This window comes from Labrenzia sp. CP4 (genome assembly GCF_001579905.1).
Lineage (GTDB): Bacteria > Pseudomonadota > Alphaproteobacteria > Rhizobiales > Stappiaceae > Roseibium > Roseibium algicola.
The window spans coordinates 5,068,033-5,123,661 of sequence record NZ_CP011927.1 but is presented as its reverse complement, the minus strand read 5'-3'; the positions used below and the strand labels follow the sequence as shown (position 1 = coordinate 5,123,661).

The following is a 55,629-nucleotide window of genomic DNA, read 5'->3' as shown; positions in this document are numbered from 1 at the left end:
AGCCGCGAATGCGGGAACGACCGGCTCGAACGACACCGCCAGTCCGGTGACATGGGCATCGTAGTTTCGGCCGAATTCCAGGGCGTATTTGGCGGCCGGCTGGTCACCTGCGAGATCCAGAACGGTCAAAATATCTTTGATAGGCATATATCCCTCCTGCGGCCGGTATCATGTCATCGAACCAGCCTCGTTAAGAATCTATAGGTCTGAATGTGGTGAGTCCTTGACGCGCATCAATGTCACCAACTTGTTCTGATAGCCGGCCGGGTGGCGGGAATGAAAAAAATGCGCAATATGGAGCCATGTCAAACCGCTGGCTCTATCTGGCCCTGCCACCGTTCCTGCTCGTGGCTGTCGCCTTCATGCTGGTTCAGCTCTTCATGGAGCTGGATGAGGACAGCGTTGACAGGAAGGCCGCCGAGCGGCTGACGCTTTATCGCCAGACGATTTTGGGCGAATACCAGAAGTACCGCTATCTGCCTTACATGATTGCGCGGGATCCCCGCGCAACGTCAGCGCTTGGCCTTGGCCAGCCATCGGAAAGCGCCAATCGGTTCCTGCAGGAAATGGCCGAAAATTCAGGCGTGGATCTGCTCTATGTCATGAATGCCGAAGGCACGACCCTGGCGTCCAGCAACTGGCAGGAAGACTTGTCGCTGGTCGGCCGAAACTACGGTTTCCGGCCTTATTTTTCAGCCGCCATTGAAGGCGAGGAAGGTCGCTTCTTTGCAATCGGCGCGACCTCGGACGAGCCGGGCCTGTTCCTGGCACGGCCGACGCCGGTCAGCGGCAAGCCGGTTGGTGTGGCTGTGGTCAAGGTGGACATGGGCCCCCTGGAAGAAGCCTGGGCCGAAGGTGGTGAGACCGTCTTTGCCTCTGACGACAATGGCGTGATTTTTCTGTCGAGCCAGCCCGATTGGCGCTACCGGACGTTGACGACGCTGCCGCAGGAGGTGCGCCAGATGATCGAGGCAACGCGCCAGTATGCCGGGCGGGAATTGTCCCCGGTCAGCGATAGTCTGGACCAGGAAAGACAGCAGCTCGTCATCGACGGCAAGAACTACCGGCACAATTCGGCGGATGTCGGCCTGCTTGGCTGGACCTTGCATTTCCTGGTCCCGGTGGAAGAGACCCGCAAGAGCGTGCTGCCGATCTGGGCGGCAACCATTTCGCTCTGCCTTGTATATGCGGTCATTGTCCTTGTACTGCGCGGTCGGCGTCTGCGCCAGGCCTCCGCGTTGCTGCGTCAGGAATCGGCCGGACTGAAAGAGCTGAACACCCGTCTGGTGGAGGAGATTCAGGAACGGCGGCGCGTTGAAAAAGAGCTTCTGGAAGCACAGCGCGGCCTTGCCCGTTCGAGCCGTCTGGCGGCTGTGGGCGAGATGTCCGCGGCAGTCGTGCACGAACTCAGCCAGCCGCTTGCGGCCTTGCGCATGTTCGTTGCCGGAACACGCAAGTTTCTGGAAAAGGGCGACACGGAAACCGCCTCGGAAAACCTTGACGAAATCGATTCCCTGCAGATGCGCATGGCCAGCCTCACGCAGGAACTGAAGCGCTTTGCGCGGCCCGGTGAAAGCCGTATCGAGAAGATTGACCTGACAGAAAGTGTCCGGACCGCTGAAAAGATCGTACGGCCCCGGTTTGAAGAGACCGGCTGCCTTTTGAAACTAGACCTTCCATCCGATCCGCTGGAGGCGGAAACCGCTCCGCTCAGGATAGAGCAGATCCTGGTCAATCTCTTGCGCAACGGTGCCGATGCAACGGCGGGCGAAGAAGCCGGTGAAGTCAAACTGCACGCGGATCGACAAGGGACAGAGCTGGTGCTGGCAATTTCCGATAACGGCCCCGGCATCCCGGAGGACCTGAAGGAACGGATCTTCGACCCGTTCTTTTCCACCAAGACCAGCAGCGGGGGTATGGGGCTCGGCCTTGCCATATCGATGCGGCTCGCGGAGGACCTGGGCGGCAGCTTGTCGGTGCGCGCAAATACCCCCAAGGGTGCTGTGTTTGAATTGCGTCTGCCTGCCTTGTCCGGCGAGAAAGCCAGTGAAAGAGCCAGTAACAGCGCCTCCGGCACCAGGACCGAACGGGAACCAGAAGCCGCAGAATGACCGACCTTTCCCAGAAGATTCCAGTTCTCATCGTCGACGACGATCCGTCCATGCGTGCGGCTCTGCGGCAATGGATAAGACTTGCAGGTTTTGAAACCCATGAAGTTGCAACGGCAGGTCAGGCGCTTGCCAGATTGTCCGCCGAATTCCGGGGTTGCGTCGTTTCGGATGTGATGCTGGACGGGGAAGACGGCGTCTCGCTTCTGCGCAAGATCGGGGCGCTCGACGCGGATCTTCCAGTGGTGCTGATTACCGGTCACGGCGATGTGCCGATGGCGGTCGAGGCGATGCGGGCCGGGGCCTATGACTTTGTCGAAAAGCCGTTCGATCCAGATCTGATTGCCGACGTGGTTCGCCGGGCGTGTGACAGGCGTGCACTTGTTCTGGAGAACCGTTCGCTGCGCACGCAATTGCTCGATAGCGCGGGTCTGGAAAGCCGCCTGATCGGCAATAGCCCCGCCATGCAGGCCCTGCGCCAGCAGATCCTGCATTTTGCTGCAACGGATGCTGCGGTTCTCATTACCGGTGAAACCGGCACAGGCAAGGAAGTGATTGCCCAGGCTCTGCATGATTTCAGCCCGCGCAAGGACGGGCCGTTCATGGCGATCAACGCGGCAGCCCTGCCGGAGGCCATGGTGGAAGCGGAGCTGTTCGGCCATGAGGCCGGCGCTTTCACCGGTGCAGACAAGCAAAGGACAGGAAGGATCGAGGCGGCAAGTGGCGGCGTCCTGTTTCTGGACGAGATCGTCTCCATGCCGCTGGCGTTGCAGCCGAAGCTGTTGCGCGTGCTGCAGGAGAAAAAGGTAGACCGTATCGGCGGCACAAGACCCGTCGATGTCGATATCCGTCTGGTCAGCGCCGCCAATGTCGACCCCAGGGAAGCAGTGCGCAGCGGACGGCTGCGCGAGGACCTGCTCTTCCGGCTGAATACGATTGAACTGCGGGTGCCGCCACTGCGCGAGCGAGGCCGTGATGCGCTCCTGTTGTTCGACACGTTCCTGAACCGCTTCGCCGCCCAGTATGGTCTGGATGCCCCGGCCACAAGCGCCCGCGACGAGGCTTTCCTGCAGACCTATGGCTGGCCGGGAAACGTCCGGGAGCTGCGCAATGCCGCCGAGCGCTTCGTGCTCAACGCACCGGTCACGCCGCAGCCGCTGGAAGAACTGGTGACCGGCCAGCGGGAAACGGGACCGGTTCCCGTTGGAGGTGGCCTGAAGGAACTGATGGACGCCTATGAGCGCAACCTGATCGAAGGTGCCTTGCGTCGTCACGGTGGGCGGATGGCCGACGTGATGCAGGAACTCAACCTGCCGCGGCGAACGCTCAACGAAAAAATGACCCGCCTCGGCCTCAGCCGCGATCAGGCGAATGCCGAGACTGTTGAGGGATAGGCATTCTTGAGAGCATTCACCCGAGCGATGCCCCAACATCCGGCGTCATCCTGGGGAAGCGCGTGAGCGTTGTCTCGAAGGACGGGCCGTTTGCTCCCGAGTGCGTTGCGCATCCTTCGATACGGACCTGATGGTCCTCCTCAAGATGGAGGTAATCGGGAAATGAGACGGCAGTTCGAAGCAGGTAGACAAGCTCCCCAGATCACCCCGAACCGGCGGAAATCCGCCGAGGGTATCGGGCTATCGGCAAGATCTTGCCGAGCTGCACTGCAGCAAATGGAGGGTAGGGCGGAAAGAAGCATCGATTTCCTGCCGGAAAGTGTTGCCAGCAAGAACTGGCACGGGTCATGCTACAGGCTCATCGACTTGGCACGGGTTTGTGCGCGGAGGTGTTCAGGCCGAGCTGTCAAGGAAATGAGCAAACGTCTTGGGAGGATTGCATGCTCTTTTCACTGAAATCCGCAACCGCTGTATCCGCGGCTGCGCTGTCTCTGGTATTCGCCACCGAAACCTTCGCCGCCGACGTAACCTGGAACGTGTCGCTCTGGGGCAAGCGCCGCGCGTTTACCGAGCATGTCGAAAAGCTGGCCGAAGAAGTGGCCGCAAAGACCGACGGCAAGTTCGAAATCAAACTGCAGTACGGTGAAGCCCTGTCGAAGTCTCGCGAGAATCTCGACGGCATTTCCTTCGGTGCGTTCGAAATGGCGCAGATCTGCGCCTCCTATCACCCGGACAAGAACCCGAGCTTGACGGTTCTGGAACTGCCGTTCCTGGGCGTGAAGGACCTTGACCAGGAAATCAAGGTATCGATGAAGCTCTATGAGCATCCCGCCGTGAAGGAAGACCTTGGCCGCTGGAACGCTCAGGCTCTGATGCCTTCGCCGATGCCGCAGTACAACTTTGCTGGCAAGGGCGATGTGCCGAGCTCGATTTCCGACTTTGACGGCATGCGCGTGCGTGCCCTTGGCGGCATCGGCCAGTTGATGGAATCTGTCGGCGCGGTGCCGACCTCCGTGACCGCTTCGGAAACCTATCAGGCGATTGATTCCGGCACGGTGGCGGCTGCCAGCTTCGCACCGCATGCGCATCTGTCGTTCAAGGTGGTTGAAGTCGCCAACTGGTGGACCAAGAACCTGAACCCGGGAACCGTGCAGTGCCCGGTGATCGTGAACATCGACGCCTATAACGCACTTCCGGACGACTTCAAGGCAGCTCTCGACAGCTCGGTTGAGCCAGCCCTGGCGCATTACCTGGAGACCTATGACAAGGTCTACGAAAAGTGGTGGCCGGAACTGGAAAGCCGTGGTGTGACGCAAGTCGAGTTCTCCGATGCCGAACTGGCTGCATTTGCCGAAAAGGCCGGTCCGATCCAGGCCGCCTGGGTGGAAGAGCAGTCCGCCAACGGTCTGCCGGCGCAGGACATCCTGGACATGGTCAAGTCGACCCTCGCGGAATAAGCCCGGCAAGCCTGGACTGTTTCACACTCTTCCCGGTGCGACCTGCGCCGGGAAGCCAATGCTCGGGGCTTAACTCATGAACACAATCGATCCCGGAGGACGTTCCGTTTCGGAGCGCCCGGTCACCTATATCCGCTTTGACGGCTGGCTAGCTCACGTCGAGAATGCCTTCAACCTGTTTGCCGCAGGAGCCATCCTGGCCTTGATGCTGCTGGCTGTCCTTCAGGTTGTCGGCCGCCTGGGCTTCAACACCCCGGTACCCGGCTTCATCGACATCACCGAACAGGCAATGGCCATCTTCGCCTTCGCCGGTATTGCCTATTGCCAACGCGTCGGGGGCCATATCCGGATGGAGATCGTGCTCGGCCGGCTCAGCGGCCGGACGCTTTACATCTGCGAAATGCTGGGTGTCATCCTGATCGCCTTCACGGTCGCGCTCCTGATCTGGGGCTCCTGGTACCATTTCGACCGGTCCTGGACGATCGGCGACAGCACCATGGATATCCGCCTGCCGACCTGGCCGTCCAAGCTGATGGTTCCGGTCGCGCTCAGTCTCCTGTTCCTGCGCCTGTGCATGCAGATCTACGGGTACGCTCGTCTGGTCGTGAACCCGTCTCGTGAAGCCTATTGCGTGCCGATGATCGAGGGTGTCGAGGAACACGCCAAACACGAGATCGAAGAAGCCTTTGGCGATGACGTGGAAGAAGGAGGCGCGCGATGACGCCGTTTGAAGTTGGCCTCCTGATGACCGGCGTCCTGCTGGTCCTCGTCGTCCTGGGTGTGCGTGTGGCTTTTGCCGCGGCCTTTACGGGACTGGTCGGCCTTATCGTGCTGTTCTCCCTGAAAATGGGATTCTCGAAAGGCTTCTTCGTGGCCTTGCAGATGGCCGGCACGATCCCGCATTCCAAGTCGGTCACCTATGCCCTGTCGGTGCTGCCGACATTCATTCTGATCGGCTTCCTGGCTTTCTACGCCGGGTTTACCAAGCAGCTTTTCGAAGCGGCAAAGCGCTGGCTGGGCTGGCTGCCGGGCGGCATGGCCGTGGGCACGGTGTTCTCCACTGCCGGTTTCGCAGCCGTATCAGGTGCATCGGTGGCAACAGCCGCGGTCTTTGCGCGTGTCGCCATTCCCGAAATGCTGGCCGCCGGATATTCCAAACGACTGTCGGCTGCCGTCGTTGCTGCCGGTGGCACGCTGGCCTCGCTCATCCCGCCGTCCGCAATTCTGGTGATCTACGCCATTCTGGTGGAACAGTCGGTCGGCAAGCTCTTGATCGCCGGTTTCCTGCCGGGCGTGTTCTCGGCATTGATCTACGTCGGCATCATCGTGGCCGTTGCCGCCTGGCGCGGCGATGCACCACCGGTAGGCGGCTTTACCTGGAAAGAGCGCTTTGAAAGCGTGCCCGGAACCCTGCCGATCATCGCCGTCGTCGCGATCATCTTCTGTTCGTTCTTCTTCGGTCTGGCCACCCCGACCGAAGCCGGTTCGCTCGGAGCCTTCGTGGTGCTGGTCGTTGCGTTCATGAAAGGCATGCGGACCAAGCAGCTCGGCCAGGCCTTGCACGAGACCGCGAAACTGACGGTGATGATCTTCACCCTGATCTGGGGCGTGCTTGTCTACGTGCGGTTCCTGGGTTTTGCCGGCCTGCCGGACGCCTTCAAGGACTTCATCGTCGCCCTGGATTATTCGCCCTGGGTGGTGATGGTCTGCATCCTCTTGGCTTACGCCGTTCTCGGCATGTTCATGGATGCGATCGGGATGCTCATCCTCACGCTGCCGGTGGTCTATCCTGCGGTGATGGCGCTGAACGGCGGTGAAGGCGTGTCGGCTGCCGACAGTGCGTTCGGAATGTCGGGTGAGGCCTGCTCGATCTGGTTCGGCATTCTGGTGGTGAAGATGGCGGAACTCTGTCTGATCACCCCACCGATCGGGTTGAACTGTTTCGTTGTCTCGGGAGTTCGGCCGGATATTCCGGTGCAGGAAGTCTTCCGCGGCTGCGTACCGTTCTTCGTCGCGGACGTCCTGACCATCGCAGGCCTCTTGGCATTCCCCTCGATCATCACCATCCTGCCCGAGCTGATGGCCTGACGGGAAAGCCGAATTCAAGAAAACAAAACGCCGCCGGAAGGTCTTTCCGGCGGCGTTTTTTGTTGCTGGCCGGGGAATTGCCCCGGGTTCGGGTTAATCGAAGATGTGAGCCTGGCTCTGCGGCGTATCGAACCGGTTGGGTCCCTGTGTGCCGGAGAAGAACATGTTGGCGAAGCCCTGACAGAGGGCGAAGAGACTGCCGACAATCGGGATGAACCAGACGAGCAGCCAATAGCCGGACACATCCCTGTCGTGAAACCGGCGAACCTGAACGGAGAGGTTCGAAATGGAGAACGGCAGGATCAGCAACCACATGGTCAGTCCACTTCCGCTTGCCAGCAGTTCGTCCGCGTTTGCGTAGTATTGAATCTCGTTCTCGATCGCTGTGAAATAGGCAAAGATGACCGCGACCATCATGATCAGGTTGAAAGTGCCGATACCCCAGTAACCGAGCCTGCCGATGCGGCCGTTGAAGCTGAAAAAGAAACCGAGGAACTGCATCACCGCATCGATGATGGAAAGACTGCTGTCGCCGGCAACCTGAACGGCGGCGCCCCCGGCGCGCGCATACCCGCCAGCGCTCGAAGCATAGGCATTGTTGCCCGAATAGCCGTTCTGGCTCGGGCCCCACTGGCCCTGACCTTGCGGGTCCAGTCCACGTTTTCCAAATTGCTTGCGCTGCACAGGCATGAGTATCCCCCGTCCGAAAATTACTTGTCAGAACGAAGGTAACCTTACGCGAGCCGGCTTAAGATTGACGTAAGGGACGTGGTTAAATCTTGGTGAAATTGCGGAGGGTTTTCTACCCGTTCAGAACAGGCTGCCCTGGCTGGTTGCCGGTCCCTTGCCGGTCGCCGGTTTTTTCACTTTTGCAGGCTTCGGGCCGGCACTGTCGCTGAGCGCGACGGCGTCAACCGTACCGTCCGCCAGTTCGATGGCAAGGGCTGCACCAGACGCGATCGCTGCTGCTGAGCGCACCGGCTGGCCGCTGTCGTCGCGCACCACGGCATACCCGCGTGCAAGCACATCCTTGTAGGAAAGCGACTTCAGCAGTTTCTGCAAACCGTCAAGGCGCGCCTTTTCCTGCGAAAGACGGGCAAGATAGGCCCGGTCAAGCCGGTCCCCCAGACCGGACAGGCGCTCGGTGCCGAGCGTCGTCTGCTGGGCGAGCCGGGCCGGTGTCAGCCGCACGGCCAGGGCCTCGAAGGCATGCCGCTTTTGCGAGACCGCGACCTGCAGCGCGCGTTGCTTCCGCTCGCTCGCCTGGACAAGGTCCTGACGGGCTTTCGTGCTCAGGCGGGACAGGAGCAGCGGAGTCAGGCGTCCGGCAAAATTCTGGTAATGGGTCCGGTGCGTTCTGGTGCTCACGATCAGTGCGCGTTCCAGGCTGCTGGCCAGTGTGTCGAATTTCTGGCGAGGCAGGGCGAGAAGGTCTTGCGGTGCGGGCAGGGCGGCGCTGGCGGCACGCAGTTCTGTTCGCCGAGTGGTCACGAACCGCACCAGGCCCGAATTGAGCCTGCGGGAACGGTCGTCGACCATGGCCATAAGCTCGGCCTTCACTGGCACGGCAAATTCGGCTGCGCCTGTCGGCGTCGGGGCACGCAGGTCGGCGGCAAGGTCGATCAGCGTCCAGTCCGTTTCATGGCCGACGGCCGAGATCAGCGGGATCTGGCTGTCTGCGGCTGCACGGACGACCGCTTCCTCGTTGAAGCCCCACAGGTCCTCGATGCTGCCGCCTCCGCGGGCTACGATCAGGACGTCCGGCCGCGGGATCGGTCCGCCGGGTTGCAGGGCGTTGAAGCCGCGAATGCCGTTGGCGACTTCCGCACCTGAGGTCTCGCCCTGGACGCGGACCGGCCAGACCAGCACATGCAGCGGAAAGCGGTCGGCGATCCGGTGCAGGATATCGCGGATGACGGCACCGGTCGGCGAAGTGACCACGCCGATGACACTCGGCAAGGGCGGCAGCGGACGCTTGCGCTCCTCGGCGAAGAGGCCTTCCGCGGCAAGTTTCTTCTTGCGCTCTTCCAGCAGCGCCATCAGGGCGCCAGCTCCTGCCGGTTCCAGGGAGTCGATCACCATCTGGTATTTCGACTGGCCCGGGAACGTGGTGATCTTGCCGGTGGCGATCACCTCCAACCCCTGTTCAGGCTGGATCTTCAGCTTGGAGGCTGCCCCGCGCCAGATAACGCCTGACAGGACCGAACGGTCGTCTTTCAGGTCCAGATAAATGTGACCGGACCCCGGCCGGGAGATCCGGCCCAACTCACCGCGCACGCGCACGTAACCGAAAGCCTCCTCCATCGTACGTTTGATGGAGAAGGAAATTTCGGAGACGGAGAATTCGGCGACGTTGGACTGGGTTTCGCTCACGCAGGTGATTCCTCTTCTGCCCCGAAAGTGGCCGTTCGGGGAGGCAGGGTCAAGGACCGTGCGGACCGCCTTTGCCCAAGGCTTGGGAAAAGAAGATACGGCTTAAGCAGGCGCGTAAGAATCGAATAGGCTGTGGAAGCTTCCACAGCCATCCGAACCGCCTTGAAACCCTCACAATCGAGCGCATACCTAAGCACCATGGCCAAATACGAGTTCAATATGCAACGACTGTTCCTGCGACATATCCTTGCCGATGGCGCGCGCATAGATGCGGACCGCAGCCAGGCGAACTATCTGCTGAACGTTCTGCGCCTCAAGGATGGCGACTACGTGCTTGTCTTCAACGGCAATGATGGTGAATGGCTGGCCAAGATCGTCAGCAATGGCCGGCGCGACTGCACTTTGCAGCTGATGGAACGCACTCGCGAGCAAACCGCGGCAAATGACCTGATGTACATGTTCGCGCCGCTCAAGCACGCCCGGCTGGACTATATGGTGCAAAAGGCCGTGGAGATGGGAGCTGGCAGCCTGAAGCCGGTGCTGACCCAGCATACCCAGGCCAGCCGAATCAATCTTGAGCGGATGGAAGCAAATGTGATCGAAGCGGCCGAGCAATGCGGTGTGCTGGCCGTGCCGGAAGTTCTTGCGCCCCAGCCGCTGGCGGATGTGCTTGCGGTCTGGAACGAAGCACAGCCCGGCCGCAGGTTGCTGTTCTGCGATGAAGCGGAAGGGACAAACAATCCGCTTTTGACCCTGGCCCAGATGAAGGAAAGCGGTCCGAAGCCGCTCGCCATACTGATCGGGCCGGAAGGCGGTTTTTCCGAGGAGGAGCGGTCTCTTCTGCGCAGTCTCGACTTTGTCACGCCAATTCCCCTGGGCCCACGTATCCTGCGCGCCGATACGGCCGCTGTCGCGGCCCTGGCGGTTCTGCAGGCAACGGTGGGCGACTGGAGGTAGGCGGCTGTCCGGCTGTCCGGCTGCACGGAACCGTTATTCATGTTCAGGATCACGTGAAAGCGTTGGGGGAAGGGACCTTGCTTGATCTGGTATCGCTCCTCTGCGAGGTCAGGGCAAAGCTGGGATCGGCACCGTTGCAGAAGCCGGTTGCACATTCCCCGACGAACGGCTTGCGTTCCTGAAACGGACCGGCATGATCACCACGCACACTTCGGTGTCGTTTCCTTGCTTGCATTCTTGTTTCAAGAAACCTAAATCACCGAGGCTCAAAAGCGTTCCTCCCGGAACGCGCCGGATCACTGCGGTTTGTAGGGGGCAGCCTGACGGGCCGCGCAGTTTTTAGGACGCTTTCATGGCCCGCGATACGGTCGACTCCACCCCGATTGAAACGGTTGCGGATCTTGCCGCGACGCTCGAGGAGGGCTGTAAGCCGGAAGAGAAGTTTCTCATCGGCACCGAGCACGAAAAATTCGGCTTCTGCCTGAACGAACTGACGCCAATTCCCTATGGCGGTGAAAAGGGCGTCGAGGCCATCCTGACCGGCATGGAAAAGCTGATCAACTGGGAGCGGATCGAGGACGCAGGCAAGATCATCGGTCTGGCCGACGACCGCGGCGGCGGCGCGATTTCCATCGAGCCGGGCGGTCAGTTCGAACTTTCTGGCGCGCCGCTCGACAACCTGCATCTGACCTGCCGCGAAGCCAACCAGCACCTTGCCGATGTGCGCCGCGTGGCCGAACCGCTCGGCATCGGCTTCCTTGGCATCGGCATGACCCCGACATGGTCGCGTGCCGACATGCCACGTATGCCCAAATCCCGCTATGACATCATGACCAACTACATGCCGAAGGTCGGCTCGCTTGGTCTCGACATGATGTACCGGACCTCCACCATTCAGGTGAACCTCGATTTCTCGTCCGAAGCGGATATGGCCCTCAAGATGCGCGTCGGCCTGGCTCTGCAGCCGATCGCGACCGCCATTTTCGCCAATTCACCCTTCACGGAAGGCAAGCCGAACGGCTTCAAATCCTTCCGCGCCCAGATCTGGACCGACACCGACCACGACCGCACCGGCGACATGCCCTTCGCTTTCGAGGAAGGCTTCGGCTTCGAGCGTTATGTGGAATGGGCAATTGATGTGCCGATGTATTTCGTCAAGCGCGGCTCGACCTACTACGACGTTACGGGCACCACTTTCCGCCAGTTCATGAACGGCGCGCTGGAAGGCAAGGTTCCGGACGCAACGCCAAATATCGGTGACTGGAACAACCACCTGTCCACGCTTTTCCCGGATGTCCGGCTGAAGAAATACATCGAGATGCGCGGCGCCGACGGTGGCCCGTGGCGCCGCATCTGCGCTCTGCCGGCACTCTGGGTCGGCCTGCTTTACGACAAGGGCGTGCTCGATCAGGCCTGGGAACTGGTCAAGGACTGGACCCAGGAAGAACGCGCGGCTCTTCGTGCAGGCGTTCCCAAAACCGCCCTGCAGACATCTTTCCGCTCAGGCACCGTTCTGGATGTCGCCAAACAGGTGCTTGCCCTGTCCCAGGAAGGTCTCAAGCGTCGCAATCGCCTGAGCGATGGCGATCTGGACGAGCGCGTGCATCTGGCTCCGATCGAGGAAGGCCTCGCCTCCGGCATGTGCCCGGCAGACGTTCTGCTGCAGCGCTATAACGGTTCCTGGAAGGGCGATATCAGCCAGGTCTTCCGCGACTACGCCTACTGAATAAACTTCGCCCGCAGCATCAAGTTGTGGGCGACCGGCGCTGTCCGCAAAAGGCCTGAATTGACCTGAGGCCCGCGAAGCGTCACTCTGTCTGTGATCGGTCTTTTTTCTCAAGGCCTTGCAACAGCGTGAGCGGAGCGACGCAAATGACTGGCAGCGAGACGGGAGCTCCTACCTTCGACATCTTTTCCTTGTCGGAAGATGTGCGCAACCGCTTCGGCTGGTCGAATGAAGACCTTAGCCGGGTGATGGAGCAGCTCCTGCCTGCCGCGCTCAACGGTTTCCGCTACTTCGGCAGCACGGTACCGGGCTTTTCGGAGTTCCTCGGGCAGACGTCGCCGCTTGGCACAGTCGCGCAAAACCCCTTTGCCGGCTACGCAGGTCTGTTCCAGAGTCCGTCCGATGCGGCCCTGACACCCTTTTTCGGGCCTGAAGCTGTTCAAAAGGCGCTTGCCAGCCAGATTTCCGGCCTCACAGGCCTTCAGCGCGATGCCATCCAGGAAATGATGCCCGTGGCGGCGACGCTTGCCATGGGGCAGATTGCCAGGCCCTTTGTCCACGGTGAAGCTCGTAACCTGCTTGACGCCTATCTGCGCGGCTTTGCCAGAGGCCGGCCGAAACCGCAGCCGACCCCAGTCGACTACCTGCAAGGCTATGCCGAGGCGATGCAATCCTTCTGGGGCGCGTTCCTGCAACCGGCCAGCATCGTTACGAAATCCGCCTCGCCAGAGCCTGAGCCCGAGCCGCAGGAAGAAGAATTGCCCCCGGACGACGAGCCGGAAGGCCCTGAGGGCAATGCGTCCGAGTTTGAGGAAATGGTGTCGAGCTGGATGTCCGCCGGCCGTGATTTCCAGTCCAACCAGTTCAAGGCTTTCGACAGTTTCTTCGAAAAGGCCGCCAAGGATTTCCGCGACGTTTGAGCCGTCTTCAGGCTTGGGCCGCCCTTAACGCTTTTTGCAAAAAAAAGACCCGCCGGGGAGGCGGGTCAGGTTCGTCAGCAAGGCTTGCCGACAGGGGCTGCAAATGAGGGGAGGTCAGCCGAAAGGTCAGGCCGCCAGCTGGCGGGTCTTGCTTTCGGTCACGAGTGTCATCATCGGCTTGTCCTGCGCCGAATTGGCGGCGCTATAGCCGATGGTCTCGCGGAGCGCTGAAGATCCGTTCACCAGGGATGTCGGATCGGTATAGAACGGTTGGGCCAATGCGCGTCGAACGTCGCTCCGCGTCAGGCCGATGTCCTTCAACTGCTCGTCGGACCAGTCATTCAGTTCCGCGAACTGACGACGGTTTTTGGACACACGCCATACACGGGCAACCATCTGCCCGAAGAGAGCGAAGAACGGGGTGCTTGCTGTATGTGTCATGGCAAAATTCTCCTGTTGGCGGACGGAGGGATTCCGACTGCCTGTTCCGAGCCTGATTTGGCGTCGCTTGTTGTGGAACATCCCCTATGTGGACTGTTTGCTGCTATTAATCCAACGAATGTTTGTGATTGAAATTATCACTTTCTGTGAAGTCAAAATCCCCAAAGCGCTTCGATTCAAGCAAGGCGGCCGCTTCGCGAAATCATTTCCCCTTTAAATGGATGCCATGTTAAATATGAGCATCCTTTATCAGTGAGGCGCTCATGCTCGACCTGGATCAGCTCCGGACCTTTGTGGCCATTGCCGAAAGCGGCAGCTTCACCAAGGCGGCGGACAATGTGCACAAGACACAGTCGGCGGTGTCGATGCAGATGCGCCGTCTGGAGGAGCGGATCGGCAAACCGCTCTTTGTCCGGGTTGGCCGGCAGTCCCGCCTGACCGAACATGGCGAGCGTCTGCTTCACTACGCGCGCCGGCTCGTGCAATTGAACGACGAGACGCTTGCCGCTTTCGATGACACGGAACTTGCCGGGCTCGTGCGTCTGGGCACACCGGACGACTACGCAGATCGGTTCCTGCCGGAAATTCTGGCGCGCTTTTCCAGGTCCAACCCCAAGGCGGAGGTCAGCGTCGTCTGCGCGCCGACACCCAATTTGGCCGACATGATCGCCGAGGGTGAGCTGGATGTCGCGATCATCACCCACGTACAGAAGCGTGGTCGCAAGAACGTTGATCTGGTACGGCGCGAACCTTTGCTCTGGGTTGTCTCGGCTCGCCACGCGGTGGAAAACGAGTCGCCTTTGCCTCTGGCGCTGGGGCGCGCTACCTGCGACTGGCGCCGGGCTGCGATCAATGCGCTCAGCGATCAGATGCGCGAACATCGCCTGCTTTATTCAAGCTGGAACTCTACGGCAGTCGGCGCCGCCGTCCTGGCCGGGCTTGCCATTTCCGTTCTGCCGGAATCTGCGCTTCGGTCCGGCATGCGGGTCCTGACGGAAGCCGAGGGTTTCCCGAAATTGCCCGATTGCGAAATAGGTATCATGCGGTCCTGGCATAACAATTCCCGGGTCACGGATGCCCTGGTCGAGCACATTGTTTCATCGCTCGACAACCTTTCGGTTCCGCTCGCGGCCGAATAGTTGCAGGCGAACGGAATTCCCGGAACGATTTCAAAATCTTACCTAGAGTATTGTTTTGTCCTGCTGGCCAAATACCGATTGAAGTGTAAGAAGTTGTGATGTATCTTTAGTAAATCAATTCGAATCTCAAATTTCACCACCGGTTTGTGGCTCATTTCATAGGGTCCTTGCATGCATCACGCACTGGACATCGACCAACTTCGAACGTTTTTGGCGATCGCGGAGTTGGGAAGCTTCACCAAGGCTGGTGAGGCTGTGCACAAGACGCAGTCGGCAGTCTCCATGCAGATGCGGCGGCTGGAAGAGCGTGTTGGTCAGCCGATCTTCATCAAGGACGGGCGCCAGTCCCGGCTGACGGAAAACGGCCTGCGGCTGGTCGAGTTCGCCCGCCGGATGATCATGTTGAACGACGAGACCCTGTCTGCCTTCAATGGCCAGAAGGAAGTCGGCCATGTGAAGCTTGGCGTGCCGGACGATTATGCCGACCGGCTGCTGCCTCAGGTGCTGGCAGCCTTCAACCGGCTCAATCCTTCCATTGAAGTGCAGGTGGAATGTCTGTCCAGTGCCCGGCTGACGGATGCGATCCGGGAAGGAACGCTCGACGTTGCCATCACGACCTCCCAGGATACGATGGACCTGCGCGGTGAAATCATTCGCCGAGAGCCGCTATACTGGGTTACGTCTAACCAACATTGCGCCCACACACAGGACGTTGTCCGGTTGGCACTCGGACCGGTGACCTGTGGTTGGCGCCGGATTTCGATGGATGCGCTCGACCGGGCGGGACGCCCCTACCGGGTCTCCTACACAAGCTCCAGCGCGGCAGCTCTCGTCGGTGCGGTTCAGGCCGGACTTGCCGTGACGGTGTTTCCTGAAAGCGCGATTCGCGACGGCATGCGTATTCTGGACGAGAAGGACGGCTTTCCGACGCTGCCTTATTGCGACATCGCCCTGCTGCGCTCGGATACGGCACGCGAAACCATGCACGATACGTTGTGCAACCACCTGGTGGCAGCCATCGGCAACGTTGGCAGCGGCACAACGCAACTGGCGGCGGAATAAACCTCCGCCGTCCGGTTTCTTCTCATGTCAGGGATAGACCTACCGGGCGCGCAGCATCATCAGGTTGCCACCGATGACACAGGCCAGACCGGCGGCGGCCACTGGCGTCCACTGATAGCCTTCGAAAATGGTCGACAGAGTGAGAGCGACCACCGGGAACATCACGGTGGCATAGCCTGCCCGCGCCGAGCCGATGCGGCCGAGCAGGGTCAGGTAGGAAGCAAAGGCGATGACCGAGGCGACAACAGCCAGATAGATCAGGCTTCCGAAATAGTTCACGGACCATTCGACGGAAAAACTCTGGCCGCGCAGGGCCGAGAAGACCCCCAGGAAAAGCATGCCGTAGACCATGCCCCAGGCAGTGGCCGGTGTAACGCCGATGCCGCGTCGCTGGGTGTCAGCCGACAGCATGTTGCCAAGGCAGAAGGACAACGTGCCGCCGACACACATGGCGAGGCCAATGGCAGCTTCGTCGTTGAACTCTGCCCCGGCCAGCTTCGGCCAGAACATCAGGCCGATACCCAGAAAGCCGAGTAGCCCGGCACCGAGAGCGATCGGGCTTGGTCGTTGGCCGAACAGGATCAGTCCCAGAAACAGGTTGAAGATCGAGGCGGTCGAGAAGATCACCGCCAGCAAACCGGACGGCAGAATGGCCGCGCCGTAGTAGAACAGCGTGAAGTTGGTGGAAAACAGAAACACGCCAAGTCCGGCAAACCGCAGGTGATCCTGAAGGCCGAAGGCAAGATGGTGTCCGCGAAAGCGTGCCCACGCCATCATGATCGACGCTGCCAGCACAAAGCGCCAGAACACAGACACTTCAGGCGCGACCGTTGCCACCTGGCCCTTCATCGCAATCCAGCTGAAGCCCCAGGCAAGAACCGTCGCCGCGTAAAGACCATAGTCGGTTGCACTGAAACCGGCAGAGCCGGGCCGGAGGCTGGGGGATGCAACGCTCATGAATGAACCGATCTTTATGGGGATGTTGTTCCTAAGATTGGCGGTCAGGACACTTCAATGCAAATGATTGTTTTTGATGTTTTCATCAAGGTTGCGCATGGATAAAGTCCTGCCGGAATTGAAGCGGTAAGGTTCGTGAGCAGGTTAGAGGACAACATGCATTTTCTCGTCGTTGAGAACTATCAGCATACGGAACTTGGCGTTCTCGGCCGTGTCGCTACGCAGGAAGGTCATAGCTGGCACACCGTCAAGGCATTTGAAGGCGAGCCGCTACCCCAAGGCACCGATGCTTTTGCCGGCTTGGTCGTGCTGGGCGGAGCCCAGGATGCGCTGGCGGACGAAGCCTATCCGCATCTGCCGAAGGTCTGCGACCTGATCCGTGCCTTTGACGATGCCGGCAAGCCCGTCCTCGGCATTTGTCTGGGCTCGCAGCTGATCGCCCGCGCCTTTGGTGGAGAGAACCTTCTGGGCTTGCCGGTTGAATTCGGCTGGCGCGACGTGACACCGACCGACGCAGGGCTGGAAGATCCCGTAGTTGGCAAGCTCGGGGCCGGTGCTCCTCAGTTCCACTGGCATTCCGACACCGTAACGCTGCCGGACGGGGCGGTGCTTCTGGCGAGTAGCACCATGACACCGGTCCAGGCCTTCCGCATGGGCGATTTGACCTACGCAATCCAGTTCCATTTCGAAACCGGCCTGCCGGAAGTGCGTAATTGGAGCGAAGCCTTCAGTGACGACATTCGCGCGCATACGCCGGACTGGCACAGCCGTTTCGACACCGAAGCGTCCCGCCATGCAGCGAAGGCCGACGAGACCGGAGCCGCAATTGCAAAGGCCTGGCTGTCGTTGCTTTGAGACTTATCGCATTTCTGGTTCCGGGGTTTTATCATTCCAGTATTCAGACCACCGGTGTTCCACCGGTCAGAACTGTCTGCATAGCCGTTTCGTCCAGGTTGCCTCCTGACAGAATGATACCGGCCTTCCTGCCTTGAAGCTTTGGCGCATCCTGCATCAATGCGGCGAGGGCGGCAGCACCGGCACCTTCGGCGAGATTATGCGTATCTGCAAACAGGACGCGGATGGCGGCAGCGATTTCGTCATCCGTAACCGTTGCGATCCGGTTGGAACCGGTCTGCAGGATATCAAGCGCCGCCTGTACCGGCTCCCGGCAGGCCATGCCGTCGGCGAAAGTGGCTGCGGTTTCCGTGGTCACGATTTTTCCCGCTTCGACGGACAGCCGGTAGGCGGGGGCGTTTTCCGTAACGACAGGAACGATCTCGGTTTTCAGCCCCAGAAGGTCGCGCACCGTGATCAGTCCACAGGCGCCGGAACCCATGCCAACGGGGACATAAACCACGTCGAGATCGTCATGCGCCCTGAAAAATTCCAGCGCGTAGGTCGCAACGCCAAGGACGATGTTCCTGTGAAAGCTCGGCACCATCAGGAAACCGCTTTCATGGGCCAGTCGCTCGGCAGTGCGCCGGGAAATGTCGAAGTCGCGACCGTCGATCACGAGATCAGCACCAAAGGCCTTCATCGCCCGGTTCTTGCCCTCCGCATTTCCTTCCGGCACCACGATGGTGGCGGGCAGGCCAAGCGTTCGGGCAGCCAGCGCCATGGACTGGCCGTGGTTTCCGCGGGTGGCCGTTACGACGCCGCTGGGGCGGCCGTGTTCTTCGATATGTTTCTGGATGTAGACGATGGAGCTGCGCGCCTTAAAGGCGCCGATCGGGGTGTGGTTCTCGTGTTTGACCGCGATTTCCAGGCCGAACCGCTCCTTCAGGAGTGGCCAGGCATAACTTGGCGTTTCCGGCACAAGCTGGCGCACGATCGGAAAAGCGGCTTCAAGGTCGTCCAGGGTGAAGAGAGCGGTCATGGGCGTGGTCAGGTCCGGTTTCTGGTGTTGGTCGGCCGCGAGTATATCCGCGTGGTCCGCACTGTCTTTCAGGATCCTGAACCTATTCGGACTTGCGCGGCCCCTGTTCCTGCGTCAGGTTTGCGCGCCATGCAAACGGACACTGTTCATACCCAGCCTGGATCTGTGCCCATCCACCGGGAGATGGCCGGATATGGGCTCCGCCTTTTGCCTGCCGCCGGTTACGATGTCGGTTTCGTGGCAGATACGGGCTCCATCGGCTTTGCGTTTGACTGTCAATCGGGCAGCCATGCCATCGCTTCGGACAGGCGAGAAGATTTCGTTCGCTTGCCCAACACGCTGGCTTTGACACCCAGCGGCTGCGACATCCGCTCCCGGTCAGAAATGGGCGGTGAATATCTTCTGGTCAGCGGTCGCGAAATCCGTCTGACGGAAGGGGGTTACCGCACCAACATCCTGTCGAAATCTGCTTCCATGGCCGCAGGCAGACTGCGCAAGTGGCTGTTGTCGGATACGCCTCCGGATCATCTGGAAACCGAAGCATGCATCAACGCACTTGCAGAGGCGGGGCTGAAGCCGCAGCGCCCTGGCAAGGCTGCCAGATGGATGACAGGCAATCGGTTTCGGAAAGTGGCGGACAGGATCGAAGCCGATCTCGGGTCAAATCTGTCCGTTGCCGTTCTGGCGCAGGAAATCGGCGTTTCGGCCAGTTTCCTGAGCCGTGCCTTCTCGGCTTACTGCGGACAGTCGCCCTACGACTATATCGTCAGCCGGCGGCTGCAGCGCGCCCGGGCGCTCATCGTTTCCACCGGCAAGCCGCTTGCGGAAATCGCCCTCAGGTCGGGCTTTTCCTCGCAAAGCCACATGACGGCGAGTTTCCGGACGCGCCTCGGGGTCAGTCCCTCCAAGTTCGCGCGCCCGGATCGCTGATCCGTCAGAGTACCAGGTTGTGGCGGCCGACCTTGTTGATGTCGGTTTCGCCGCAAAGGCCCATGGTGACGTCCAGTTCCTTGTGCATCATTTGCAGCACCTTCGAGACCCCTTGCTTGCCCATGGCGCCGAGACCATAGATGAAGGCGCGGCCGATGTAGGTGCTCTTGGCTCCCATCGCGACGGCCTTGAAGACATCCTGACCGGACCGGATGCCGCTGTCGAAATGCACTTCGATCTTGTCGCCGACCGCATCGACGATGTCCTGAAGCACTTCATAGGAGGCAAGAGCTCCGTCAAGCTGACGGCCACCATGGTTGGAGACGACGATCGCGTCGGCCCCGACGTCCGCCGCGATCTTCGCATCCTCCACATCGTTGATGCCCTTGAGAATGAGTTTGCGCTTCCAATGGGACTTCACCCATTCCACCGAGGACCAGTCGAGGGTCGGGTCGAACTGGCTGTTGGTCCATTCGGCAAGCGAGGTCATGTCGCCAACACCGGACACGTGGCCATGGATGTTGCCGAACTGGCGGCGCTTGGTCTGCAGCATGTGCCAGCACCAGCGCGGCTTGAAGGCAAGATCCAGCAGAACGTGCGGTTTGGGCTTCGGCGGCGTGGACAGGCCGTTTTTCAGATCCTTGTGCCGCTGGCCCAGAACCTGAAGATCAAGCGTCAGAACGAGTGCCGAACAGCCGGCAGCCGTTGCACGCTGCATCAGGTTTTCCGAAAAGCCCCTGTCGCGCATGACGTAGAGCTGGAACCAGAATGGGTTCTTGGTGTTCTCGGCGACATCCTCGATCGAGCAGACACTCATGGTGGACAGGGTGAAAGGGACACCGAATTCTTCTGCGGCCTGGGCCGCGAGAATTTCACCGTCGGCGCGCTGCATCCCGGTCAGGCCGACAGGGGCAAGGGCAACCGGCATCGTTACGTCCTGGCCGATCATGGTGGTCTTGACCGAGCGGTTGTCTATGTTGCAGGCCACGCGCTGGCGCAGCTTCTGGCGCTGCAGCGCCGCTTCGTTCTCGCGGTAGGTGCTCTGCGTCCAGGAACCGGTATCCGCATAGTCGTAAAACATCTTCGGTACCCGGCGCCGGGCAAGGGCCTGCATGTCGGCAACATCGGTCACAACAGTCATCGAATTCCTCCTGAGGCTCACGCGCGAGCCGGTTTTCGGGTCCGTCTCAGGCCGGCCAGCTGCTCGCGCCGGTCCAGATCCTTCGTTTCGGCAAGGGTGCCGCGCACATAGTCGATATGGTTTTCCGAGGCCTGCCTCGCGCGGTCGGCATCCCCGGTCTGAATGGCGTCGGCAATGGCCTTGTGCTGCTGCAGCAGCTCGATCCGTGCCGACGGGTGGTGGTAAAGGCGCCCGCGATTGTAGAAGACGCCGTTTTCCAGAAGCCGGTAACAGGACCTGAGAGTGTGCAGCATCACCACATTGTGGGCCGCTTCACCGACCGCGTGATGAAAGGCAACGTCCAGCCGGCTTTCTGCAGGCAGGTCCTCGCTGTCATGCGCTTCCTGCATCTGGCGGACTATGTCCTGCAGCCGGGCAAGGTCGGATGGGGCGGCCCGTGCGGCTGCAAGGGCTGCCGCCTGGCTCTCGATGCCCCGCCGGAATTCGAAATAGTCGTTTACCGCGCCCGGGTGCCGGGCAATCAGCTGGACCACTGCTTCGGAAAAGATAGGGCCGATCAGCTCGGCAACATAGGTGCCGCCACCCCGGCGCGACGAAATCAGCTCGCGGTCCTCAAGCGTCTTCAAGGCATCGCGAAGCACAGGACGGGAGACGTTCATCTGGTCGGCAAGGTCGCGCTCGGCTGGCAGCCTGTCGCCGGACTGCAGCACGCCCTTCAGGATCAGATCTTCGATCTGCTCCACCACGGCATTTGCCGTCTTCTGATGATCGACCGGCTGAAACATGCCGCTCCCGCTCCAATTGTTGGCGCGGAAAATAGCGCCGCTTTCAAAATTGGTCAATTTTTTTGTCCAATTATTTGTTGCTGAAATGTCTCTCCGGAAACCCAATTGTCTGCTGCGGCAAAAATGCGGATTGGTTTCGGCGGTGCCTTAGCGGAATGTAGAATTGACAGAACATTTCCAAAGTCGGGGTTGCTCCTTGGATCAGGGATCAGAAAACGGGTCCACCTTTCCTGCCTTTCGCACATCTCCCTTGCGGGAAAAGGTGTTGGGGGAGGTTCATGCGCGGCCGTTTCGTCCGCTGCCCTGTCCGCGGACGGTGCTCCACTACGCTTTCCTGACAGATGCTGAGGAAGCCGCCAGAGATCATGCCTGGCTGTCTGAGTTCTGCATTTCCCGCGGTGGCCACGGTCCTGCGCCCGGAGCCCGTCATCACACCGTCAATTTCGGCGGTGGCACCTTGAGCTGGGAACAGCACGCGGAATTCACCACCTACACCTGGGATGGTAGCGCCCACGAACAAACGATTTTCGGGCAGGTGCCGATCAAGCACCCCTTTGGCGCTGCGTTTCGGGCGCCCGGCGATCTGCTGGTAGCCGTCCGGCTGGAATTGCGCGGTGGTGATGAAGGCAAGGAATGGCGAAGCCAGTTCGATGAAGCCAGCCTGACGGTTTCCAACCTTGAAGACGGCGCTGCGATGGTGGCGACCGACTTCCGGCAGGATGGCGATGGGCTCACGCGGCTCCTGGTCTGCAACCGGACCTTGAGCGACGTTCAGTCCGGCGCCGTTGTCCAGCGGCTTCTCGAGGTCGAGACCTATCGAACGCTGGCCATGCTGGGCCTGTTCGAGGCAACCAGACTTCAGCCGGATATCAGGCGTTTCGAGATCGAGCTTGCGGAACTGACCGGCCAGATGCAGGAGACCTCCGCGCTCGGCGCCAACCAGGAGCTTCTGGACAAACTGAGCGGCCTTGCCGCCGCGCTGGAAGCGGGGGCAACCGCCAGCACGTTTCGGTTCGGCGCGAGCCGCGCATATGACCAGATCGTCCGGGCACGGCTGGAAACCTTGCGTGAAGAGGCTGCCCCCGGCGAACTTTCAATGGCGTCCTTCCTCGTCCGCCGGCTTGCCCCGGCCATGCGCACCTGCCAGGCGATCGAAGACCGTCAGGCGATGCTCTCGCGCAAACTGGCGCGGGCAACCACGCTCCTGCGCACGCGGGTCGACGTCGAACTGGAAGAGCAGAATCGTTCGCTGCTGGAATCCATGAACCGGCGTGCCCATCTGCAACTCCGCCTGCAGCAGACCGTCGAAGGCCTGTCCGTTGCCGCGGTGAGCTACTACGTCGTCGGCCTGATTTCCTATCTGGCGAAAGCCGCCAAGGAAACCGGCTTGCCTCTGCCTGACTCCAACCTGATGACCGGCATATCCGTGCCGCTGGTCGTGCTGGTGATCTGGTGGACCGTCAAGCGCATCCGTCAGCAACACGGTGAGCACTGAAACCGTAAATGGCAGCGCGCTTCGCTGCGTCCGGGATGACTGACGAGAGGCTTCACCAGAGAAAAAAAGGCCGGGTAAACCCGGCCTTTTGTCGTCAGTCGGCGAGCAGTGCTTACTTGCTCGAACCGTCTTCGTTGTACTGGTTCAAATAGGCGATCACGTTGGCGCGGTCGTCTTCCTTCTTGAGACCTGCAAAAGCCATCTTGCCTTTCGGAATCAGATCCTTCGGCTTGGTCAGGTAAACGTCAAGCGTCTCCTCGTCCCAAACTTTGCCATCGGCCAATTCGAGCAGGTTGGCGGAGTACTTGTAGCCGTCAACCGCGCCCCATGCCCGGCCGACAATGCCGTTCAGTTCCGGACCGACCTTGTTTTTGGCTTCGGGTCCAACCGCATGGCAAGCGGCGCATTTCTTGAATACTTTCTCACCCTTGGCAGGGTCGCCTTCGGCGCTTGCCTGAACGGTCAGGGCCAGAAGCGCGGTTCCGGCGATCATCAGCAGTCGCTGCATGTATATCTCCCTCGGTTTGGGTGTTTAAAACCCCCGTCAACAGAACAGGATGTCAGGCCTTGATGCAAGTGACGGACCGTCGCATCCCGCATGCCAACCCGCGATCACCGACTGGGATCGTTTGGCGTCCGGGTGAAAGGTCAGCCCGCGCGGGCGTTGCTCGGCAGGCGTAACCAGTCCTCAAGTCCATGGTCCCAATAGGGCGACGAGCCATAGAGCCCGGCGAGGAAGTCGATAAAGACACGCACCTTGGCCGGCAGAAACTGGCGGCTGGGGTAAACGGCATAAAGCCCGACATCCTTGGAGGCCCGGTACTCGGGCAAAAGAATTTGCAGTTTGCCTTCACGCAACTCAGGACCGACGTCCCAGGTCGATCGAAGCGCAACGCCGACGCCGGCCAACAGGCATTCGCGCACGACCTCGTTGGAGTTGGTCTTGACCGGCGCCTGCGTGCGAACGGTCTCGATCCCGTCCGGACCGGCGAGCCGCCAGGGGTCCTGGTTGGTTGCGGCAATGGTCACATGGTTTGCGACAAGATCCTCGATGCTTTCCGGAGTGCCGTACTTTTCGAGATAGACCGGGCTTGCACACAGGACGCGGTGGACCGGCGCCAGGCGCCGGGCGACAAGACTGGAATCGGAGAGCTCCGCAATGCGGATGGCAAGGTCATAGCCGTCACCGACGATGTCGACAAAATCGTCGGAAAGATCGAGATTGACCGAAAGGTCGGTGTTTTCAGCCAGGAACTTGCCAAGGTGCGGGGCAATATGAAGCCGACCGAAGGACGTCGGAACGGCCACCTTCAGGTTGCCGCGTGCCTTGGCCGAGCCGCGCGAGACAAATGATTCGGCTTCTTCCACGGAGGCAAGAATGGCCACAACGCGCTCGTAAAAGCCCTGTCCGGCCTCGGTCATGGCGATCTGGCGAGTGGTCCGTTGCAGCAGTCTGGTACCGAGTTTTTCTTCCAGACGCCGGATGCGTTTGGAGACGACTGCGGGCGACAGGCTCATTTCGCGGCCGGCTGCCGACATGCTGCCGGCGCTTACCACCCTTGCGAAAATCTCCATGTCGGTCAGATTGCTCATTTTCAATCTCTCAGAAAGACAATTAGTATTTGCCGGTCGTTTTCCTCGGGCGCGAACCTTGCCACACTTAAGCAAGGGTAATTCACTGCCATCTCATGTTACGTAGGACCAATTCAACTGGATCAACGTATTAAAAAGTAGAAGGAGTTCATTTCGTGACCGCCATTGCGATGCCCGCGCCAGATCAGGCCGTATTGGCCCGCCGCCAGGAAATCCTGAGCGCGCTTCAGGCGATTGTGCCCGGAGAAGGGGTGATCCATGACGAACGCGAGATGCGCGCCTATGAGACCGATGCGCTGACGGCTTATCGCCAGCTGCCACTGATCGTCGTCCTGCCGGAAACGGTCGAGCAGGTATCGAAGGTTCTGAAATACTGTCATGACAATGACGTGAAGGTCGTGCCACGCGGGGCGGGCACCTCGCTTTCCGGCGGCGCGCTGCCTCTGGAAGACGGCGTTCTACTGTCGATGATGAAGTTCAACCGCGTGCTCGATATCGACTATGACAACCGGGCCGTGGTCGTTCAGCCGGGTGTCACCAATCTGGGCATTACACGTGCGGTCGAGCACGAGGGCTTCTACTACGCGCCGGATCCCTCGTCGCAAATCGCCTGTTCCATCGGTGGCAACATCGCGGAGAACTCCGGTGGTGTGCACTGCCTGAAATACGGCCTGACCACCAACAACGTTCTCGGCCTTGAAATGGTGCTTGTCACCGGCGAGGTCATTCGCCTCGGCGGCAAGCATCTGGACAGCGAGGGATATGACCTGCTGGCGCTGATGACCGGTTCGGAAGGCCTGCTCGGCGTCGTCACCGAAGTCACCGTGCGGATCCTGCAAAAGCCTGAAACGGCGCGGGCGCTCCTGATCGGCTTTCCGACCAGCGAGGACGGCGGGCGCTGTGTGGCCGATATTATCGCCGCCGGCATCATTCCAGGCGGAATGGAGATGATGGACAAGCCCGCCATCCACGCGGCGGAGGATTTCGTCAACGCAGGTTATCCGCGTGATGTCGAGGCCTTGCTGATCGTGGAACTGGACGGGCCGGAGCGCGAGGTCGATTACCTGATCGGCCGTGTCGAGGAAATCGCCAGGGCCAACCAGGCCAGCCACGTGCGCATTTCCGAAAGCGAGGAAGAGCGCATGACCTTCTGGGCCGGCCGCAAGGCCGCGTTCCCGGCGGTCGGCCGCATTTCCCCGGACTACCTGTGCATGGACGGCACCATCCCGCGCCGCGAACTGCCGAAGGTGCTGGCCCGCATGCGGGAGCTGGCCGAAAAACACGGGTTGGGCGTTGCCAATGTCTTTCACGCCGGTGATGGCAACCTGCACCCGCTCATCCTTTACGACGCCAACAAACCGGGTGAACTCGATGCGGCGGAGGCCTTTGGAGCCGATATTCTTCGGCTTTGCGTTGAGGTTGGCGGCGTTCTGACCGGCGAACACGGTGTCGGCATCGAAAAACGCGATCTGATGACAGACATGTTCTCCGAAGCGGACCTGAAGCAGCAGCAACGGGTCAAATGCGCTTTCGACCAGAAGCATCTTCTCAATCCGGGCAAGGTTTTTCCGGTGCTGCACCGTTGCGCCGAGCTTGGCAAGATGCATGTACACAAGGGCCAGTTGCCCTTTCCAGATATTCCGCGGTTCTGAGGGTAGGGGCATGGACGCGACAATGAAACCGCGAAACACCGACGACGTGGAAAAGGTGGTGGCCTGGGCCGCTGCCGAAGACCAGCCGCTGGAGATCATCGGTCAAGGCTCGAAGCGGACGCTCGGACGCCCTGTGCAGGCCGCTCATGTGCTGGACCTGTCGGGTTTGACCGGGGTCGAGAGCTATGAACCTGCGGAACTGGTGCTGACGGTCAAGGCGGGTACGCCAATTGCCGAAGTGGAAAAGCTGGTCGACGACAACGGTCAGGAGCTTTCGTTCGAGCCGATGGACTTCGGCCCGCTCCTGGGCGTCACCCCGGCACAGGGGACAATCGGCGGCGTGCTTGCAGCCAATCTTTCCGGACCCCGCCGGATCAAGGCCGGGGCTGCTCGCGATCACGTGCTTGGCATGGAGGCGGTGTCCGGGCGCGGCGAGATCTTCAATTCCGGCGGCAAGGTGGTCAAGAACGTCACAGGTTATGACCTGCCGCGGGCTCTGTGTGGCGCATATGGCACGCTTGCCGTTGCAACGACCGTGACGCTGAAGGTCAATCCCAAGCCGGAGACCTCTGCAACATTCGTGCTTTCCGGGCTCGATGACGACGATGGCATCAAGGCATTGTGCCAGGCCATGGGATCGTCGGCGGAAGTGTCCGGCGCGGCCCATTTGCCTGCGGAGGTGAACGGCGGCAGTAGCTCAACCGTATTGCGCCTGGAAGGGTTCTCCACCTCGGTGGATTACCGCTTCAAGACCCTGCAGGCACTGCTTGGCACCTATGGCACGCCGTCGCGACTGGAGGCATCGGAAACAGGTGCTCTCTGGCAGACGATCCGGGATGTCAAACCCTACGCCGGTGGGGAAACCCCAGTCTGGCGGCTTTCCGTTGCCCCGACCGCAGGGCCGCAACTGGTTGCCAGCCTGAGGGAGACGTTCGAGCTTCAGGCCTATTACGACTGGAGCGGCGGCCTTGTCTGGCTGTCGTGTATGGATGGCAGCCTGCATGAGGCGGAAATCAGGGCTGCGGTCGATGCCGTCGGCGGCGGTCACGCAACACTTGTACGGGCCGATGCGTCCCAGCGGTCCAATGTGCCGGTGTTTCACCCGCAGCCTGCTCCGCTCGCGGCACTGTCTCGCCGCCTGAAGGAACAGTTCGACCCGAAAGGCATTCTAAATCCTGGAAAAATGGTCAGTGGTGTGTAGTGTGAGGCCATAATTGTCACACGCATTTCCAACGGAGTGCCTTCATGGATCAACAGTCCGACGTTTCAGGCTACATGGAGCCAGGCGGCAAGAACGCCACGCTCATCTATATTCTTTATCTGGCAAATATCATCGTGCCGTTCACCGCCATTGTCGGTGTCATCTTTGCCTATCTCAATCGGGGCAAGGGCTCGGCCTGGGTTGATAGTCACTACACCTATCAGATCCGCACTTTCTGGATCGGGCTGCTGTTCGGCATCGTCAGTGGTCTTTTGACCCTGATCCTGATCGGCTTCCTGATGCTGATTGCCGTGCTGATCTGGATGATCGTCCGCTGCATCAAGGGGCTTCAGCTTGCAGGCCGCAACGAGCCTGTGCCCAACCCGGAAACCTGGATGTTCTGACAAGAAGGCAAGGCCCGTCCGCAAGGCGCGGCACGGGCCATGAACCTTTACCAGGCTGCCGGTGCGGCGAACGTCATTGCGCCGGCAGGCACTTCACCGTCACGTCGTAACCATAACCATCGCGCTGATGCGTGGTGTTCTTGAGCGACCACTTGTTCTTTTCGGCCTTGTTCTTCTTCGCGGCCACAGCGTCCAGCTCGAAATAGGCCTTGGCGGACACCGTCCAGGTCTTGCTGAGCGCGACCGACTTCTTCATGCCGCTCTTAAGAACCTTGTCCAGGTTGAGCGAGCAGGCCTGGACCGGATCCCAGCCCTGCCACTTGACCTTCGCCATCGGGATAACCGGCGTGTAGGAAATGGAAACCGAACGCTTCGTGCCCGCGCCGACGTCGCGGTTCTGGAAGCTCTTGCTCCAAAGGTTGCCGTCCCCTTCGAAGTAAAGCACGTTCTTGAAGGAACCGACCTTCATGGCAACAATCCGCTCGCCATTCGTCGCCTTTGCCGACAGGCGCAGCAGGAACCGGTGATTGCCGGACTTGATCTTGGTGTAATTGTAGGCGTTGGCCTTCACCTCGACGGGAATGACGTCGATGCCGTCGCGCTTGACTTCCACTTTCTCGATCCAGTCCTTGGCCATGGCTCCGGTTGCGACACTGGCGAGAACAGCGGTCAGAACGGCAGTTTTTGAAATCGTCTTAATCATCAAATCAATTCCTTGGTTGGCATTTCTTTCGCCCACGCTTCGGAACTTAGGCAGGCCCGGTTGAACCGGTTCTGAGTGCACTGTTTATCCCGGGTTCATGTTCCATCTGTCCGTTCAGGGAAGCGGGAAGTGGTGAGGCAGAAAGTCCGTGCCGGCAAAACCGTTGTGCCACAAAGGTGCCTTGTGCCGCTTTCCTTCTGACCGTACGATCCGCCTCGCTCGGAAGGAGAAACCCGAAACGACGGGTCATTGAGGGATACGGGGAGCAATGCAGACAAATTTCACCGCAGAGCAGCTCAAGGACAGTCACGTTGCAGCGTCGGAGAAGATCCTGCGCAAATGCGTGCACTGCGGTTTCTGTACGGCCACGTGCCCGACTTTCACACTGCTTGGAGATGAGCTCGACAGCCCTCGAGGCCGGATTTACCTGATCAAGGACATGCTGGAAAACGACCGTCCAGCAGACAAAACCATCGTCAAGCATATCGACAGATGCCTGTCCTGCCTTGCCTGCATGACCACCTGTCCGTCCGGCGTGCACTACATGCATCTGGTCGATCACGCACGCATCCACATCGAGAAGACCTACAAGCGACCGTTTGCCGACCGTCTGATGCGCTCGGTCCTTGCGTTTGTCTTGCCTTATCCGAAACGGTTCCGGCTGGCGCTTATCGGCGCCTATTTCGGCCGGCCCTTCGCTGGGCTGCTGAAGATGATGGGCGGCCCGCTTGCCCGAATGGGCGCCATGCTGGAACTGGCCCCGGCAAAGGCGCCGGGCCGCGGCCAGCTGGAAGGACCGGGGGTCTTTGCAGCCGAAAGCCCCAAACGCAAGGGGCGTGTTGCACTCCTCAGCGGCTGCGCCCAGCCTGTGCTCAACCCCGGCATCAACGATGCGACCATCCGGCTCTTGCGCAGGGCCGGGTACGAGATCGTGATGCCGAAGGGGGAAGTCTGTTGCGGCGCGCTTGTTCATCACATGGGCAAGGAAGAAGCGTCGCTGGAAAACGCCCGTCGCAACGTCGATGTGTGGATGAAGGAAGCCGAGGGCGAAGGGCTGGATGCCGTCCTGATCACGGCATCCGGTTGCGGCACCACCATCAAGGACTACGGCTTCATGCTGAAGGACGATCCGGCCTATGCCGAAAAGGCGGCCCGGGTGTCAGCCCTTGCAAAGGACGTGACCGAGTTCCTGACCGGTGTCGATCTCGGTGAGCCGCCGATGAAGCCCGGCCTGACGGTTGCCTATCACTCCGCCTGTTCCATGCAGCACGGCCAGAAGATCACCCGGCAGCCGAAGGATCTCCTGAAGGCTGCAGGCTTTGCCGTCAAGGACGTTCCCGAAGGCCACCTTTGTTGCGGGTCTGCCGGCACCTACAACATTCTCCAGCCGGAGATCGCGCGCCGTCTGCGCGACCGCAAGGTTGCCAATATCGAAAAGACCCGGCCGGACGTGATCGCAACCGGCAACATCGGTTGCATGACGCAAATCGGTCTTGGCACGGAAATTCCGATCCTGCACACGGCGGAACTGCTCGACTGGGTCTATGGCGGCCCTCAGCCTGACAGCTTGACGTCGGTACTTCAGCAGCGCCAGGCAGCGGAATAGCCGGACAGCGTGACAAAACTTGGCTCGCGGGCTTGTTTGCAGCCCGTCAGCTCTCCCGTGTGCCCAGCTGAACCGGTGTCTTGTCTCCGTCCGGAGGGCCGTCCACAGGCTGTCCGGCCAGCCGCAGCGTGCGTTCCAGCAATTCCTCGTAGATGGGGCGACCACCCATGTGGTGTGCCGTCAGTGATGCTGTCGTACAGGTGATCAATACCGGCATGATCAGCGAATAGGCGCCGGTCAGTTCCATGACCAGCACAACACCGACAAGTGGTGCGCGCACAGAGGCTGCGAAGAAGCCGCCCATGGCGGCAACGGCACAGGCGCTGCGGAAATCGTCTTCCACCGGCAGGAATTCGGCCGACGGGACGCCGAAGGCGAGGCCGGCACAGGTCGCGATGGACAGCATCGGCGCAAAGATGCCGCCGGGAACACCGGACGCGTAGGAAAACAGCACCCCGCCGAAACGCAGGAGCGTCAGCACCAGCAACGTGATCACGCCATAGTTCGACAGAATGAGGTTGTGGACCAGTTCTTCGCCGCCGCCGGTCGCTGCGGGAAGCGCGTTGAGCAGCAGGCCTGTTACCGCACCGATGACAAGCGCCGGGACCCAGCGCAAGCCGGAGGGGATCTTCAGGAAGAGATCCATGACCGTGATCAGCGCCCGGTTGAAGAAAACGCCAAGCGCGCCGAGGAAAACTCCCAGAACTGCCAGCAGCGCGAAGCTCCAGACCGGAACATAGCCGACATCCACCTGCAGGGGCGGGCCGATATGGGTCAGCTGTTCGGTGATGGCCGCACTCAGGATCGATGCGATGATGACGGCCATGTAGGTGCGATAGCCGAAGGGAAACTGTCGGCGGGTTTCCTCGACAATGAACAGGATCGCGGCCAGGGGGGCATTGAACGCGGCGGCCAGTCCCGCGGCTGCGCCGGCCGCCAGCAGGCCCTTGTGATCATCGGGCGAAAGGTCCTGCGACCGCGACAGGGCCTCGGCGGTCATCGCACCCATGTGGATGGTGGGGCCTTCCCGGCCGAGCACAAGCCCTGACCCAAGCGCCAGCAGACCGCCGAAAAACTTGGCGAACAGGACGCGCGGCCAATGCAGCGGCCGCTTGTCTTCCATGGCCCCTTCGATTTCCTGGATCCCGCTGCCTGCCGCTTCCGGGGCAACCCGCCTGATGAGCAGAAAGGCTCCCGTGACGCAGGCTGCCGAAATGGCCATGGATACGACATAAGGCATGTATCCCGGGCCAAGAGCCAGCCGCAGTGCCGCATAACGGGAGAACAGGAAATCGAGTCCGGTGTGAAATCCGGTTGCCAGACCGCCAACCAGAATGCCGACCAGCGTCGCCTTGAGAAAATAGGCGGCATCCGATCGAACCGAAAAGGAGATGTGGGGGGCTTTCATGCCGCGGTCCTGAAAGAGACTTTAGGGAGACTGCTCTAGGCCGGCGATTCGACCTGTCGTGACGTCAGACTGCAAAGAAAAGCAGGTGCCGGCAACAAAAACGCGCGGCAGAGCCGCGCGTCTGTGTTCCGTTTGCCGGAAAGCGGAAAACTTCGTCAGATCACGTGCACCGTGGTGCCGACCTTGACCCGTTCGTAGAGATCCATGACGTCTTCGTTGCGCATGCGGATGCAGCCGGAGGAGACTGCGTGGCCGATGGTCCAGGGCTGGTTGGAGCCGTGGATGCGGTAAAGGGTGGACCCGAGATACATGGCGCGCGCGCCGAGCGGGTTGTCCGGTCCACCGGCCATGAAGGTCGGCAGGTCGGGACGACGCTTGCGCATTTCCGCCGGCGGACGCCAGTCCGGCCACTCCGCCTTGCGGGTGACCTTGTGGGTGCCGGCCCATTCGAAACCGGGCTTGCCGACGCCGACACCATAGCGCCGCGCGGTGCCGTCGCTCTGAACCAGATAGAGGAAGCGTTCGTTGGTATCGATCACGATCGTACCGGCCTTGTGCGGGCCGTCATAGTTCACGATGGTCGGCAGGAACTGCGGTGCAATCTGCCGCGATTGCGGGGCTCGTGCCTGGCGTTGCGGCTGCTGACGGACCGGTTGCTGGCGGGGTGACCACCAGTTGGCGCGGCGCACCTGCGGCTGTTGCTGCTGGACACGTGGCCGTTGCACACGTTGCTGCTTGAACTGATAGCGCTGCGCCGTCGAACGCCGCTGGACCTGGGGCTGCAGTTGCAGCATCCAGGGTTCTGTCAGGTTCGGGCTGAGCACGAGCGGCGGTGGCGAGACCTGGCCCGCGGTTGCCGGAGTGCCGGAAAGGCCGGTGGAAAGAACCAGGACACCGGCAAACGCGAGAGCCTTGGGAAACATATTTCGCAGCAGCAACATGGCAGTACTCATCAACTTGTCATCGACCACGTTCAGCGGCCTTTTACAGCCGCCGGTTAACGGATTGGCAAGGATGATAAGCAGCTCAGGCTGTTGCAAAGATGAATCCGGCGCACGGAAATCAGGTAATCTTTTCTTATGGTTAGTTGTTGGTTGAGGAACAGGCTTAATGAAATCCTAGGCGCTTCGGTCGTCGCCGGATTAACCTTTGAAGGTGGTTTGAAAAGACAAAGCTTTCCGCGATTCCTTGGTTAACGCACGCGCCTTCTGGCATCGCGCGCTACCAGCGGCAGGATCGGCCGGGTCTGCTGCATCGACATGCCCGGTTTGATACGCGGATCGTAAAGCATGTTCAAAATGATCTGGTCGAACACCGTAAAGCGGCTGTGGCGCGAGGAATCGTTAAACACCGAATGGGTGAGCTGCTCGTCGTCGTTCATCGGCCCCAGCCCCTGCAGAAGTTCCTCGACAAGACAACGCTTGAAAAGAAATTCGCCTTCGTCGGAAACGATGACTGCCGCCGAGCGCTTGATGCCCTTGCGGCCGGAAACGACACGAACAAGGCACCTGCCTGGAACCCGGGCATGTTCGTTCTTGTAGATGTCCTTTTTCACCACCGGTTCATACTGTGCCCGGTCGACCACATAGATCTCGAAATTCGCCTTGGCCGGATCGTTCGTAACGCCGGTCGTCAATCCGCCAATGCGGTTGTCGATTTCCTTTATGAAGCGATGGACCGTCTGTGTCCTGTCGCGCGCGGACAGGTTATGGACGTAGAACAGGACCGGGGTGGTGAACTTCTTGACCAGATAGGGACGCCAGCTCCAGCTGCGGTACTCCAGCCCGAATACGGTCTTCTCGAACCCTTCCAGCAGCTCTTCCGTTGAAAAGGAATCGTTTGCGGCCGAAGGGGAACTCAGCGTGACGGGGGCCGTAAGAAAGAGCAGGCAGGTCAAAAGGATGCGCAGGAAATTCATCTAGGTCAAAGCACCGTTTGCAGCCACATTGGCCTGAGGGTCATGCCTGATCATGCGCGCAGCAGTTCGTTGTCAATCTGCGCGAGGATAACCAAAGCGCCGCCGCGAGGAAAGCCAAGAAACCGTTACCAAACACCAAATTATGCCGTAAGGCGCGCCAAGCATTGAAAAAACAATTCTTTAAACTTCCCGCGCTATAAGGGTCGGTATTGCGATTTAAGAAAGCCTGCAGGGGCGGGGAACGGGAGTAGGCATGGCCGCGGTGAAAAGATCCTTTCGAGCGGAAAGCTTGATACGCATGAATTCCGGGGCAAACGAGAACCCCGCCTATGCCGAAGAACGTCGTCACCAGGAAGTCCTGGCAGAGATCGCCAGCCTCAAATCCATGCTGAAAAGCGGACCGGACCAACAGGCACCGCTTGATCCGGAAGCCATGAGCGCAAAGTTCATGGCCGAATTCCGCAAGGAACTGTCCGAGGCGGCAAAGCTGAAGGTTGAACTCGACGCCATCTACGAGGCAATCGCCCAGACAAAGCGCGAGATCGCGACGCTGCATCACACCACTGGTTCCAAGGGCGAAGAGATGACCCGGGTCACCAACGAGCTTGACGCCGTGGTGATCGGAACGGAAGGGGCGACCGAAACGATCCTGGCATCTGCCGAGTTCATCGACGAGACCGCCAACACGCTGTCCGCGCGACTTGGCAAGGAAGACGCCGAACTGGCGAACGATATCCAGGACAAGGTCATCCAGATCTTCGAAGCCTGTAACTTCCAGGATCTGACCGGCCAGCGCATCACCAAGGTGGTATCGACGCTGCGGTTCGTCGAAGACCGCATCATGCAGATGATGGATATCTGGGGTGGCATCGAAACCTTCAAGGATATCGAAGTCGAACAGCGCGAACTGAAGGAAGGCGACGCTGCCCTTCTCAACGGTCCCGCACTGGAAAGCGACATCGATGTGGCGACCCAGGACGATATCGACGCCCTGTTCGCCTGAGAAAAGTCTCTAGCCTTTAAAATTCGAAACCCGGCCGGCCTGGCCGGGTTTTTTGTTTTTGAAGCCGGGCTCGCATTTCGGGTTGCTTCCAGGTATCGGGAAGGGTACCAAAGTGGGAACAAACAGTGAATATCAAGGTGGCGTATGGCAGAGCAGAAACCGGCGGAAACGGCAAACGCGGAACGCGATCCGGTAACAGGTCTGCTGCTGGGCGAGGACGACAGGAACCGCTGCTGGTGGCATGGCGGTCTGGAGGACTACCAGCGCTATCACGATACGGAGTGGGGCTGGCCGGTTGACGAGGACAGGCGGCTTTTTGAGAAAATCTGCCTGGAAGGGTTCCAGTCGGGCCTGTCCTGGCTGACCATCCTGCGCAAGCGCGAGGCTTTCCGGGCAGCTTTCGCCAATTTCGAATTTGAACGGGTGGCAGAGTTTACCGAGGCGGATGTCGAACGCTGTCTTCAGGACAGCGGCATCGTCCGTCACCGCCGCAAGATCGAATCCACCATCAACAACGCCCGGCGGGCACTGGAGCTGAGGCAGGAGTTCGGCACGCTTGCCGCATACTTCTGGTCATTCGAGCCGAAACCGGAAAACCGGCCTGAGAAGCTGGACTTCGCCACGGCAAAGACCCTGGGCAAGACGGCCGAAAGCACCGAACTCTCCAAGGATCTCAAGAAACGCGGCTGGAGCTTTGTCGGCCCGACCACCGTCTATGCCTTCATGCAATCCATGGGCATGGTCAACGACCACCTGGAAGGCTGCTGCTGCCGGGAAAGCGTTGAAGCCGCACGCACGGCATTCAAGCGTCCTGTGAGGCGCTGAAGGTGACCGGGTCCTGACGAGTTACTCGGCTGGATTCCCTTCCCCCTTGTGGGGAAGGGTTAGGGAAGGGGGTATTCGGCGAAGCCGAAAAAACAACGTCCGCAAGCAACCTCCGCAATCATGTCACGCGGCTCGGAAACGCTGCTGTGTGCTTACCCGTTCACCTTCGCCTTCAGCGGCGAAAACAGTCGGTTTTCCTTGGAGAACACATAGTCGAGCGTTTCGACGGTAACCGTTTCCGCGCCTTCTTCGATCAACAGCTGGGCACAGTCGGCAACCACGTCCCTGGGGCACAAGACGCTGACGTGGTGCAGGTCGTCGACTTCGGAAAAGCGCTGAAGAGCGCCAACCTTGCTGACAGATCGAAGGGCCTGTGTGCGGTCGGCAACCACGGCCTTGACCAGCTTGACGTTGCGGGCTGCTTCTTCCGCGGCCACGCGGTCGAGGATCGCCCGGGCAGCGCCAAGGGCGGTGGCGGACCAGTCGGCGTTGAGGGAGGCTACCAGATTGGCCTGGCTCTTCAGCATCACACCATCTGAAAGGATTTTCAGGTTGTTGGCCTGCAGCGTCGAGCCGGTCGTGGTGATGTCCACGATAAGTTCCGCGGATCCGGCTGCCGGTGCGCCTTCAGTTGCCCCCGCGCTTTCCACGATGCGGTAGTCGGCAATGCCGTGACCGGCGAAGAACGAGCGCGTGAGATTGACGTATTTGGTGGCAACACGCAGACGGCGGCCATGGCGATTGCGGAAATCGGAAGCGACATCGGAAAGATCCGCCATCGTTTCAACGTCGATCCAGGCTTTCGGCACGGCAACCACCACATCCGCCGGACCAAAGCCAAGCGGCGTGACGATGTGAACGGTGCTTTCCGGGTTGGCGATGTTTTCATGCACCAGATCCAGACCCGTGATCCCGAAATGGACCGTGCCGTCGGAAAGTTCCCGCGCGATTTCGGAAGCCGACAGGAACGCGATCTCGACGTTCGGCAGACCCTTGATGGCGCCGCGATAGTTCCGCGCGCCGCCGGGCTGCACCACCTTCAGGCCTGCGCGGCCGAAGAACTCGTGCGTGTTTTCCTGCAGGCGGCCCTTGGAGGGGATGGCGATAATCAGTTTGCTCATGACCTAACACTCGCTGCAATCCGGTCGAGCCACATGGAAAAGCCGATGGCCGGTACGTCGTCTTCGGCCCCAAGAAGGGTCACCAGCTTGTCGTAGCGCCCGCCGCCGACCAGCGGTCCTTCCACGGGTGGGTTGACTGCATGGATCTCGAAGACAAAGCCGGAATAATAATCAAGACGCCGACCGAACTCGGCTGCGAATGTCAGCCGGGCGGGATCGATGCCCTTGGCTTCAAGGGCCGCAAGGCGCTGTTCGAAGGCGGCGATGGGCGTATCCAGGCCAAGGCCGAAATCGCGGGAGAAATCGCGCAGCATTCCGGCGGCGCTGGCGCCATCCGCCTTCAGGGCCAGATAGGCGGAGAGTGTTTCCGCCGCCTTGTCATGGCCGCGGGCACCGCTGGCAAGGGCGGCCTGCTCCAGGAACCTGTCTGCGATTTCGCTGGGCGTGCGTCCGCCGACGGCGGAAATTCCGGCAATCGACAGAAGATCCTCGACGACTGCATGAGCCGCCTCCGGATCGGCCCCTTCCAGCGCAGACAGGAAGCCGAGGCGGACGTCGCGGCTGTCATCGTCGGAGGAGGAGACTCCGGCCATGCGGGTGATCGCGGCGGTCAGACGGTCGGTCTCGCCAAAGAGATCACGCAGCCGGCGGCGCCAGACGGTCGGCAGGTCAAGTCCTTCCAGCACGGCGGCGAACAGGGTCTCGTCGCCAATTCGGATGACGATGTCCGACAGGCCGAATTCCTCCAGGGCCTTGACGGAAAGCGTAAGCAGGTCCGCATCCGCTTCGGCCGTGTCCGTACGGCCGAGGCTTTCCGCGCCGAGCTGCGGGATTTCGCCCAGGCCGTCCGGGCGCTGGCGGAACACCGGGCCATTGTAGCAATAGGCGGCCGGAAGCTTGACGGCTTCCTGCGCCAGATGATGACGGCAAACCGGAATGGTGAAGTCGGGGCGCAGGCACAGATCAAGCCCGTCGGTACCGCTGGTCAGATAGAGTCGGCGTCGGATGTCCTCGCCGGTGAGATCCAGGAAGACGTCCGCCGGTTGCAGGATCGGCGGGCTGACCTCGTCATGGCCTGCAGCCTTGAAGAGGCCAAGAACCGTCTCGATCTTCTCCGGAGCCAGTCCGGTCACCTGTGCCGCCCCACTCATGATCAACCCTCGTTCTGGCGCTGGCGGTCTTCCGCCTGCCCGTCCAGGATGCCGCGCACGGTCGCAAGGAGTTCTGTCTCCTTGACGGTGACCTGCGCCGGACGGCTTTCACGCCAGGTAATGTTGTCGGTAATCTCTTCGGAAAGCCGCTTGCCCTCGATCAGGTCCTTGACCTGGATTTCGCCGGCTTCCCGCTCGTCAGAGCCCTGGATGATGGCGATCGGGCAGTTGCGCCGGTCGGCATATTTCAGCTGGTTGCCGAACTTCTTCCAGTTGCCCTGGTACATCTCTGCGCGGATACCGGCCTCGCGCAGGTCCTGTACCATCTTCTGGTAGCGTCCGAGCGCGGCAACGTCGCCGTCCATCACGGTGACCAGCACCGGCGCGACAACGTCGGACGTGCCGAGCTTGCCGAGGTTCTTCAGCGCTGTCATCAGGCGGGAAACACCGATGGAAAAGCCCGTCGCGGGCACGTCACGTCCGGTGAAGCGCTTGACCAGCCCGTCATAACGGCCGCCACCGCCGACAGACCCGAACTGGACGATTTCGCCCTTCTCGTTGGTCACGTCGAACAGGAGTTCGGCTTCGAAAACGGTGCCGGTGTAATATTCCAGGCCGCGCACGACGGACGGGTCGATCTTGATACGGTCTTCGCCATAGCCACAGGCTGAAAAGATTTCCGCCATGGTGTTGAGCTCGGTGATGCCTTCGTTCTCAAGCGTGCCCGTTCCGGCGACAAAGGCAACGATGCTGTCGATGGCAGCCGGGTCGAGTTCCGCACCCTTGGTGAAGTCGCCGCTTTCGTCCTTTCGGCCGTCGCCCAGCAGCAGACGAACGCCTTCAATCCCGAACTTGTCGAGCTTGTCGATCGCTCGCAGAACCGTCAGCCGGCGTTCTTCGTGCTCTTCACCGCCTAGGCCGATGCTTTCCAGCACGCCGTCCAGGACCTTTCGGTTGTTGACGCGGATCACATACTGCCCGCGCGCGATGCCGAGCGCTTCCATCGTGTCGGACATCATCATGCACATTTCGGCATCCGCCTGGACACCGGGTGCGCCGACGGTATCGGCGTCAAACTGCATGAACTGGCGGAAGCGACCCGGCCCGGGCTTTTCGTTCCGGAACACCCAGCCGGCACGGTAGGTGCGATAGGGCAGCTGGATCTCGTTGATGTTTTCCGAAACGTGGCGGGCCAGCGGTGCGGTCAGGTCGTAGCGCAGGCTCATCCACTGCTCGTCTTCGTCCTGCACGGAAAAGACGCCGGCATTGGGCCGGTCGGTGTCCGGCAGGAACTTGCCGAGGCAATCGGTATATTCAAAGGCAGGGGTTTCGACGGGATCGAAACCGTAACGCTCATAGACAGCGCGGATCTTCGCCAGCATCTCGTCGGTGGCGCGGATGTCCTCGGCAGAGCGGTCAACGAAGCCGCGCGGCAGGCGGGCTTTCAGCTTGTTCGGTTTTTTGGCCATAAAGGTCTTGAATCCTGGCGAGTTCCCGGCCGGACGCGCCCAAGGAAACCTCTCGCATCCGGCTGTCTGATGTTGCGGCTGTCGTAGACGAAACAAGGCGCAAGGGCAAGGCGGTGCAGCATCCTGCCAGTTCGTTCGATAGGAGTTGGAAGAAAGCCGGTGGTTCTGGCCGCGAACCAGTGAATGTCGTGCGGGACCAGCGACAGGGAAGCAATTCTGCAGTCCGTGCCTTGTTTGCATCACAGTTCGCGGTAAAAGGGCGCTTCAGGAACAGTGGAAGTGCAGCTGCGAAAGACAGGTGAAGCACAATGGGCCGGTAAATCGGCCGGGCAGTGCGGGCATCCATTGTCTTTTCTTGTATTTAATCTCTGCCGGGCTATGGTCCGCGCGGATCGGGTGAAAAGGGCCGTCCCGGTGCTGCAAGGAAGGCACGGGACCGGCGGACAGGGCTCAGTATGGACAGTGCGGTGCGCATGGCGGACGGGAATGCCGGCGAAGTTGGGGCCGAGGCTCTGAAAGGGCCGAAGGCCGCTGAACTCAGTGTCATCCTGCCGAGTTTCAACGAAGCTGCGAACATTCCAATCCTGATCGGCCTCCTGGACGAGGCGCTCGCCGGGATCGCCTGGGAAGCGATCGTCGTCGACGACAATTCGCCCGATGGAACCACCGAGGTTGCCCGCGAGATTGCCCGAACCGATGCGCGCGTCCGGGTCATCCGCCGTATTGGCCGCCGAGGCCTGTCGGGGGCCTGTATTGAGGGCATCCTGGCGTCCTCCGCCCCCTTTGTCGCCGTCATGGATGCGGACCTGCAGCACGACGAGACCATGCTGCCGAAGATGCTGGCCGCCCTGAAGGCAGACGAGACGGATCTGGTCGTCGCAAGCCGCAAGGTTGATGGCGGCACCATTGGCGAAGGCCTGTCGTCATTTCGCGCCTGGGGCTCCAACCTCGCCAACGGCCTCGCGCAGAAGCTGCTGAACGTCACCCTCAAGGATCCGATGAGCGGGTTCTTCATGATCCGCCGGGACAAGGCCGAAGCTCTCGCACCGAAGCTCTCGCCCCAGGGCTTCAAGATCCTGCTCGACCTGGTCTCCAGTGCGGGTGGTACCTTGAAGATCAAGGAACTGCCGTTCACCTTCCGCGAGCGCCAGCACGGCGAAAGCAAGCTGGATACGCTGGTCACGCTCGACTATTTCGGTCTGCTGCTCGCGAAATATTTCGGCAACATCGTTTCGGTCCGTTTCCTGATGTTCGGCCTTGTGGGGGCAAGCGGCCTCTTCGTCCATCTGGCGGCACTGCGCGTGTTTCTGCTGAGCGATATGGAATTCAACCTCGCCCAGACGGCGGCGTCCTTCGTCGCAATGACTTCGAACTTCTTTCTCAACAACCAGCTGACCTATCGCGACCGCCGCTTGAACGGCATGAGGGCGCTGGTCGGCCTCCTGACCTTCTACGCGGTCTGTTCGGTCGGCGTGCTGGCCAACGTCGGTGTCGCCAACCTGATCTACGCCGATCCATCCTACTGGTGGTTCGCCGGTACGGCGGGGGCGATCATGGGGGCTGTCTGGAACTACGCGGCAAGCTCCGCCCTGACCTGGCGCAAGTCGTAAAGGCCCGTTGTGACCGCTGAAGCTCAGACCGGATCCTTGCCTTTCTACCTGCGGCCTGCAGGCCTGATCCTGATTGTCGGCCTGTTGACGGCGTTGAAAATCTTTGCCGCCAGCCACTCGCATTTTGTCGAGGACGAAGCCTATTACCGCCTCTGGGGGCTTTCGCCGGCGCTCAGCTATTACGACCATCCGCCGATGATCGGCTGGTGGATCGGTATCGGTCAGGCACTGTTCGGTGACACGGTCTTCGCGGTTCGCGCCCTTGTCATCGCCTCAGGCGTGATCGGTTCCCTGGCCCTGTGGCGCACAGCCTCCCTTTTGTTTGGACGCACTGCCGCGGCCTGGTCCGTCCTGTTCCTCAACGCCAGCCTGCTGGTGGGCATCGGCGGCATTCTGGCAACGCCCGACGCTCCGTCAGTGCTGTTCTGGGGCCTCAGCCTGTGGGCGCTGACAGAACTGTCAATGTCCAGAAACGCCAACTGGTGGTTCGTGGTCGGGCTGATGGCCGGTTGCGGCCTGGTTGCCAAATATTCGGTTCTGTTTCTTGGCGCGGGCATCGTCCTGTGGCTGATCTGGGTGCCGGATGCCCGCCGCTGGTGGCGCTGCTGGCAACTCTGGGCCGGTGGACTGATCGCGCTGCTCTGCTTTTCGCCGGTGCTTTACTGGAACCACGTCCACGAATGGGTCAGCTTCTACAAGCAGTTCGGCCGGGCAGGCACCGGCGGGTACACGGCAAGATACATTCCAGAGTTCCTGGGCGCGCTGGTCGGGCTGATGAACCCGCTGATCGCTGTTTTGGCCTTTGCTGGTGCCGCCAGGCTCTTCAAGGGACTTCGGGCGCGGGAAAACGCGGCCTCTCTCCTGCTCCTGACTGTTTTGCCGTTCCTGCTTTATCTCGGGTATCACTCCATGCATTCGCGCGTGCAGGCCAACTGGCCGGCACCGCTTTTTCCCGCTTTTGCCATGATGGCTGCGGTCTTTGTCACCAGCCGGCCTGCCAGCCCAGCCCTGTGGCCGCGTCTGGCGCAATCCGGTGTCGTCCTTGGCCTTGCAGTTGCCGTCGTGGTGCAACTGCACGCAGTCTGGCCGCTGACGGGTGCCTTTGCCCGCAAGGACCCGACCTTCCAGTTGCGCGGTTGGCCGGAGATCGGACAGGAAGTGAGGGACCTGGCAGAAAGGGAGGGGGCCGGCTTCGTGGCAACGACCAGCTACGGCCTCAACGGCCAGCTCGATTTCCTGATGAAAGACGACCTGCCGGTGTTCCAGCTGACCGAGCGTATCCGCTATGTCATGCAGCCTGCGCCTGACATGTCGCTGTTCGACGGGCCGGGGCTCTATGTTGCTGAAAAGCGCCGGAACCGGGAAGGCGACCTGCGACAGTCCTTTGCCAACGTCGAGGAAGTTGCCGAGCTGACGCGCAAGGTTAAAGATGTGCCGCTGGAAAAGCTTGTCGTCTACAAGGTTGAGGGGCGTATCGGCCCGGTGTTCGAGCCGGTTGACCCAAATTGAACCGGCAGGAGATGTCGGCTCCACCCAACATCCGACTTGATTTGCTTGGCTGAATGACGCAGGGATGTGGCTTAATATTCACATTGTCCGGTCCGCCTGCGGAATTTCATGAAGCGAATTACACTTGGAGCGTTGGACTACGGCCTTGCCTTCGGGGTCGATCGCGCATTGCGTGAACTTGTGGAGCGGGGGCGCCTGAGCGCTCTTGGAGCCATGGTTGCCACCGAGCTGTGGCCACGCGAATTCCGTCCGTTGCAGGAAACCGCGGAGAAGGTCGGCAAACGGGCACTCTTCGGGGTGACCTTGGCCTTCAGCGGCGACCGTGTTTCGCCGGTCAGCGCCCGCATGCAGGAAATCTATGGCGACCGGATGTTCACGCGCGAACAACTGCAGCGCCGTGCCTTGCTGCGGCTTCTGCCGGACCAGATTCTGCAGGAGGAAGCCCAGGCTCAGCTTGCCCGCTACAGTGTGTTGATGAAACGTCAGCCGGATTTCGTGGCGGTGCGTGAAGGTCTGTTGGAGCGCACGTCCCTTGCGCGGATCGTTCTTAAGGCGATCGAGCATGCCGATTATCCCGAACCGCCACTGCTGATTTCGCCGGTGCAATCAGGTCTCAAGGCTGTCCGTCTGGCACGGCTTGCCAAGGCGCACGGCCTGAAGCTGCTTCCCAAGGCGGATCCCTTGCCGGAGACCGAGGATCAGGAAGCGCTGCACGCTCTTTTGCATAACCATTTTGACGGCATGAGCGATCTCAGTTTCGTGGCTGCTATTCCCGGCCGTTCTGACGATCGCCTGCGGCGCGACGAGCCGCGCCGGAAGATTGCAATACGCGAATGCCAGTTTGAGGTTCTTTCCAGCCAGAGGTTCTTTCAGACGCTGGAGAAGAAGGACGTTTTTCTGAACTGACGCCGAACTTTCGCTTAAGGTGCTGGCAGTCAGGCTTTTGTGAGGTTTGCTTCCGACTTGCGAATTCGGATCGGCTGGTGAGTCTAACGAAGTGGTGAAACGAAAAAACGGCCCTGCGGGGTACAGGGCCGTTTTTCGTGGAGGTCCGGAAGAGGGGAGGGGCGGCCCCGCTTCCATGTCCTTAGATATAGGGTTATTTTGCTGGAATGCACGTGATGGGCATCACAAGATGGCGTTTGATCTTGTAATTTCGCGGGCAGCAGCGCTTTTGGCAGGGGTAAGGTGTGGCTGAAATCAAGGATTTTTTAAAAAATAGCTTTTCGCTTGAAGGGCTTGACCCGGAACTGGCTGTCGGCCTGTCGCGCCTTGCAAGGCCGATGAAAATATCGGCTGGCACCATTCTCTTCGAAAATGGCGATCCCGGAAACGGCTGTTACGCGGTTCTGGAGGGCTCGCTCAAGGTATCGCTTTTGTCCGTTGAAGGCGACGAGCAGCTGCTTGCAGTGCTTGGCCCTGGCGATCTTGTCGGCGAACTGGCCCTGCTTGATGGCCGTCCGCGGTCGGCAACGGTCATCTCCCTGAAGGAAGCCCAGCTTGCCTTCATCGACAAGGCCGCCTTCCAGCGGTTTGCCGACGAGAACCCGGCCGTCTACCGGCATATGCTGTCGATCGTCGGCAAGCGGCTGCGCCATGCCAATGATGTGCTGGCGGCGCGCTCGTTCCTGCCCTTGCCGGGAAGGGTCGCCCAGACCCTGCTGCAGTTGGCGGAAACCTTCGGCAAGCCGCTCGACGATGGCCGGTTGCTGATCCACTACAAGCTCAGCCAGGCGGATATCGCCAACATGGCAGGTGCCGCGCGCGAGAACGTCAGCCGTGTCCTCAACGACTGGAAGAGGGCAGGCACCATCAGCCGGATTTCCGGCTACTACTGCCTGGAGCAGATGGACTTCCTGGAAAAGGCTTCGACGCTCTAGGAAAACCAGGCTCGAAACGGATGGTCCCGGTCTGCGTTGTTGCAGCCGGGGTGCCTCAGGCGCTGGTTTCGACCGGCAATGCCATCTGTGTTCCGGCCAGAATGGATGCCAGCGTTTCGGTATTGAGGCTTTCCAGAAAGGCTTCCGAGGCGCGCGCCATTGCGCCTTTCAGGGCACACCGGGGCAGGAAGGCGCAGACTGTGGGCTCGGGCTTCAGGCAGGCGACGACGCCAAGGTCCGGCTCGATCAGCCGTACGACATCCCCCAGTCGGATCATGTTCGGTGTTTTCGCCAGCCGTATCCCGCCGCCACGCCCGCGCGTCGTCTCCAGATAGCCACCCTTGGCGAGATGAGCGACGATTTTCATGACATGTGATTTGGCAAGGCCAAGCTGCCGCGAAAGCTTGTCGACGGTCTGCGGGTCGTCGGATTGGCCGGTCGCCATCAGAATTCTCAAGGCAAAATCGCTGGCCTGACTGAGGCGCATGGCTGGGTCTCTTTAAACATTCATCTTATATGTTGATTTTAGCGGGTTGCTGTGCCATTTAAAAGATGCATCTTAAATGAATGTTATGGAGGCGGCTATGGAAGCCCCTAACTCCAGTACCAACAGATACAAGCTGAAGAGACGCGAAACGCCGGACCAGGGCGACCGGCTCCGCCGTTACGAGAAGGTCGATGAACAGGCGATCCATGTGATGGTGCATACCTTCTATGGCTGCATTCGCCAGCATCCACGTCTCGGAGGTATCTTCGAGGGCCGTCTGGCTGGCCGGTGGGAAGAGCACCTGCCGAAGATGGAAGCCTTCTGGCAATCCGTCCTGATGAAGAACGGCGCCTACAAGGGCAAGCCCGTGCCGGCTCACTTGAAACAGAAGGAGCTGGTAAGCACGGATTTTGGCGAATGGCTCAGTGTCTTCCGGCCCGTCATCCGTGAATTGTTCGTACCGGACCTTGCAGACGAGATTGTGGCCATTGCCGAACGCATCGCGCAGAGCCTGTGGCTGGCCACTTTCGGAACCCCCGGAGCCAATCCGCCTGCCGAACTGACATCGCAACCCTCTGAATGGAGCGGATCATGCTGGTAACGATTGTCCTGATAGCGGAAGTGCTGGTGTTCGTCTGGTTCACCGTCTTTTCGCTGATGCTTCTGTCCATGTATCTGGATTCGCGCGGCATGCCGCTGCCGAAACTGGATGTCGCTGGCCGCACACTCATCGGCAGCGCGAAACTGGCCTTCATCACCGGCATCGTCGCCCTTTCGGCGATGACAGTCCTTGAAATCCAGGCCTTCAGCTAGAAAGCAACCGAAATGAATACCTCCAACCTTCTGCATCGCGGCCTGCCGATCCTGCTGATCTGGGTCGCTGCCCCCATGCCGTTGTGGATCATGGCAATCCTGATGTTTGTCCTTTGACGGTGGACTTGATCCGCAGTTCCTTCTGAGGCCCTCCGATCAACCACTTCTATTCTTGCAGGTGATGACCTAGTCTTCTTGCGAGAATCAGCGGAGGGGCTCAGGCGTGTACGACGAAAAGCCGACAGGCGATCTGACATTGCGCACCATGGCAATGCCTGCCGACACCAATGCCTCGGGAGATATTTTCGGGGGCTGGGTGTTGTCGCAGATGGACCTGGCAGGCGGTATCGCAGCCGGTCAGCGGGCCGAGGGACGTGTCGTGACCATCGCGGTCGACAAGATGAAATTCATCCGGCCTGTCCATGTGGGCGACGTGCTGTGCGTTTATGCCGAAGTCCTTCGTGTCGGCAACTCGTCGATGGAAATCAAGCTTGAATCCTGGGCCCTGCGCCATCGCTACGGCCACCGTGAAAAGGTGACCGAAGCGGTCTTCACCATGGTGGCCGTCGATGACGGCGGCAAGCCGCGCCCGGTCCCCAAGAGGGACTGAGCGCCGCGATCTCATCCGGCTTGATTTCCCTAAACTCATCCTGAGGAAGCGCGTCAGCGCTGTCTCGAAGGATGGGCGGCATATTGATGAGAAAGCGGCCCATCACTCGATACGGGCCTTCGAGACAGGCCTTCGGCCTTCCTCAGGTTGGGGCGAGTTGTTGCAGCACGCCTGTATCAAAGAAATAGGCAGAGTGCAGACGTTGGCACCACACGGGGGGCACCCCCGTCAGTGTCTGACGGGTCCGTGCCGGTTGAGAATATCGGCAAAGAGGTCTTCATCGACAGCGCAGGTGCAGCCGTTCGCCCACAGTTGAAGCAGCGTTTTCAAACGCTCGGTGCGGGCGGTCTGGCTGAGCGGCGCCTTGTGCCGTGGTAGACCACCCAGGATGCGCAGGGATTTGATCCGCGCCAGCACGCAGTCTTCAGCGGCCTGGCACCAGATATCCGTTCCGGCAAGCTTGGAGCTCGCCGCCACATGGTTCTCGATCAGATCTGCCGCACGTCCGGCAAAAGGGTCCTGAGACAAAAAATCCTCCATCGGTTGCCCGAGGAGGACTGGCGCATGCAAATTAACCGCTTAGTTGCCGGAAAGCCTCGGTTGAGGGTCTGACCAGCCGCATCCCTGTTGCGGAAACCACCTTGCCCGGAACGGCAGGTTGGCGAGGGCGCCAGCCCTTCTCTTGATGATGGCGCGCTTATGCCATGTCCAATCCGGCTTGGCAAGTCCGCCAGTGCATGGCACATCTTCCTGAAAGGACTAGCTCGGGAGCACCACAATTGGACCGATCCATGTTGCATCACAGTCGGCCGTTGGTGCCGATCCTGCTCGCCTTTTGTGCCTGCTTCATCGATGTGGTCTGCATTCTCGGCCTGTTTCACACCTTCACGGCATTCATTACCGGAACGCTTGTCGTCTTGTGCACGGAGGTGTTTCACCAGGGGCAAAACGCGGCCCTGAAGGTTTTCGTGCTCGCGGTTTTCTTCGGTTCGACTCTCTTCTGGTTCGTTTCGGTCACTGCGCTGGTGCGCAAAAACAGGATTGCCGTCCGGCATCTGTTTGCGCTCGAAGCTTTGCTGGTGGCGGGCTTCATGTTCGTCGCCGGTCTTGGAGATCCGTCAGCCGGAGGACCGTTGTCTGCCGTCACTCTGACGGCTGTCGGGTTTTCGACCGTGGCCATGTCGTTGCAGAACGTCATCATGCTGACCCTGCTCAACAGGCATGTTCCCACGACCATCATGACCGGCAATACGCTGAAGCTTGTGCTCGGCATCGCCGACTATTTCACGCATCCCGAAACGCGGCCCGACAGCCGCTCCCGGATCCGTCACCAGGCCTTCGTCCTGATGGCCTTCGCGGCCGGAGGCCTCCTGGCGAGTTTCCTGATGACCGTCATGGGGTTCTGGGCGCTTGCGATACCTGTTGCGCTTTTGATGCTGCTGGCGATAGTCCAGCCGGTGCATGAGCCTCAAGTCGCCTGAAACCGGTGCCGGCTACTCAGGCCGAAAATTATGCGCCCAAGCCGGGTGCTTCTTCCCTTTGGTGGTGCCGGTCGTAATCGATGCGGCCGTCGACCAGATGAATACGCCGGTCCATCCTGTCGGCGAGATCGATATCATGGGTAACGGCGACGACGGTGGTCCTTTCGGTCTTCACAATGGCCTGAAGACTTTCGAACACCTGTTCCGTCGATACACTGTCGAGACTGCCGGTCGGCTCATCAGCAAGGATCAGCTGCGGTGAATTGGCAAGTGCCCGGGCGACAGCGACGCGCTGTCGCTGCCCGCCGGACAATTGCTCCGGGCGGCGGTGAAGAAACTCTTCCAGACCCAGCGCCGCCAGAAGCTCCGTCGCATGGTCGAGTTGGGCCTTGGGGCTGCGTTTGCCGAGCCGCTGCATCGGTATCATCACGTTTTCCAGTGCGGTAAATTCCGGTAGCAGGAAGTGAAACTGAAAGACGAAGCCGAGTTTTTCCAAGCGAAGATGCGCCATTTCGGCAGATGTCAGCGCATGAGTGGGAAGGCCGTCTATCCGGACCTCGCCTGACGTCGGCCTGTCGAGGAGGCCAAGCAGATACAGAAGCGACGATTTCCCGGAACCGGACGGACCGGTAATGGCAACGAACTCCGCCTCGCCAACCTGAAAGCTGACATCCTGTACCAGTGTCACCGGCACGATGGCCGGCAGGATGCGGGTGAGGTTGCTCGCTTCCAGCAGAACGTCGCCGGGAGCCGTCTGTTTTTCCGGGGAAGGGGTCATGTCGCCCCTCGGATTATGTCGACAGGATTGAGCCGGGCGGCTTTCCTGGCGGGAATGTAGCCGGCGATCCCGGATGAAAACAGCGCCAACAGGCAGGCTATGATGTAGTGCAGGGCGGAAAAATAGATCGGCAGGTGGGTCATCTCCACGTCCTGGGTAAATTCGAATTTGACCGACGCGAGATAGCTCGACAGTCCGAAGCCGAGCGCCGAACCTGCAATAGCTCCCAGGATACCGATCACAAGTCCCTCGAGCACGAAGATCTGCTGAATATCGACTTCCGGAAATCCCAGTGACTTCAGGATCGCGATATCACGCGCCTTTTCGTGCACGATCGTCGAGACGATGTTGAAGATGCCGAAGCCGGCTACCACCAGAATGGCCCCGACAACCGTGTACATGATCACGTTGCGTACGAAGAAGGCCTCCATCAGCCCCTCGTTGGCCTCTTCCCAGGAAACCGCCTTGTAGCCGAGCTGCCGCTCGGCCCGTGCGGCAACCGCGTTGGCTTCGGCGATGGAATTGAGGTGGATTGCGATCGAATTGATGACGTCCGGTTTTTCCAGAAGGATCTGCACGGCTTTCAACGGCGCATAGGCAAGCCCTTCGTCGCTGGTGGTGATGCCGCTGTGGAACAGGCCGACGATCTTGAAGCGCTTGGCGACACCGTTTGCGGATGTCAGGGTCACGGTATCGCCCAGGTCCGCCCCCAGCCGTTCCGCGGCCTTGTCGCCGACAACGAGGCCATTTGACGTCGTGTCCAGGTCCTCGAAGGAGCCCTGGCGCATATCCTCGCCGATCTTGGAGACGGTCAGTTCGCGCTTGGGTTCCACACCAACCAGGGTCATGCCGATGTCCTGTCCGGCATAGCGCAGCACCGCCTGGCCGCTCAGACGCTGCGCCATCGATCCGTTCACCCAGTCGCGCAGCGAGGCAAGCGCTTCGGTCGGATTTCGGATGCCGCGAAGGTCTTCCTTCGGTCTGAGACCATGATAGGTGACAGCGTCATAGACTGCACTGGCCGGTTGTTCCGCCGGTGCGCGTTGCTCGTCCAGGATCTCCACATGGGGAATGGCGTCGATCAGTGTTGCGGTAAAATCCCGCTGAGACCCTTCCATGAGGCTCGCCATCGCCACCGAAAATCCGACACCAAGTGCGACGCCAAGCGTTGAGACAATGGTCTGGCGCAAGCGGTTGCGAATGTGGGTGGAGGCGATGCGCAGGAGAAGCATTATTTGCCGTCTCCGGGAACCGGCCTGACCTTCTGTCCTTCTGCCAGATCCGGGTTATAGGGAAAGACGACCCGGTTGTCTCCGGTGATCCCCTTCAGCACTTCCGTGGCGCGGGTGCCCTTGATCCCGGTTTCGACCTCCAGCAGAACGATTTTGTTATCCCCATCCAGCGTCAGCAGTTTCGAGCCGTCGAAGGCCGCGGTCGGCAGAAGCAGCGCGTCGTCCTTCTCCGAGGTGACGATATTGATCTCGGCAGTCATGCCGATGCGCAGCGGCGTGTCTTCCGGGAGATCGAGATAGACCCGGTAGTTCTTCAGAACCGGATCGCCTTTCGGAGTGATGCTGGCAACTTCGGCCGTCAGTTCCTTTCCCGGAAAGGCATCTGCACGGATCAGCGCCTTGTGACCCTTGGCGACCTTGGGAATATCCTCCTCGTTGACTTCCGCCACCAGTTGAAGGGGGGACGGCTGACCGATCCAGAAGAGAATTTCACCGGGTTCGGCAACTTCCCCCACCGACCCGTCCGCCCTCAGAACCATGCCGTCCATGGGGGCCACGATGACATAGTCGCGCAGCCGTTCCTTCTGGGCCGCCGTAATGGCGTTGATGCGGATCAGTTCGTTCTGGGCCTTGTCGTAAACCTGCTGGCTGACGACGCGGCGTTCCAGTAGTTGCAGCGCACGTTCCTTGTCGGATTGCGCCAGCTCCTGGCGGGCTTCCAGTTCGGCAAGCGTGGCACGGGCATCGCCGCTGTCCAGTTCCGCCAGCTGGTCGCCTTTCTGGACCTGATCACCCTCGCAGCCGCACAGCGAGACGATCCGCTCGCGGATGATGCTGGTAACCTTCGCCCATCGGACGGGTTCAACGACTGCGGTGGCATAGACCACTTCGGCTGCCCGCCCGGTCGTCGGCATCACGGTCTGCACTTCCGGCGGTTTCTTGAACCACCAAAGTGAGCCCGCGACGGCTCCCGCGATCAGCAGAACAAATATCAAAAGTTTCAAAAAGCGCATGGCACACCCTTGCCGGATCTGCCGCCACAATAACGTTTCGAGCGAGGAACGCCATGGCCTGGATCAAATGAGGATGCCTGCGCGCAAGGGCTGGCCGGACGTGTGCCCCAAGAGCGCGATCAGGTGACGCCCTCGGCGAAGATCAGTAATGCGGCGGCTTTTCAATCTGGTGGCCGGGCAGAACGTTCTCCATCAGTTCCGTAACCTGGTCTGTCATGTTGGTGACGAGCCGGTTGAGCCTGTCCAGCTGGCGGCCCTGATCGAAGACGACCGTATTCAGTTCATCAATGGTGTTGAGCGCATGAGCGAGATCGATCTCGAGCTTCTCGATTCGGGCTTCTTTGTCGTCCGCCATTGGTGTCTCCTGCGTCGTCCTGGGGCTATGTGGCTTCTTTCGGCACCCGCCCGATGTCTGTCGTGGCAGGTATATTGCGGCGGCGGCGAAACACCAACTCTCATTGTCGGCGGACTGTGAGTTTGCGCCGGGCGAAGCTGCGCTATATCTATGCGTAATCCTGACAGGGGTCGGGACCTGCAATCCCTAAAGAGGGCTCCATGACCGATCTGTCTGACTTCGAGATCTCCCGCAAATGGCCTGCCAAACACGCTGACCGTATTCAGCTCTATTCGCTGCCGACGCCCAACGGCATCAAGGTTTCGGCGATGCTGGAAGAAACGGGCCTGCCATATGAGCCGCATGTGGTCGATTTCGGCAGCAATGACCAGTTGAGCCCGGAATTCCTGTCGCTCAATCCGAACAACAAGATCCCGGCAATCATCGATCCGCACGGCCCAGGCGGCGAGCCGCTGCCTTTGTGGGAATCCGGCGCGATCCTGATTTATCTGGCGGAAAAGTCGGGCAAGTTCCTGCCGCAGGGGCCGGCAAGGCGCGCCGAAACGCTGCAGTGGCTGATGTGGCAGATGGGTGGATTTGGCCCGATGGCGGGGCAGTTGGGCTTCTTCCACAAATTCGCGGGCCGGGACTATGAAGACCGTCGGCCTTTCGAGCGATACCGGGACGAGACGAAACGCCTGCTTGGCGTTCTGGATCGGCAGCTGGTTGGGTGCGATTTCATCATGGGGAGCGACTATACCATCGCAGACATGGCCTGCTGGCCCTGGGCGCGAAATCTCAACGGCTTCTACGAGGCCGGAGAGGTGACCGACTTCGCGTCCCACACCAATGTGGTTCGCTGGGTCGACACCTGCATGAGCCGTCCGGCAAGCCAGAAGGCGGTCAACATTTCTTCGCGCGACTAACGTTAAACGGTGTCGATCAGGCCAGGAAGACGACCGAAGTCAGCAATGCCAGCAGCAGGATGATCACCGCTGCGACCCGCCAGATGGTGCCGTATCTGGAAACCGGGGGAACCTGGGATTCCAGTTCCTGATCGGTTTGGGCTTCCTGAGCGATCGTCCTGTTGAGCTGATCGGCATTCTCATACTGGTCTGACGCAGTCTGTCGCATACTCTGTGCCATCGGTCTCTCCATGTTTCAGTTCCTGGAAGAAAACCGTCAGAGGCGGCTAAGGTTCCGAAAACCCTGTGAATCGGTCACGAATGAGGAACGGATGCCGACCGTACTACTGCCCTTCAGCCTCTTTCAGCGGTGGGCCGCTGAACTCCGTTTCGATAACGAACTCAACATCATCCCCCACCCCGAGGTTGGAGCCTTCTGGCGGAAGTCCGTAGGACATGCCGAAATCGGACCTTCTCAGCGTACCAGTTGCGGAAAATCCGATCCGAGCCTGTGGGTCGTAAACCGCCAGGCCCGGATAACCGCCGTTGAAACGCACGTCGAGCTCAACTGGCCGCGTTTCACCCCTGAATGTCAGGTCGCCTGTCACGACGGCAGTTTCAGCGCCGGTTAGTTCAATGCTGGTCGAGCGATAGGTGATCTTCGGGTGATCTCCTGCATTCAGCCAGTCCGGGCCAAGCAGCATGTCGCGAAAGCCATCAGGTGGCGTTGCCGTCAGATGCAGGGATGCGACGTTTATGTCGACGCTCAGGCTGGCGTTGGCCGGATCAGCGGGATCGAGTTCCAGCGCGGCGTCAAAGTCAGCAAAGGACGCGCTGTAGTACGAAAAGCCGAGGTGATTTGCCCGGAATATGAGCGTCGAATGGAATTTGTCGATCTTGTAACTACCTGCCGGTAGAGCCGTCGCGGCGTCACCTGCATTTGCAGCAAGTGATGGCAACAGCACCGCTGCGACACCGCAAAGTACAGACAGAAAACGAAGTCCTGGGGACAGTGGCATAATGGTTCCTCTATTGACCGGTAGTTGGAAACAGCGGTGTGTTCAGGCCGATTTCAGGTGCAGCCGTGGCTGATTTGCCTGTGGCCATAGCCAGTGGTTTTGCCGATCGGCCACCAGGCAATCAAAAAATACCGACCAGTTGGTATGTTGTCAATCTCGCGGCCCTGATCTGTCGCCGGGCGAGGCGGGTGTTGGGCTTTGGCATCTAACAAAGCTTAGACCAGGCGGGAGCAGCATCAAGGCTGGTAAAATCTCCCGCGGCGATGGTTTGACCCAGTGTATTGATCGCACTGAGAGCCGCGCGGGTAAATGATCCGCCAAGACTGATCCGCCGCACGCCAGCGTCTGCGAGTTGGTCGAAGGACAGGCCCGTTGCACCTTGCCCGATGACATGGTTGACCGGAACAGGTACCGATGCGCAGACCGTCCGTATGGCTTCAAGATCAGGTAGGCCCGGGGCGTAGACGACGTCTGCCCCTGCTTCGGCAAAAGCGGACAGACGGCGAAGAACCTCATCGAGGTCATAGGCTCTCTTGCTGAGACCATCGGCGCGAGCCGTCAGGACGATCCCGGATTTCCGGGCCTCCAAGACAGCGGCGTGAACGCGCTCGAGAGCTTCCGAATATGGTCTTATACGACCAGGGTTGGACGTGTCGCGATCTTCTATCGAGATGCCGGCAAGCCCGGCTTTCGCGGCACGTGCGACCGTCTCCGCGACACCTTCCGGTGTGTCTGCAAAACAGTCTTCTCCGTCCAGCGTTACGGGAAGGCCAGTCGTACGGGACAATGCCAATGCGTGGTCGACCGCTTCCTGCCTGGAAATTTGCCGGGAACTATCGCGCCGGCCTGTCGTGAAGGCATACCCCGACGACGTGGTGGCCAGAGCCTTGAAGCCACAGTGCGCCAACAGCCTGGCGGATACGGCATCCCACGGGTTGGGCACGATAAAGCACCCGGTCTCGTGCAGTTCTCGAAAGACATTGGCTGGGCTGGACATTTGAAGGATGCGCGAAGAGCAGGGCTATCTTGTACCGATATGAAAACACAGAGGTAGCAAGAAGGGCAAGCGCTTCCGTTGGTTGAGTTGCTGTTCAGTTTTCTGGAAACCCATGCCAGCCCTGGGCTGCCTTGCAGTACAAGCGTGAGATGATGGGCGGCCAAGAAAAAAGGGCGGTCCGAAGACCGCCCTTTCTGCAAAGCTTGTGAGCTTTGGGCTTCTTAGAAGCCCATGCCGCCCATGCCGCCCATGTCGCCGCCCGGCATTGCCGGAGCGTCTTTCTTCGGCAGTTCAGCAACCATGGCTTCGGTGGTGATCAGCAGACCAGCGACGGAAGCTGCGTCCTGCAGAGCAGTACGAACAACCTTGGTCGGGTCGATGATGCCAGCTTCGATCATGTTGACGAACTGTTCGGTCTGAGCGTTGAAGCCGAAGGACGGATCGTCGTTTTCCTGGATCTTGCCAACAACGATGGAGCCTTCGACACCAGCGTTTTCAGCGATCTGACGGATCGGAGCTTCCAGAGCGCGCAGGACGATCTTGATACCAGCTGCGATGTCGGCGTTGTCGGAGGCCAGGCCTTCAACTGCCTTCTTGGCGCGCAGCAGAGCGGTACCGCCACCCGGGACGATGCCTTCTTCAACGGCAGCGCGGGTTGCGTTCAGAGCGTCGTCGACGCGGTCTTTTTTCTCTTTCACTTCGATTTCGGTCGCACCGCCAACGCGGATAACGGCAACGCCGCCTGCGAGCTTTGCAAGACGCTCCTGGAGCTTCTCACGGTCGTAATCGGAAGTGGTTTCTTCGATCTGAGCCTTGATCTGGGAAACGCGGCCGTTGATGTCGTCCTTGGAGCCAGCACCGTCAACGATGGTGGTGTTTTCCTTGGTGATGGACACCTTCTCGGCGGTGCCGAGCATGTCGAGGGTCACGTTTTCCAGCTTGATGCCGAGATCTTCGGAGATAACGGTGCCGCCGGTCAGGATCGCGATGTCTTCCAGCATGGCCTTGCGGCGGTCGCCGAAGCCCGGAGCCTTGACAGCAGCAATCTTCAGGCCGCCACGCAGCTTGTTGACGACGAGGGTAGCAAGTGCTTCGCCTTCAACGTCTTCAGCAATGATCAGCAGCGGACGGGAAGACTGAACAACAGCTTCCAGGATCGGCAGCATGGCCTGCAGGTTGGAAAGCTTCTTCTCGTGCAGCAGGATGTACGGCTTTTCCAGGTCAGCCATCATCTTGTCAGCATTGGTGACGAAGTAAGGAGACAGGTAGCCGCGGTCGAACTGCATGCCTTCAACGACTTCGAGTTCGGTTTCGAGGGACTTTGCTTCCTCGACGGTGATCACGCCTTCGTTGCCGACTTTCTGCATGGCTTCGGCAATGTCCTTGCCGACCTGCTCGTCGCCGTTAGCGGAGATCGTGCCGACCTGTGCAACTTCACCAGAGGTGGTGATGGTCTTGGAGGCAGCGGTCAGAGCCTTGACGGCTTCAGCAGCAGCAAGATCAACGCCGCGCTTCAGGTCCATCGGGTTCATGCCGGCTGCAACAGCCTTGGCGCCTTCCTTGACGATGGCCTGAGCCAGAACGGTCGCGGTGGTGGTGCCGTCGCCAGCGATGTCGTTGGTCTTGGAAGCCACTTCGCGCACCATCTGGGCGCCCATGTTTTCGAACTTGTCTTCCAGTTCGATTTCCTTGGCAACAGACACACCGTCCTTGGTGATGCGCGGTGCGCCGAAAGCCTTGTCGAGAACGACGTTACGGCCTTTCGGGCCGAGGGTCACCTTGACGGCGTTTGCGAGGGTGTCGACACCACGCAGCATGCGCTCACGTGCGTCGGAGGAGAATTTTACTTCTTTAGCAGACATGTGATCGTCTCACTCTTTTGGAACAGGTTGAAATCAGAAGCGGTTCGCGGCTGGTTACGCGATCACGCCCATGATGTCGGATTCCTTCATGATCAGGAGGTCTTCACCGTCGATCTTGACTTCGGTGCCGGACCACTTGCCGAACAGAACGCGGTCACCAGCCTTGACGTCGAGCGGAACGATCTCGCCGTTGTCC

General features: G+C 60.3%; 56 protein-coding genes and 1 riboswitch (2 of these 57 cut by a window edge). Of the genes, 28 read left to right on the top strand and 28 right to left on the bottom strand.

Annotated elements, in window-relative coordinates; genetic code table 11:
- Positions 1-147, bottom strand: partial view of a universal stress protein gene (locus ACP90_RS23480; RefSeq protein ID WP_055657672.1) — the start only. It extends 687 nt beyond the left edge of the window; the window shows 147 of its 834 coding nt (coding positions 1-147); its start codon is at positions 145-147; the stop codon falls past the left edge of the window.
- 155 nt (positions 148-302) lie between these two features.
- Between ACP90_RS23480 and ACP90_RS23475 the strand changes: the two genes are divergently transcribed.
- The 5 genes from ACP90_RS23475 to ACP90_RS23455 all read left to right on the top strand — a co-directional run bounded on the left by ACP90_RS23475 (position 303) and on the right by ACP90_RS23455 (position 7,047).
- Entirely contained in the window at positions 303-2,111 is a 1,809-nt protein-coding gene (locus ACP90_RS23475) for an ATP-binding protein (protein ID WP_062490348.1), read from the top strand.
- Complete coding sequence (locus ACP90_RS23470; RefSeq protein ID WP_062490346.1) at positions 2,108-3,502, top strand: sigma-54 dependent transcriptional regulator; 1,395 nt, start codon at positions 2,108-2,110, stop codon at positions 3,500-3,502. The genes ACP90_RS23475 and ACP90_RS23470 overlap by 4 nt, the downstream gene beginning before the upstream one ends.
- Before the next feature lie 440 nt (positions 3,503-3,942).
- Entirely contained in the window at positions 3,943-4,959 is a 1,017-nt protein-coding gene (locus tag ACP90_RS23465) for a C4-dicarboxylate TRAP transporter substrate-binding protein (protein WP_023002122.1), read from the top strand.
- Between the two features lie 76 nt (positions 4,960-5,035).
- Positions 5,036-5,680 (top strand): TRAP transporter small permease, encoded by a 645-nt coding sequence (locus ACP90_RS23460; RefSeq protein ID WP_023002121.1) that lies wholly within the window; start codon positions 5,036-5,038, stop codon positions 5,678-5,680.
- Entirely contained in the window at positions 5,677-7,047 is a 1,371-nt protein-coding gene (locus ACP90_RS23455) for a TRAP transporter large permease (RefSeq protein WP_023002120.1), read from the top strand. Before ACP90_RS23460 ends, ACP90_RS23455 begins: the two co-directional genes overlap by 4 nt.
- A gap of 93 nt (positions 7,048-7,140) precedes the next feature.
- Here the strand turns inward: ACP90_RS23455 and ACP90_RS23450 are convergent, their stop codons facing one another.
- Together ACP90_RS23450 and xseA are read right to left on the bottom strand one after the other, a co-directional pair.
- A complete protein-coding gene (locus ACP90_RS23450; protein ID WP_023002119.1) occupies positions 7,141-7,737 on the bottom strand; it encodes a DUF805 domain-containing protein in 597 nt (198 codons plus the stop codon).
- 120 nt (positions 7,738-7,857) lie between these two features.
- The gene (gene xseA, locus ACP90_RS23445; RefSeq protein WP_062490344.1) at positions 7,858-9,420 is read right to left on the bottom strand and encodes an exodeoxyribonuclease VII large subunit; all 1,563 of its coding nucleotides are present in this window, start codon (positions 9,418-9,420) and stop codon (positions 7,858-7,860) included.
- A 198-nt stretch (positions 9,421-9,618) separates the two neighbouring features.
- On the opposite strand from xseA, the gene ACP90_RS23435 reads away from it, so the two are divergent.
- The 3 genes from ACP90_RS23435 (at position 9,619) to ACP90_RS23425 (ending at position 13,023) form a co-directional block, all read left to right on the top strand.
- On the top strand, positions 9,619-10,377 hold the full coding sequence (locus ACP90_RS23435; RefSeq protein WP_062490343.1) for a 16S rRNA (uracil(1498)-N(3))-methyltransferase: 759 nt from the start codon (positions 9,619-9,621) through the stop codon (positions 10,375-10,377).
- Positions 10,378-10,729: 352 nt separating this feature from the next.
- Positions 10,730-12,103, top strand: a complete 1,374-nt coding sequence (locus ACP90_RS23430) for a glutamate--cysteine ligase (RefSeq protein ID WP_062490342.1) — start codon at positions 10,730-10,732, stop codon at positions 12,101-12,103.
- 146 nt (positions 12,104-12,249) lie between these two features.
- Entirely contained in the window at positions 12,250-13,023 is a 774-nt protein-coding gene (locus ACP90_RS23425; RefSeq protein ID WP_062490341.1) for a DUF937 domain-containing protein, read from the top strand.
- A gap of 126 nt (positions 13,024-13,149) precedes the next feature.
- Here ACP90_RS23425 and ACP90_RS23420 read toward each other — a convergent pair whose 3' ends face one another.
- Positions 13,150-13,464 carry a DUF1127 domain-containing protein gene (locus ACP90_RS23420; protein ID WP_023002113.1) on the bottom strand — a complete coding sequence of 105 codons (315 nt, stop codon included), beginning with the start codon at positions 13,462-13,464 and terminating at the stop codon, positions 13,150-13,152.
- Positions 13,465-13,727: 263 nt separating this feature from the next.
- Here ACP90_RS23420 and ACP90_RS23415 point away from each other — a divergent pair, with 263 nt between their 5' ends.
- On the top strand, positions 13,728-14,603 hold the full coding sequence (locus tag ACP90_RS23415) for a LysR substrate-binding domain-containing protein (protein ID WP_006935582.1): 876 nt from the start codon (positions 13,728-13,730) through the stop codon (positions 14,601-14,603).
- A gap of 171 nt (positions 14,604-14,774) precedes the next feature.
- Positions 14,775-15,665: a LysR substrate-binding domain-containing protein gene (locus tag ACP90_RS23410; RefSeq protein ID WP_055657693.1), complete on the top strand. Its 891-nt coding sequence runs from the start codon at positions 14,775-14,777 to the stop codon at positions 15,663-15,665.
- A gap of 39 nt (positions 15,666-15,704) precedes the next feature.
- Here ACP90_RS23410 and ACP90_RS23405 read toward each other — a convergent pair whose 3' ends face one another.
- Entirely contained in the window at positions 15,705-16,622 is a 918-nt protein-coding gene (locus ACP90_RS23405) for a DMT family transporter (RefSeq protein WP_023002111.1), read from the bottom strand.
- Between the two features lie 156 nt (positions 16,623-16,778).
- On the opposite strand from ACP90_RS23405, the gene ACP90_RS23400 reads away from it, so the two are divergent.
- Positions 16,779-17,477 carry a type 1 glutamine amidotransferase gene (locus ACP90_RS23400; protein ID WP_055657694.1) on the top strand — a complete coding sequence of 233 codons (699 nt, stop codon included), beginning with the start codon at positions 16,779-16,781 and terminating at the stop codon, positions 17,475-17,477.
- Positions 17,478-17,520: 43 nt separating this feature from the next.
- Here ACP90_RS23400 and ACP90_RS23395 read toward each other — a convergent pair whose 3' ends face one another.
- Positions 17,521-18,498 (bottom strand): threonine dehydratase, encoded by a 978-nt coding sequence (locus ACP90_RS23395; protein WP_055657696.1) that lies wholly within the window; start codon positions 18,496-18,498, stop codon positions 17,521-17,523.
- 129 nt (positions 18,499-18,627) lie between these two features.
- On the opposite strand from ACP90_RS23395, the gene ACP90_RS23390 reads away from it, so the two are divergent.
- The gene (locus ACP90_RS23390) at positions 18,628-19,428 is read left to right on the top strand and encodes a helix-turn-helix transcriptional regulator (RefSeq protein WP_062490340.1); all 801 of its coding nucleotides are present in this window, start codon (positions 18,628-18,630) and stop codon (positions 19,426-19,428) included.
- 4 nt (positions 19,429-19,432) lie between these two features.
- Here ACP90_RS23390 and ACP90_RS23385 read toward each other — a convergent pair whose 3' ends face one another.
- Together ACP90_RS23385 and ACP90_RS23380 are read right to left on the bottom strand one after the other, a co-directional pair.
- A complete protein-coding gene (locus ACP90_RS23385) occupies positions 19,433-20,569 on the bottom strand; it encodes an alpha-hydroxy acid oxidase (RefSeq protein ID WP_062490339.1) in 1,137 nt (378 codons plus the stop codon).
- Between the two features lie 17 nt (positions 20,570-20,586).
- Positions 20,587-21,354, bottom strand: a complete 768-nt coding sequence (locus tag ACP90_RS23380; protein ID WP_023002106.1) for a FadR/GntR family transcriptional regulator — start codon at positions 21,352-21,354, stop codon at positions 20,587-20,589.
- Between the two features lie 163 nt (positions 21,355-21,517).
- On the opposite strand from ACP90_RS23380, the gene ACP90_RS23375 reads away from it, so the two are divergent.
- Positions 21,518-22,849 (top strand): DUF3422 domain-containing protein, encoded by a 1,332-nt coding sequence (locus tag ACP90_RS23375; RefSeq protein ID WP_353612647.1) that lies wholly within the window; start codon positions 21,518-21,520, stop codon positions 22,847-22,849.
- A 112-nt stretch (positions 22,850-22,961) separates the two neighbouring features.
- On the opposite strand, the gene ACP90_RS23370 is transcribed toward ACP90_RS23375, so the two are convergent.
- A complete protein-coding gene (locus ACP90_RS23370; RefSeq protein WP_055657706.1) occupies positions 22,962-23,357 on the bottom strand; it encodes a cytochrome c family protein in 396 nt (131 codons plus the stop codon).
- Positions 23,358-23,497: 140 nt separating this feature from the next.
- Positions 23,498-24,442, bottom strand: a complete 945-nt coding sequence (locus tag ACP90_RS23365; RefSeq protein ID WP_062490337.1) for a LysR family transcriptional regulator — start codon at positions 24,440-24,442, stop codon at positions 23,498-23,500.
- A gap of 155 nt (positions 24,443-24,597) precedes the next feature.
- Here ACP90_RS23365 and ACP90_RS23360 point away from each other — a divergent pair, with 155 nt between their 5' ends.
- Genes ACP90_RS23360 through ACP90_RS23350 form a run of 3 tightly spaced genes read left to right on the top strand, consistent with a single transcriptional unit; the run spans position 24,598 to position 27,699 of the window.
- Positions 24,598-26,094: an FAD-linked oxidase C-terminal domain-containing protein gene (locus ACP90_RS23360; protein ID WP_031269770.1), complete on the top strand. Its 1,497-nt coding sequence runs from the start codon at positions 24,598-24,600 to the stop codon at positions 26,092-26,094.
- Positions 26,095-26,116: 22 nt separating this feature from the next.
- Positions 26,117-27,295 (top strand): glycolate oxidase subunit GlcE, encoded by a 1,179-nt coding sequence (gene glcE, locus ACP90_RS23355; RefSeq protein WP_208993394.1) that lies wholly within the window; start codon positions 26,117-26,119, stop codon positions 27,293-27,295.
- 44 nt (positions 27,296-27,339) lie between these two features.
- Entirely contained in the window at positions 27,340-27,699 is a 360-nt protein-coding gene (locus ACP90_RS23350; protein WP_023002100.1) for a DUF4870 domain-containing protein, read from the top strand.
- Positions 27,700-27,772: 73 nt separating this feature from the next.
- Here the strand turns inward: ACP90_RS23350 and ACP90_RS23345 are convergent, their stop codons facing one another.
- Positions 27,773-28,402 (bottom strand): hypothetical protein, encoded by a 630-nt coding sequence (locus tag ACP90_RS23345; protein WP_062490335.1) that lies wholly within the window; start codon positions 28,400-28,402, stop codon positions 27,773-27,775.
- Positions 28,403-28,670: 268 nt separating this feature from the next.
- On the opposite strand from ACP90_RS23345, the gene glcF reads away from it, so the two are divergent.
- Positions 28,671-30,008, top strand: a complete 1,338-nt coding sequence (gene glcF, locus ACP90_RS23340) for a glycolate oxidase subunit GlcF (protein ID WP_062490334.1) — start codon at positions 28,671-28,673, stop codon at positions 30,006-30,008.
- Between the two features lie 46 nt (positions 30,009-30,054).
- Here glcF and clcA read toward each other — a convergent pair whose 3' ends face one another.
- The 3 genes from clcA to ACP90_RS23325 form a co-directional block, all read right to left on the bottom strand.
- The gene (gene clcA, locus ACP90_RS23335; protein ID WP_062490333.1) at positions 30,055-31,416 is read right to left on the bottom strand and encodes a H(+)/Cl(-) exchange transporter ClcA; all 1,362 of its coding nucleotides are present in this window, start codon (positions 31,414-31,416) and stop codon (positions 30,055-30,057) included.
- Positions 31,417-31,571: 155 nt separating this feature from the next.
- Positions 31,572-32,369 carry a L,D-transpeptidase gene (locus ACP90_RS23330; protein WP_062491914.1) on the bottom strand — a complete coding sequence of 266 codons (798 nt, stop codon included), beginning with the start codon at positions 32,367-32,369 and terminating at the stop codon, positions 31,572-31,574.
- Between the two features lie 239 nt (positions 32,370-32,608).
- Positions 32,609-33,334 (bottom strand): DUF2927 domain-containing protein, encoded by a 726-nt coding sequence (locus ACP90_RS23325; protein WP_023002095.1) that lies wholly within the window; start codon positions 33,332-33,334, stop codon positions 32,609-32,611.
- A gap of 298 nt (positions 33,335-33,632) precedes the next feature.
- On the opposite strand from ACP90_RS23325, the gene ACP90_RS23320 reads away from it, so the two are divergent.
- Together ACP90_RS23320 and ACP90_RS23315 are read left to right on the top strand one after the other, a co-directional pair.
- Positions 33,633-34,337 (top strand): protein phosphatase CheZ, encoded by a 705-nt coding sequence (locus tag ACP90_RS23320; protein WP_208993393.1) that lies wholly within the window; start codon positions 33,633-33,635, stop codon positions 34,335-34,337.
- A gap of 144 nt (positions 34,338-34,481) precedes the next feature.
- Positions 34,482-35,162, top strand: coding sequence for a DNA-3-methyladenine glycosylase I (locus ACP90_RS23315; protein WP_062490329.1), 681 nt, complete (start codon positions 34,482-34,484; stop codon positions 35,160-35,162).
- Positions 35,163-35,314: 152 nt separating this feature from the next.
- On the opposite strand, the gene hisG is transcribed toward ACP90_RS23315, so the two are convergent.
- The 3 genes from hisG to hisS are packed head-to-tail and all read right to left on the bottom strand — an operon-like array spanning position 35,315 to position 38,903.
- Entirely contained in the window at positions 35,315-36,283 is a 969-nt protein-coding gene (gene hisG / locus ACP90_RS23310; RefSeq protein ID WP_062490328.1) for an ATP phosphoribosyltransferase, read from the bottom strand.
- Positions 36,280-37,434 carry an ATP phosphoribosyltransferase regulatory subunit gene (locus tag ACP90_RS23305; RefSeq protein ID WP_062490326.1) on the bottom strand — a complete coding sequence of 385 codons (1,155 nt, stop codon included), beginning with the start codon at positions 37,432-37,434 and terminating at the stop codon, positions 36,280-36,282. The genes hisG and ACP90_RS23305 overlap by 4 nt, the downstream gene beginning before the upstream one ends.
- Before the next feature lie 2 nt (positions 37,435-37,436).
- Entirely contained in the window at positions 37,437-38,903 is a 1,467-nt protein-coding gene (hisS, locus tag ACP90_RS23300; RefSeq protein ID WP_062490324.1) for a histidine--tRNA ligase, read from the bottom strand.
- 473 nt (positions 38,904-39,376) lie between these two features.
- Here hisS and ACP90_RS23295 point away from each other — a divergent pair, with 473 nt between their 5' ends.
- The 4 genes from ACP90_RS23295 to ACP90_RS23280 all read left to right on the top strand — a co-directional run bounded on the left by ACP90_RS23295 (position 39,377) and on the right by ACP90_RS23280 (position 43,902).
- Entirely contained in the window at positions 39,377-40,513 is a 1,137-nt protein-coding gene (locus ACP90_RS23295; protein WP_051990217.1) for a glycosyltransferase family 2 protein, read from the top strand.
- Positions 40,514-40,522: 9 nt separating this feature from the next.
- Entirely contained in the window at positions 40,523-42,022 is a 1,500-nt protein-coding gene (locus ACP90_RS23290; RefSeq protein ID WP_062490322.1) for a glycosyltransferase family 39 protein, read from the top strand.
- A gap of 108 nt (positions 42,023-42,130) precedes the next feature.
- Positions 42,131-42,928, top strand: a complete 798-nt coding sequence (locus ACP90_RS23285; protein WP_062490320.1) for a ChbG/HpnK family deacetylase — start codon at positions 42,131-42,133, stop codon at positions 42,926-42,928.
- Between the two features lie 284 nt (positions 42,929-43,212).
- Positions 43,213-43,902, top strand: a complete 690-nt coding sequence (locus ACP90_RS23280) for a Crp/Fnr family transcriptional regulator (RefSeq protein ID WP_023002086.1) — start codon at positions 43,213-43,215, stop codon at positions 43,900-43,902.
- A 55-nt stretch (positions 43,903-43,957) separates the two neighbouring features.
- Here the strand turns inward: ACP90_RS23280 and ACP90_RS23275 are convergent, their stop codons facing one another.
- Positions 43,958-44,389, bottom strand: a complete 432-nt coding sequence (locus ACP90_RS23275) for an Rrf2 family transcriptional regulator (protein WP_062490319.1) — start codon at positions 44,387-44,389, stop codon at positions 43,958-43,960.
- A gap of 97 nt (positions 44,390-44,486) precedes the next feature.
- Between ACP90_RS23275 and ACP90_RS23270 the strand changes: the two genes are divergently transcribed.
- The 3 genes from ACP90_RS23270 (at position 44,487) to ACP90_RS23260 (ending at position 45,812) form a co-directional block, all read left to right on the top strand.
- Positions 44,487-44,990 (top strand): group III truncated hemoglobin, encoded by a 504-nt coding sequence (locus ACP90_RS23270; protein ID WP_208993392.1) that lies wholly within the window; start codon positions 44,487-44,489, stop codon positions 44,988-44,990.
- The gene (locus tag ACP90_RS23265) at positions 44,981-45,202 is read left to right on the top strand and encodes a hypothetical protein (protein WP_031269763.1); all 222 of its coding nucleotides are present in this window, start codon (positions 44,981-44,983) and stop codon (positions 45,200-45,202) included. The genes ACP90_RS23270 and ACP90_RS23265 overlap by 10 nt, the downstream gene beginning before the upstream one ends.
- A 265-nt stretch (positions 45,203-45,467) precedes the next feature.
- Positions 45,468-45,812, top strand: a complete 345-nt coding sequence (locus tag ACP90_RS23260; protein ID WP_051990218.1) for an acyl-CoA thioesterase — start codon at positions 45,468-45,470, stop codon at positions 45,810-45,812.
- Positions 45,813-46,040: 228 nt separating this feature from the next.
- Here the strand turns inward: ACP90_RS23260 and ACP90_RS23255 are convergent, their stop codons facing one another.
- Positions 46,041-46,340 (bottom strand): hypothetical protein, encoded by a 300-nt coding sequence (locus tag ACP90_RS23255; protein WP_139314296.1) that lies wholly within the window; start codon positions 46,338-46,340, stop codon positions 46,041-46,043.
- A gap of 41 nt (positions 46,341-46,381) precedes the next feature.
- A riboswitch (SAM-I-IV-variant riboswitch) is annotated at positions 46,382-46,506 on the bottom strand.
- A gap of 97 nt (positions 46,507-46,603) precedes the next feature.
- On the opposite strand from ACP90_RS23255, the gene ACP90_RS23250 reads away from it, so the two are divergent.
- Positions 46,604-47,293, top strand: coding sequence for a YoaK family protein (locus ACP90_RS23250; RefSeq protein ID WP_158514212.1), 690 nt, complete (start codon positions 46,604-46,606; stop codon positions 47,291-47,293).
- Positions 47,294-47,321: 28 nt separating this feature from the next.
- Here the strand turns inward: ACP90_RS23250 and ACP90_RS23245 are convergent, their stop codons facing one another.
- The 4 genes from ACP90_RS23245 to ACP90_RS23230 all read right to left on the bottom strand — a co-directional run bounded on the left by ACP90_RS23245 (position 47,322) and on the right by ACP90_RS23230 (position 50,671).
- Positions 47,322-48,071 (bottom strand): ABC transporter ATP-binding protein, encoded by a 750-nt coding sequence (locus ACP90_RS23245; protein WP_062490310.1) that lies wholly within the window; start codon positions 48,069-48,071, stop codon positions 47,322-47,324.
- Positions 48,068-49,306: an ABC transporter permease gene (locus tag ACP90_RS23240; RefSeq protein ID WP_062490308.1), complete on the bottom strand. Its 1,239-nt coding sequence runs from the start codon at positions 49,304-49,306 to the stop codon at positions 48,068-48,070. The genes ACP90_RS23245 and ACP90_RS23240 overlap by 4 nt, the downstream gene beginning before the upstream one ends.
- Positions 49,303-50,316 (bottom strand): efflux RND transporter periplasmic adaptor subunit, encoded by a 1,014-nt coding sequence (locus ACP90_RS23235; protein ID WP_062490307.1) that lies wholly within the window; start codon positions 50,314-50,316, stop codon positions 49,303-49,305. The genes ACP90_RS23240 and ACP90_RS23235 overlap by 4 nt, the downstream gene beginning before the upstream one ends.
- Before the next feature lie 142 nt (positions 50,317-50,458).
- Positions 50,459-50,671, bottom strand: coding sequence for a SlyX family protein (locus ACP90_RS23230; protein ID WP_023002075.1), 213 nt, complete (start codon positions 50,669-50,671; stop codon positions 50,459-50,461).
- 200 nt (positions 50,672-50,871) lie between these two features.
- Here ACP90_RS23230 and ACP90_RS23225 point away from each other — a divergent pair, with 200 nt between their 5' ends.
- Positions 50,872-51,576: a glutathione S-transferase N-terminal domain-containing protein gene (locus ACP90_RS23225; protein ID WP_062490305.1), complete on the top strand. Its 705-nt coding sequence runs from the start codon at positions 50,872-50,874 to the stop codon at positions 51,574-51,576.
- Between the two features lie 16 nt (positions 51,577-51,592).
- Here the strand turns inward: ACP90_RS23225 and ACP90_RS23220 are convergent, their stop codons facing one another.
- The 5 genes from ACP90_RS23220 to groES all read right to left on the bottom strand — a co-directional run.
- Positions 51,593-51,796 carry a hypothetical protein gene (locus ACP90_RS23220; RefSeq protein ID WP_062490304.1) on the bottom strand — a complete coding sequence of 68 codons (204 nt, stop codon included), beginning with the start codon at positions 51,794-51,796 and terminating at the stop codon, positions 51,593-51,595.
- A gap of 103 nt (positions 51,797-51,899) precedes the next feature.
- Entirely contained in the window at positions 51,900-52,574 is a 675-nt protein-coding gene (locus ACP90_RS23215; RefSeq protein WP_082809836.1) for a YceI family protein, read from the bottom strand.
- Positions 52,575-52,779: 205 nt separating this feature from the next.
- Entirely contained in the window at positions 52,780-53,571 is a 792-nt protein-coding gene (locus ACP90_RS23210) for an isocitrate lyase/phosphoenolpyruvate mutase family protein (RefSeq protein ID WP_062490302.1), read from the bottom strand.
- Positions 53,572-53,792: 221 nt separating this feature from the next.
- Complete coding sequence (gene groL, locus ACP90_RS23205) at positions 53,793-55,433, bottom strand: chaperonin GroEL (RefSeq protein ID WP_031269757.1); 1,641 nt, start codon at positions 55,431-55,433, stop codon at positions 53,793-53,795.
- 54 nt (positions 55,434-55,487) lie between these two features.
- Positions 55,488-55,629, bottom strand: partial view of a co-chaperone GroES gene (groES, locus tag ACP90_RS23200; protein WP_006935644.1) — the final stretch only. The gene runs 146 nt beyond the window's last position; only the last 142 of its 288 coding nucleotides appear in the window; its start codon lies beyond the right edge, outside the window; the stop codon is at positions 55,488-55,490.

Coding starts and splice junctions, on each gene's coding strand:
- ACP90_RS23475 (WP_062490348.1), top strand. CDS start 303: ATGTCAAACCGCTGGCTCTATCTGGCCCTGCCACCGTTCCTGCTCGTG.
- ACP90_RS23470 (WP_062490346.1), top strand. CDS start 2,108: ATGACCGACCTTTCCCAGAAGATTCCAGTTCTCATCGTCGACGACGAT.
- ACP90_RS23465 (WP_023002122.1), top strand. CDS start 3,943: ATGCTCTTTTCACTGAAATCCGCAACCGCTGTATCCGCGGCTGCGCTG.
- ACP90_RS23460 (WP_023002121.1), top strand. CDS start 5,036: ATGAACACAATCGATCCCGGAGGACGTTCCGTTTCGGAGCGCCCGGTC.
- ACP90_RS23455 (WP_023002120.1), top strand. CDS start 5,677: ATGACGCCGTTTGAAGTTGGCCTCCTGATGACCGGCGTCCTGCTGGTC.
- ACP90_RS23450 (WP_023002119.1), bottom strand. CDS start 7,737: ATGCCTGTGCAGCGCAAGCAATTTGGAAAACGTGGACTGGACCCGCAA.
- ACP90_RS23435 (WP_062490343.1), top strand. CDS start 9,619: ATGGCCAAATACGAGTTCAATATGCAACGACTGTTCCTGCGACATATC.
- ACP90_RS23430 (WP_062490342.1), top strand. CDS start 10,730: ATGGCCCGCGATACGGTCGACTCCACCCCGATTGAAACGGTTGCGGAT.
- ACP90_RS23425 (WP_062490341.1), top strand. CDS start 12,250: ATGACTGGCAGCGAGACGGGAGCTCCTACCTTCGACATCTTTTCCTTG.
- ACP90_RS23420 (WP_023002113.1), bottom strand. CDS start 13,464: ATGACACATACAGCAAGCACCCCGTTCTTCGCTCTCTTCGGGCAGATG.
- ACP90_RS23415 (WP_006935582.1), top strand. CDS start 13,728: ATGCTCGACCTGGATCAGCTCCGGACCTTTGTGGCCATTGCCGAAAGC.
- ACP90_RS23410 (WP_055657693.1), top strand. CDS start 14,775: ATGCATCACGCACTGGACATCGACCAACTTCGAACGTTTTTGGCGATC.
- ACP90_RS23405 (WP_023002111.1), bottom strand. CDS start 16,622: ATGAGCGTTGCATCCCCCAGCCTCCGGCCCGGCTCTGCCGGTTTCAGT.
- ACP90_RS23400 (WP_055657694.1), top strand. CDS start 16,779: ATGCATTTTCTCGTCGTTGAGAACTATCAGCATACGGAACTTGGCGTT.
- ACP90_RS23395 (WP_055657696.1), bottom strand. CDS start 18,498: ATGACCGCTCTCTTCACCCTGGACGACCTTGAAGCCGCTTTTCCGATC.
- ACP90_RS23390 (WP_062490340.1), top strand. CDS start 18,628: ATGCAAACGGACACTGTTCATACCCAGCCTGGATCTGTGCCCATCCAC.
- ACP90_RS23385 (WP_062490339.1), bottom strand. CDS start 20,569: ATGACTGTTGTGACCGATGTTGCCGACATGCAGGCCCTTGCCCGGCGC.
- ACP90_RS23380 (WP_023002106.1), bottom strand. CDS start 21,354: ATGTTTCAGCCGGTCGATCATCAGAAGACGGCAAATGCCGTGGTGGAG.
- ACP90_RS23370 (WP_055657706.1), bottom strand. CDS start 23,357: ATGCAGCGACTGCTGATGATCGCCGGAACCGCGCTTCTGGCCCTGACC.
- ACP90_RS23365 (WP_062490337.1), bottom strand. CDS start 24,442: ATGAGCAATCTGACCGACATGGAGATTTTCGCAAGGGTGGTAAGCGCC.
- glcE (WP_208993394.1), top strand. CDS start 26,117: ATGAAACCGCGAAACACCGACGACGTGGAAAAGGTGGTGGCCTGGGCC.
- ACP90_RS23350 (WP_023002100.1), top strand. CDS start 27,340: ATGGATCAACAGTCCGACGTTTCAGGCTACATGGAGCCAGGCGGCAAG.
- ACP90_RS23345 (WP_062490335.1), bottom strand. CDS start 28,402: ATGATTAAGACGATTTCAAAAACTGCCGTTCTGACCGCTGTTCTCGCC.
- glcF (WP_062490334.1), top strand. CDS start 28,671: ATGCAGACAAATTTCACCGCAGAGCAGCTCAAGGACAGTCACGTTGCA.
- clcA (WP_062490333.1), bottom strand. CDS start 31,416: ATGAAAGCCCCCCACATCTCCTTTTCGGTTCGATCGGATGCCGCCTAT.
- ACP90_RS23330 (WP_062491914.1), bottom strand. CDS start 32,369: ATGAGTACTGCCATGTTGCTGCTGCGAAATATGTTTCCCAAGGCTCTC.
- ACP90_RS23325 (WP_023002095.1), bottom strand. CDS start 33,334: ATGAATTTCCTGCGCATCCTTTTGACCTGCCTGCTCTTTCTTACGGCC.
- ACP90_RS23320 (WP_208993393.1), top strand. CDS start 33,633: ATGAATTCCGGGGCAAACGAGAACCCCGCCTATGCCGAAGAACGTCGT.
- ACP90_RS23315 (WP_062490329.1), top strand. CDS start 34,482: ATGGCAGAGCAGAAACCGGCGGAAACGGCAAACGCGGAACGCGATCCG.
- hisG (WP_062490328.1), bottom strand. CDS start 36,283: ATGAGCAAACTGATTATCGCCATCCCCTCCAAGGGCCGCCTGCAGGAA.
- ACP90_RS23305 (WP_062490326.1), bottom strand. CDS start 37,434: ATGAGTGGGGCGGCACAGGTGACCGGACTGGCTCCGGAGAAGATCGAG.
- hisS (WP_062490324.1), bottom strand. CDS start 38,903: ATGGCCAAAAAACCGAACAAGCTGAAAGCCCGCCTGCCGCGCGGCTTC.
- ACP90_RS23295 (WP_051990217.1), top strand. CDS start 39,377: ATGGCGGACGGGAATGCCGGCGAAGTTGGGGCCGAGGCTCTGAAAGGG.
- ACP90_RS23285 (WP_062490320.1), top strand. CDS start 42,131: ATGAAGCGAATTACACTTGGAGCGTTGGACTACGGCCTTGCCTTCGGG.
- ACP90_RS23275 (WP_062490319.1), bottom strand. CDS start 44,389: ATGCGCCTCAGTCAGGCCAGCGATTTTGCCTTGAGAATTCTGATGGCG.
- ACP90_RS23270 (WP_208993392.1), top strand. CDS start 44,487: ATGGAAGCCCCTAACTCCAGTACCAACAGATACAAGCTGAAGAGACGC.
- ACP90_RS23265 (WP_031269763.1), top strand. CDS start 44,981: ATGCTGGTAACGATTGTCCTGATAGCGGAAGTGCTGGTGTTCGTCTGG.
- ACP90_RS23260 (WP_051990218.1), top strand. CDS start 45,468: ATGGCAATGCCTGCCGACACCAATGCCTCGGGAGATATTTTCGGGGGC.
- ACP90_RS23250 (WP_158514212.1), top strand. CDS start 46,604: ATGTTGCATCACAGTCGGCCGTTGGTGCCGATCCTGCTCGCCTTTTGT.
- ACP90_RS23245 (WP_062490310.1), bottom strand. CDS start 48,071: ATGACCCCTTCCCCGGAAAAACAGACGGCTCCCGGCGACGTTCTGCTG.
- ACP90_RS23235 (WP_062490307.1), bottom strand. CDS start 50,316: ATGCGCTTTTTGAAACTTTTGATATTTGTTCTGCTGATCGCGGGAGCC.
- ACP90_RS23230 (WP_023002075.1), bottom strand. CDS start 50,671: ATGGCGGACGACAAAGAAGCCCGAATCGAGAAGCTCGAGATCGATCTC.
- ACP90_RS23225 (WP_062490305.1), top strand. CDS start 50,872: ATGACCGATCTGTCTGACTTCGAGATCTCCCGCAAATGGCCTGCCAAA.
- ACP90_RS23220 (WP_062490304.1), bottom strand. CDS start 51,796: ATGGCACAGAGTATGCGACAGACTGCGTCAGACCAGTATGAGAATGCC.
- ACP90_RS23215 (WP_082809836.1), bottom strand. CDS start 52,574: ATGCCACTGTCCCCAGGACTTCGTTTTCTGTCTGTACTTTGCGGTGTC.
- ACP90_RS23210 (WP_062490302.1), bottom strand. CDS start 53,571: ATGTCCAGCCCAGCCAATGTCTTTCGAGAACTGCACGAGACCGGGTGC.
- groL (WP_031269757.1), bottom strand. CDS start 55,433: ATGTCTGCTAAAGAAGTAAAATTCTCCTCCGACGCACGTGAGCGCATG.